The organism is Micromonospora sp. NPDC049048, assembly GCF_043197615.1.
Lineage (GTDB): Bacteria > Actinomycetota > Actinomycetes > Mycobacteriales > Micromonosporaceae > Micromonospora.
In genome coordinates this window covers 210,469-266,306 of record NZ_JBICTM010000010.1, presented here as the reverse complement: position 1 = coordinate 266,306, position 55,838 = coordinate 210,469, and the positions used below count along the sequence as shown (strand labels likewise).

51 protein-coding genes and 4 pseudogenes (1 of these 55 running past the window's edge) are annotated in these 55,838 nt (G+C 73.1%); 33 read left to right on the top strand and 22 right to left on the bottom strand.

Annotated features, from left to right (window positions below; translation table 11 throughout):
• Positions 1-26: 26 nt before the first annotated feature.
• Positions 27-605, top strand: a complete 579-nt coding sequence (locus tag ACGFIG_RS28020) for a response regulator transcription factor (RefSeq protein ID WP_393007880.1) — start codon at positions 27-29, stop codon at positions 603-605.
• A gap of 53 nt (positions 606-658) precedes the next feature.
• Here ACGFIG_RS28020 and ACGFIG_RS28015 read toward each other — a convergent pair whose 3' ends face one another.
• The 5 genes from ACGFIG_RS28015 to lanKC all read right to left on the bottom strand — a co-directional run bounded on the left by ACGFIG_RS28015 (position 659) and on the right by lanKC (position 7,339).
• Positions 659-2,620 (bottom strand): ATP-binding cassette domain-containing protein, encoded by a 1,962-nt coding sequence (locus tag ACGFIG_RS28015; protein ID WP_393007878.1) that lies wholly within the window; start codon positions 2,618-2,620, stop codon positions 659-661.
• A complete protein-coding gene (locus ACGFIG_RS28010; protein WP_393007876.1) occupies positions 2,617-4,347 on the bottom strand; it encodes an ABC transporter ATP-binding protein in 1,731 nt (576 codons plus the stop codon). Before ACGFIG_RS28010 ends, ACGFIG_RS28015 begins: the two co-directional genes overlap by 4 nt.
• 73 nt (positions 4,348-4,420) lie before the next feature.
• Positions 4,421-4,540, bottom strand: a complete 120-nt coding sequence (locus tag ACGFIG_RS28005; RefSeq protein ID WP_089003486.1) for a SapB/AmfS family lanthipeptide — start codon at positions 4,538-4,540, stop codon at positions 4,421-4,423.
• A 72-nt stretch (positions 4,541-4,612) separates the two neighbouring features.
• Complete coding sequence (locus tag ACGFIG_RS28000) at positions 4,613-4,732, bottom strand: SapB/AmfS family lanthipeptide (RefSeq protein ID WP_013734295.1); 120 nt, start codon at positions 4,730-4,732, stop codon at positions 4,613-4,615.
• A gap of 6 nt (positions 4,733-4,738) precedes the next feature.
• Positions 4,739-7,339 carry a class III lanthionine synthetase LanKC gene (lanKC, locus tag ACGFIG_RS27995; RefSeq protein WP_393007874.1) on the bottom strand — a complete coding sequence of 867 codons (2,601 nt, stop codon included), beginning with the start codon at positions 7,337-7,339 and terminating at the stop codon, positions 4,739-4,741.
• Positions 7,340-7,574: 235 nt separating this feature from the next.
• Between lanKC and ACGFIG_RS27990 the strand changes: the two genes are divergently transcribed.
• The gene (locus ACGFIG_RS27990) at positions 7,575-8,510 is read left to right on the top strand and encodes a diacylglycerol kinase (protein WP_393007872.1); all 936 of its coding nucleotides are present in this window, start codon (positions 7,575-7,577) and stop codon (positions 8,508-8,510) included.
• Between the two features lie 181 nt (positions 8,511-8,691).
• On the opposite strand, the gene ACGFIG_RS27985 is transcribed toward ACGFIG_RS27990, so the two are convergent.
• From ACGFIG_RS27985 to ACGFIG_RS27975, 3 genes and pseudogenes are all read right to left on the bottom strand, one after another.
• Positions 8,692-9,123, bottom strand: coding sequence for a hypothetical protein (locus ACGFIG_RS27985; RefSeq protein WP_393007870.1), 432 nt, complete (start codon positions 9,121-9,123; stop codon positions 8,692-8,694).
• A 169-nt stretch (positions 9,124-9,292) separates the two neighbouring features.
• Positions 9,293-9,403: pseudogene (locus ACGFIG_RS27980) on the bottom strand (hypothetical protein); the annotation flags it as partial.
• 107 nt (positions 9,404-9,510) lie between these two features.
• Positions 9,511-10,275: an HAD family hydrolase gene (locus tag ACGFIG_RS27975; protein ID WP_393007868.1), complete on the bottom strand. Its 765-nt coding sequence runs from the start codon at positions 10,273-10,275 to the stop codon at positions 9,511-9,513.
• A gap of 86 nt (positions 10,276-10,361) precedes the next feature.
• Here ACGFIG_RS27975 and ACGFIG_RS27970 point away from each other — a divergent pair, with 86 nt between their 5' ends.
• Together ACGFIG_RS27970 and ACGFIG_RS27965 are read left to right on the top strand one after the other, a co-directional pair.
• Positions 10,362-13,175, top strand: a complete 2,814-nt coding sequence (locus tag ACGFIG_RS27970) for a DEAD/DEAH box helicase (RefSeq protein ID WP_393007866.1) — start codon at positions 10,362-10,364, stop codon at positions 13,173-13,175.
• 166 nt (positions 13,176-13,341) lie between these two features.
• Complete coding sequence (locus tag ACGFIG_RS27965) at positions 13,342-14,229, top strand: MHYT domain-containing protein (RefSeq protein WP_393007864.1); 888 nt, start codon at positions 13,342-13,344, stop codon at positions 14,227-14,229.
• 190 nt (positions 14,230-14,419) lie between these two features.
• Here the strand turns inward: ACGFIG_RS27965 and ACGFIG_RS27960 are convergent, their stop codons facing one another.
• Positions 14,420-15,370, bottom strand: coding sequence for a 5'-3' exonuclease H3TH domain-containing protein (locus ACGFIG_RS27960; protein WP_393007862.1), 951 nt, complete (start codon positions 15,368-15,370; stop codon positions 14,420-14,422).
• A 22-nt stretch (positions 15,371-15,392) separates the two neighbouring features.
• Positions 15,393-15,620, bottom strand: a complete 228-nt coding sequence (locus tag ACGFIG_RS27955; RefSeq protein WP_393007860.1) for a hypothetical protein — start codon at positions 15,618-15,620, stop codon at positions 15,393-15,395.
• A 114-nt stretch (positions 15,621-15,734) separates the two neighbouring features.
• Here ACGFIG_RS27955 and ACGFIG_RS27950 point away from each other — a divergent pair, with 114 nt between their 5' ends.
• Positions 15,735-16,811, top strand: coding sequence for a DUF4037 domain-containing protein (locus ACGFIG_RS27950; protein WP_393007859.1), 1,077 nt, complete (start codon positions 15,735-15,737; stop codon positions 16,809-16,811).
• A 151-nt stretch (positions 16,812-16,962) separates the two neighbouring features.
• Here the strand turns inward: ACGFIG_RS27950 and ACGFIG_RS27945 are convergent, their stop codons facing one another.
• Entirely contained in the window at positions 16,963-17,532 is a 570-nt protein-coding gene (locus ACGFIG_RS27945; RefSeq protein ID WP_393007857.1) for a nucleotidyltransferase family protein, read from the bottom strand.
• Positions 17,533-17,869: 337 nt separating this feature from the next.
• Between ACGFIG_RS27945 and ACGFIG_RS27940 the strand changes: the two genes are divergently transcribed.
• From ACGFIG_RS27940 to ACGFIG_RS27885, 12 genes and pseudogenes are all read left to right on the top strand, one after another.
• Positions 17,870-18,604, top strand: coding sequence for a dienelactone hydrolase family protein (locus ACGFIG_RS27940; RefSeq protein ID WP_393007855.1), 735 nt, complete (start codon positions 17,870-17,872; stop codon positions 18,602-18,604).
• A 220-nt stretch (positions 18,605-18,824) separates the two neighbouring features.
• A complete protein-coding gene (locus ACGFIG_RS27935; protein WP_393007853.1) occupies positions 18,825-19,322 on the top strand; it encodes a hypothetical protein in 498 nt (165 codons plus the stop codon).
• A gap of 186 nt (positions 19,323-19,508) precedes the next feature.
• On the top strand, positions 19,509-20,489 hold the full coding sequence (locus tag ACGFIG_RS27930) for a helix-turn-helix domain-containing protein (RefSeq protein ID WP_393007851.1): 981 nt from the start codon (positions 19,509-19,511) through the stop codon (positions 20,487-20,489).
• Between the two features lie 240 nt (positions 20,490-20,729).
• Positions 20,730-21,089 (top strand): DUF6355 family natural product biosynthesis protein, encoded by a 360-nt coding sequence (locus ACGFIG_RS27925; protein ID WP_393007849.1) that lies wholly within the window; start codon positions 20,730-20,732, stop codon positions 21,087-21,089.
• Positions 21,090-21,674: 585 nt separating this feature from the next.
• Positions 21,675-22,932, top strand: a pseudogene (locus ACGFIG_RS27920) (IS256 family transposase).
• Positions 22,933-22,965: 33 nt separating this feature from the next.
• Positions 22,966-23,364, top strand: a complete 399-nt coding sequence (locus ACGFIG_RS27915; RefSeq protein ID WP_393007847.1) for an NUDIX domain-containing protein — start codon at positions 22,966-22,968, stop codon at positions 23,362-23,364.
• A gap of 120 nt (positions 23,365-23,484) precedes the next feature.
• Complete coding sequence (locus tag ACGFIG_RS27910) at positions 23,485-24,018, top strand: SUKH-4 family immunity protein (protein ID WP_393007845.1); 534 nt, start codon at positions 23,485-23,487, stop codon at positions 24,016-24,018.
• A gap of 121 nt (positions 24,019-24,139) precedes the next feature.
• Complete coding sequence (locus tag ACGFIG_RS27905) at positions 24,140-24,763, top strand: hypothetical protein (protein WP_393007843.1); 624 nt, start codon at positions 24,140-24,142, stop codon at positions 24,761-24,763.
• 356 nt (positions 24,764-25,119) lie between these two features.
• A pseudogene (locus ACGFIG_RS27900) lies at positions 25,120-25,779 on the top strand (Type 1 glutamine amidotransferase-like domain-containing protein); the annotation flags it as partial.
• A gap of 124 nt (positions 25,780-25,903) precedes the next feature.
• Positions 25,904-26,719 (top strand): class I SAM-dependent methyltransferase, encoded by an 816-nt coding sequence (locus ACGFIG_RS27895; RefSeq protein ID WP_393007841.1) that lies wholly within the window; start codon positions 25,904-25,906, stop codon positions 26,717-26,719.
• A 175-nt stretch (positions 26,720-26,894) separates the two neighbouring features.
• On the top strand, positions 26,895-27,464 hold the full coding sequence (locus ACGFIG_RS27890) for a dihydrofolate reductase family protein (RefSeq protein ID WP_393007839.1): 570 nt from the start codon (positions 26,895-26,897) through the stop codon (positions 27,462-27,464).
• Positions 27,465-27,721: 257 nt separating this feature from the next.
• Positions 27,722-28,303 (top strand): GNAT family N-acetyltransferase, encoded by a 582-nt coding sequence (locus tag ACGFIG_RS27885; protein ID WP_393007837.1) that lies wholly within the window; start codon positions 27,722-27,724, stop codon positions 28,301-28,303.
• Positions 28,304-28,402: 99 nt separating this feature from the next.
• Here ACGFIG_RS27885 and ACGFIG_RS27880 read toward each other — a convergent pair whose 3' ends face one another.
• Together ACGFIG_RS27880 and ACGFIG_RS27875 are read right to left on the bottom strand one after the other, a co-directional pair.
• Positions 28,403-29,350, bottom strand: a complete 948-nt coding sequence (locus ACGFIG_RS27880) for an alpha/beta fold hydrolase (RefSeq protein WP_393007836.1) — start codon at positions 29,348-29,350, stop codon at positions 28,403-28,405.
• Positions 29,293-29,862 carry a TetR/AcrR family transcriptional regulator gene (locus ACGFIG_RS27875; RefSeq protein ID WP_393007834.1) on the bottom strand — a complete coding sequence of 190 codons (570 nt, stop codon included), beginning with the start codon at positions 29,860-29,862 and terminating at the stop codon, positions 29,293-29,295. Before ACGFIG_RS27875 ends, ACGFIG_RS27880 begins: the two co-directional genes overlap by 58 nt.
• A 246-nt stretch (positions 29,863-30,108) precedes the next feature.
• On the opposite strand from ACGFIG_RS27875, the gene ACGFIG_RS27870 reads away from it, so the two are divergent.
• The 3 genes from ACGFIG_RS27870 to ACGFIG_RS27860 all read left to right on the top strand — a co-directional run bounded on the left by ACGFIG_RS27870 (position 30,109) and on the right by ACGFIG_RS27860 (position 32,963).
• Positions 30,109-31,224 (top strand): M24 family metallopeptidase, encoded by a 1,116-nt coding sequence (locus ACGFIG_RS27870; RefSeq protein WP_393007832.1) that lies wholly within the window; start codon positions 30,109-30,111, stop codon positions 31,222-31,224.
• On the top strand, positions 31,221-32,363 hold the full coding sequence (locus tag ACGFIG_RS27865) for an acyl-CoA dehydrogenase family protein (RefSeq protein WP_393007830.1): 1,143 nt from the start codon (positions 31,221-31,223) through the stop codon (positions 32,361-32,363). The genes ACGFIG_RS27870 and ACGFIG_RS27865 overlap by 4 nt, the downstream gene beginning before the upstream one ends.
• Before the next feature lie 93 nt (positions 32,364-32,456).
• Positions 32,457-32,963: an Lrp/AsnC family transcriptional regulator gene (locus ACGFIG_RS27860; protein ID WP_393007828.1), complete on the top strand. Its 507-nt coding sequence runs from the start codon at positions 32,457-32,459 to the stop codon at positions 32,961-32,963.
• Here the strand turns inward: ACGFIG_RS27860 and ACGFIG_RS27855 are convergent.
• The gene (locus tag ACGFIG_RS27855; RefSeq protein ID WP_393007826.1) at positions 32,893-33,504 is read right to left on the bottom strand and encodes a histidine phosphatase family protein; all 612 of its coding nucleotides are present in this window, start codon (positions 33,502-33,504) and stop codon (positions 32,893-32,895) included. The genes ACGFIG_RS27860 and ACGFIG_RS27855 overlap by 71 nt on opposite strands.
• A 278-nt stretch (positions 33,505-33,782) precedes the next feature.
• Positions 33,783-35,189 (bottom strand): KamA family radical SAM protein, encoded by a 1,407-nt coding sequence (locus ACGFIG_RS27850; protein ID WP_393007824.1) that lies wholly within the window; start codon positions 35,187-35,189, stop codon positions 33,783-33,785.
• 153 nt (positions 35,190-35,342) lie between these two features.
• Between ACGFIG_RS27850 and ACGFIG_RS27845 the strand changes: the two genes are divergently transcribed.
• The 9 genes from ACGFIG_RS27845 (at position 35,343) to ACGFIG_RS27805 (ending at position 45,673) form a co-directional block, all read left to right on the top strand.
• Positions 35,343-36,392 carry a zinc-binding alcohol dehydrogenase gene (locus tag ACGFIG_RS27845; RefSeq protein WP_393007970.1) on the top strand — a complete coding sequence of 350 codons (1,050 nt, stop codon included), beginning with the start codon at positions 35,343-35,345 and terminating at the stop codon, positions 36,390-36,392.
• A gap of 5 nt (positions 36,393-36,397) precedes the next feature.
• Complete coding sequence (locus tag ACGFIG_RS27840) at positions 36,398-37,966, top strand: amidohydrolase (RefSeq protein WP_393007822.1); 1,569 nt, start codon at positions 36,398-36,400, stop codon at positions 37,964-37,966.
• A gap of 58 nt (positions 37,967-38,024) precedes the next feature.
• Positions 38,025-39,587 (top strand): lysine 5,6-aminomutase subunit alpha, encoded by a 1,563-nt coding sequence (locus ACGFIG_RS27835; RefSeq protein ID WP_393007820.1) that lies wholly within the window; start codon positions 38,025-38,027, stop codon positions 39,585-39,587.
• Complete coding sequence (locus ACGFIG_RS27830) at positions 39,584-40,363, top strand: OAM dimerization domain-containing protein (protein WP_393007819.1); 780 nt, start codon at positions 39,584-39,586, stop codon at positions 40,361-40,363. The genes ACGFIG_RS27835 and ACGFIG_RS27830 overlap by 4 nt, the downstream gene beginning before the upstream one ends.
• Complete coding sequence (locus ACGFIG_RS27825) at positions 40,360-40,752, top strand: hotdog domain-containing protein (protein WP_393007817.1); 393 nt, start codon at positions 40,360-40,362, stop codon at positions 40,750-40,752. The genes ACGFIG_RS27830 and ACGFIG_RS27825 overlap by 4 nt, the downstream gene beginning before the upstream one ends.
• The gene (locus tag ACGFIG_RS27820) at positions 40,749-42,086 is read left to right on the top strand and encodes a glutamate mutase L (protein WP_393007815.1); all 1,338 of its coding nucleotides are present in this window, start codon (positions 40,749-40,751) and stop codon (positions 42,084-42,086) included. Before ACGFIG_RS27825 ends, ACGFIG_RS27820 begins: the two co-directional genes overlap by 4 nt.
• Before the next feature lie 489 nt (positions 42,087-42,575).
• On the top strand, positions 42,576-44,222 hold the full coding sequence (gene lnt / locus ACGFIG_RS27815; RefSeq protein ID WP_393007813.1) for an apolipoprotein N-acyltransferase: 1,647 nt from the start codon (positions 42,576-42,578) through the stop codon (positions 44,220-44,222).
• 35 nt (positions 44,223-44,257) lie between these two features.
• Positions 44,258-45,064, top strand: coding sequence for a polyprenol monophosphomannose synthase (locus tag ACGFIG_RS27810; RefSeq protein WP_393007811.1), 807 nt, complete (start codon positions 44,258-44,260; stop codon positions 45,062-45,064).
• Between the two features lie 84 nt (positions 45,065-45,148).
• Positions 45,149-45,673, top strand: a complete 525-nt coding sequence (locus tag ACGFIG_RS27805) for an FxsA family protein (protein WP_393007809.1) — start codon at positions 45,149-45,151, stop codon at positions 45,671-45,673.
• Between the two features lie 58 nt (positions 45,674-45,731).
• On the opposite strand, the gene ACGFIG_RS27800 is transcribed toward ACGFIG_RS27805, so the two are convergent.
• The 4 genes from ACGFIG_RS27800 to ACGFIG_RS27785 all read right to left on the bottom strand — a co-directional run bounded on the left by ACGFIG_RS27800 (position 45,732) and on the right by ACGFIG_RS27785 (position 48,742).
• Positions 45,732-46,073: an RNA polymerase-binding protein RbpA gene (locus ACGFIG_RS27800; RefSeq protein WP_007460094.1), complete on the bottom strand. Its 342-nt coding sequence runs from the start codon at positions 46,071-46,073 to the stop codon at positions 45,732-45,734.
• A gap of 286 nt (positions 46,074-46,359) precedes the next feature.
• The gene (locus ACGFIG_RS27795) at positions 46,360-46,950 is read right to left on the bottom strand and encodes a pyridoxamine 5'-phosphate oxidase family protein (protein WP_393007807.1); all 591 of its coding nucleotides are present in this window, start codon (positions 46,948-46,950) and stop codon (positions 46,360-46,362) included.
• Between the two features lie 46 nt (positions 46,951-46,996).
• A complete protein-coding gene (locus ACGFIG_RS27790; RefSeq protein ID WP_393007805.1) occupies positions 46,997-48,085 on the bottom strand; it encodes a winged helix DNA-binding domain-containing protein in 1,089 nt (362 codons plus the stop codon).
• A gap of 78 nt (positions 48,086-48,163) precedes the next feature.
• Positions 48,164-48,742: a DinB family protein gene (locus tag ACGFIG_RS27785; RefSeq protein ID WP_393007803.1), complete on the bottom strand. Its 579-nt coding sequence runs from the start codon at positions 48,740-48,742 to the stop codon at positions 48,164-48,166.
• A gap of 91 nt (positions 48,743-48,833) precedes the next feature.
• Between ACGFIG_RS27785 and ACGFIG_RS27780 the strand changes: the two genes are divergently transcribed.
• Positions 48,834-49,886 (top strand): helix-turn-helix transcriptional regulator, encoded by a 1,053-nt coding sequence (locus ACGFIG_RS27780; protein ID WP_393007802.1) that lies wholly within the window; start codon positions 48,834-48,836, stop codon positions 49,884-49,886.
• Here the strand turns inward: ACGFIG_RS27780 and ACGFIG_RS27775 are convergent.
• Positions 49,834-50,958: a hypothetical protein gene (locus ACGFIG_RS27775; RefSeq protein WP_393007800.1), complete on the bottom strand. Its 1,125-nt coding sequence runs from the start codon at positions 50,956-50,958 to the stop codon at positions 49,834-49,836. The two genes, ACGFIG_RS27780 and ACGFIG_RS27775, sit on opposite strands and share 53 nt — an antisense overlap.
• A 135-nt stretch (positions 50,959-51,093) precedes the next feature.
• Positions 51,094-52,440 carry an MFS transporter gene (locus ACGFIG_RS27770; protein ID WP_393007798.1) on the bottom strand — a complete coding sequence of 449 codons (1,347 nt, stop codon included), beginning with the start codon at positions 52,438-52,440 and terminating at the stop codon, positions 51,094-51,096.
• A 70-nt stretch (positions 52,441-52,510) separates the two neighbouring features.
• Between ACGFIG_RS27770 and ACGFIG_RS27765 the strand changes: the two genes are divergently transcribed.
• The 3 genes from ACGFIG_RS27765 to ACGFIG_RS27755 all read left to right on the top strand — a co-directional run bounded on the left by ACGFIG_RS27765 (position 52,511) and on the right by ACGFIG_RS27755 (position 55,381).
• Positions 52,511-53,161 (top strand): TetR/AcrR family transcriptional regulator, encoded by a 651-nt coding sequence (locus tag ACGFIG_RS27765; protein ID WP_393007796.1) that lies wholly within the window; start codon positions 52,511-52,513, stop codon positions 53,159-53,161.
• A gap of 61 nt (positions 53,162-53,222) precedes the next feature.
• Positions 53,223-54,545: a flavin-containing monooxygenase gene (locus ACGFIG_RS27760; protein ID WP_393007794.1), complete on the top strand. Its 1,323-nt coding sequence runs from the start codon at positions 53,223-53,225 to the stop codon at positions 54,543-54,545.
• On the top strand, positions 54,542-55,381 hold the full coding sequence (locus ACGFIG_RS27755) for an SDR family NAD(P)-dependent oxidoreductase (RefSeq protein WP_393007792.1): 840 nt from the start codon (positions 54,542-54,544) through the stop codon (positions 55,379-55,381). Before ACGFIG_RS27760 ends, ACGFIG_RS27755 begins: the two co-directional genes overlap by 4 nt.
• A gap of 261 nt (positions 55,382-55,642) precedes the next feature.
• Here the strand turns inward: ACGFIG_RS27755 and ACGFIG_RS27750 are convergent.
• A pseudogene (locus tag ACGFIG_RS27750) lies at positions 55,643-55,838 on the bottom strand (glycoside hydrolase N-terminal domain-containing protein); its annotated part runs 1,751 nt beyond the window's last position; the annotation flags it as partial.

The window sequence follows — 55,838 nt, the reverse complement described above, 5'->3', positions numbered from 1 at the left end:
CCTGATGACGTTCCGGAGGGTCAACGGTGATCCGTACGCTGCTCGCTCTCGACGGTGCCCTGGTCCGGGGTGCCCTGTCGCTCGTCCTCGCCGCCGAGGAGGACATCAGCGTGGTGGCGGAGCTGGACCGGGGCGAGGCCCTACCGCCCGCGGTACGCACGCGGCGCCCCGACGTCGCGGTCGTGGACCTCGACCTCGTCGACGAGGCGGGCCTGGCGGGGCAGTGCCCGTTGCTGGTGCTCGCCGACCGGCGTCGGGCGCGCAGCCTGCACCGGGTCCTCGTGCCGGGGCGTACGGTCGGGATCCTCGGCAACGACGTCTCCCCGCAGCGGGTGGTGGACGGCATCCGGCGGCTGGCCCGACACGAGTCGGTGGTCGACGCCGACCTGGTGATGGCGGTGTTGCGCCGGGACAGCCCGCTCAGCTCACGGGAGGCGGAGATCCTCGACCTGACGGCGGCCGGGGCCCCGGTGGCGGAGGTCGCCCGGGCACTCGGGCTCGCCCCGGGAACGGTACGCAACCACCTCGGCCGGATAGCCCGCAAGGCGGGCGCGCGTACGAGGGTGGAGGCGGTACGCCTCGCCCGCGAGGCCGGCTGGATCTGACGGCAGCACCGCCGGCGCTGGCTCTGACGACAGCATCCGCCGACGGCGGGTGGTCAGGGCCGACCGATCGGCACGCGGGCCGGCGGCGCCTCGGCCCAGTGCCCGACGAGCTCACGATAGGTGCACGAGCGGGTCAGCAGGTCGTCGTGGGTACCGACCAGCGGACGACCGCCGTCGAACACCAGCACCCGTCCCGCCCGGGTCGCCGAGCTGATCCGGTGCGCGATCACCACCAGGGTGCCGGGACGACGGGCGAAGGCGCGCTCGACGATCGCCTCCATGGTCGGGTCCAGGTGACAGGTCGCCTCGTCGAGGATCACCAGCGGCGCGGGGGCCAGGTAGGCCCGGACGGCGGCGACGAGCTGGCGCTCCCCGGCGGAGAGGGCGGCGGGATCGACGTCGGCGTCGAGGCCCCCGAGGCGGGCCACCAGGGCACCGGCGCCGAGGGCGTGCACGGCGGCCAGGACCGTCGCGTCGTCCGCGCCGGGGTGCAGGTAGCGCAGGTTGTCGCCGACGGAGCCGCTGCGCACGTACGCCTCCTGCGGCACCAGCACCCGCAGCCGGGCCAGCGCGTCCGGCGGCGTGCCGGCGACCGGCACGCCGGCCAGGTGCACCGTGCCGGACTCCGCCGGCACCAGGCCGGCGATCAGCGCGGCCAGGGTGGACTTGCCGGCGCCGCTCGGCCCCACCACGGCCAGGTGCTCGCCGGCCGCCACGGTCAGGGTGAGGTCCGCCAGCACGGGCCGGGCGTGCGGGCCGTACCGGAAGGTCAGCCCGCGCAGCGCGACCGCCGGCAGATCGCCGTCACCGCCGGCGGCCGCCGGCGTCGGGCCCGTGGCGGCCCGCGTGCGGTCCGCCAGGTCCGTGGCGGCCTGTGCGCCGTCTGCCCGGGCAGCGGAGCGGTGCGCCGGCACGGCGGCGACGGGGGACGCCGCGACGCCGGCCGGCGGGGCGTCCGGCGGCCGGGGCGGCCTGCCCTCGACGTCGGCGGTGTCTGAGCTCGCGCCGCCCGGCTGCGGCCCGGGGGACGCGCTGGTGCGCAGGATCCGGCCCAGCGTGACGGCGTAACGCAGCCCGCCACCGCCGACGCCCTGCACCACCGCGTGCAGGGCGGGTTGCAGGCCGGTGGTGACGTAGACCAGCGCGCCCAGCACCGCTCCGGCGCTCAGCCCCTGCCGGACCAGCCACGGCGCGGCCAGCACGAGCACCACCACGGGCAACCAGCCGCCCACCCCCAGGCTGAGGCTGCGCAGCGCCGCCATCCGGGCCAGGGTCCGCTCCGCGTCGGCCTGCGCGGTGACCCGCCGGTCCACGTCGGACACCACGCGCTCCTGCGCGCCGCAGGCGACGACGTCACGGTGCCCGGCCAGCGCCGACGCCGCGGCCCGGCCGAGCCGCTCGCCGGCGGTCACCTGCGCCCGTTGGTGCGCCGCCATGGCCGGCAGCGACGCGGCGAACACGACGAGGCCCACCAGCAGCGGGGCGGCCACCGCAGCCGCCAGCGGCGGGGCCAGGGCGAGCAGGCCGAGCAGCGCCGCGCCGGCGGTGAACAGGAACCCGCGGACCACCAGCACCAGCCCGCCGAAGGTGTCCCGGACCACCTCGACCTGGTGGGTCAGCCGAGCCACGGTGGCACTGTCCGCCCGGCCACCCGACCGGGTCGCCTCGTGCAGCGCCGCCCGCACCACCCGGTCGGCCAGCTCGTCGCGGAAGGGCTCCACCACGGCCCCGAGGCTGCGGTACACCTGTCCGGTGGCCGCCGCGCCCACCAGCACGGCCGCGCCGAGTCCCGCCAGCCAGGCCAGGCCGGTGCCGAACCGCCCGGCCAGGAAACCTCCGTCGACGGCGCGGGCCACGAGCACCCCGCCGAGCAGCGCCGGCAGGGCCTCGACCGCCGACCAGGCGGCCAGCCGGCCCAGCGCCCGGCGGCGGGCGCGCAGCGCCCCCCAGGTGGTCCGGCGTACGCCCGCGGCGGTGTGTGACCCGTCCACGTTCCACGTGCCGGGGCCGCTCACCGCGCGTCCCCGGCGGGTGCGAAGACCGCCCGGTAGGCCGGATCGGCCCAGAGCTGCCGGTGTGGCGCCACGGCCCGCAGCCGGCCACCGTCGAGCCACGCCACCAGGTCGGCCGCCGCCGCCGTCGTGGCCCGGTGGGTCACCACGAGGCGGGTACGCCCACCGGCGCCGGTCGCCACCGCCCGGGCGATGCGGTGCTCGGTGGCGGTGTCGAGGCTGGACGTGGCGTCGTCGAGGACGAGCAGTCGCTCGGCGGGGAACGCGCGGGCCAGCCCGAGGCGCTGCGTCTCGCCGCCGGAGAACGGCGCGTCCGTCAGCCGGGTGCGGAAGCCCTCGGGCAGCCGGGCGACGACGTCGGCGACCTGCGCCGCCCGGGCCGCGGTCAGCACGGCGGGGGTGGCCGGGGCCGAGTCGGCGGGCGGTCGCGCCGACCGGGCGGGCAGTGCGAGCCCGATCGCGTCGTGCACCGTCTCGCCGACCAGGACGGGCCGGTCGAAGGCGTGGCCGACGGCCCGGCGCAGCGCGGGCGGGGCGAGCCGGTGCAGCGGCACCCCGTCCAGCAGGACCTCGCCGGTGTCCGGGTCGTGCAGCCGACCGGCGACCGCGGCGAGGGTCGACTTGCCGGCGCCGGAGCGCCCGACGACGGCCACCGTGGCGCCCGCCGGGACGGTCAGGTCGATCCCGTCGAGGACCGCCCGCCCGTCCTCGGCCCGTACGCCGACACCACGCAGCCGCAGTTCCCCCCGCCCGGGCGGCAGCGGCTCGCAGCCGTCGGGGCGTACCGGGTGGGCCAGCGGTTCGGCGATGCGGCTGGCTGCCGCGCGGCTGCGGACGAGACGGTTCAGCGTGGCCAGCACCGCCCCGAGCCCGGCGCCGAGGGCCGCGTACTGCACGGCGGCGACGAGTTGACCGGGGGTGAGCCAGCCCACGGTCAGCGCGTACCCGCCGACGGCCACGACGGCCACCTGGAGCAGCGGCCCCACGGCGGCGGTGCGGGCGCTCGCCCTGGCCAGCAGCCGCCAGCTGAGCAGGCCGTACCCGCGCAGTTCCGGCAGGGCCGCCAGCACCCGGGCGCGTTCCCGGTCGACGGTCGCGGCGGCGGCGATGGTGCGGGCGCCGCCGAGCGCCTCCAGCAGCCGGCCGGCGATCTCTCCCAGCACCCGCTGGTAGCCGGTGACGGCGGCGGAGGCGTCGGTGACGAAGGCCCGCATGAGCAGGGTGAGCAGGACCAACCCGCCGAGGAGGGTGACGCCGAGCAGCGGTTCGAGCAGGGTGAGCGCCACGACGCTGCCGACCGGGGGGAGCAGCGCGACGACGCCCAGCACCACGGCGGTGCCGGCCTGCCCGGCGTCGGCGGCCTGCCCGACGAGCCGACCCACCAGGTCACCCACCGGGTGACGGCGGACGGTGCGGACGTCGCAGGCGAACAGGTGCCGCAGCAGGCGCCGGCGCAGCCGCGCGGTGGCCCGTGCGGCGCCGTAGCCGCTGGCCACGTCGGCGAGGATGTCGGTGAGCATGAGTACGGCGATCAGGCCGCAGGCGGCGGCCGGCCACCAGGCGCCCCCGTCGCCGCCGACGGCGGCGTCGACCGCGAGCCCGAGCGCGGCGGGCAGGGCGAGTTCGGCGGCGGCGCCGGTGAGCGCGACCGCGCCGAGCAGGACCGTCCATGCGCCGCCGTCGCGGACCACCCGCCGCAGCAGGCGGTCGGACCCGGTCGGCGTGCCCATGGCTTCTCCCACGAAAGACGTGCGGCCCTGGGCGGACACGTCGGTCCGCCCAGGGCCTCGCGTGATGACCTGATCAGTTGCAGGTCGTGACGGACAGCGAGCTGTCGCCGCAGAGCAGCAGGCTCGCCCGGCTGCCACCGCCGGTGCGGTCGGCGGGGGCCATCTCCATGCCCTGGAGGTCGAGAAGCGCCATGTCGAGTCATCTCCTTCTGTGCCGGTCGGTCTGGGGATCTTGCGCTCGATGCCGCCGGTGACGGCGTTCCGCTCAGTTGCAGGTCGTGACGGACAGCGAGCTGTCGCCGCAGAGCAGCAGGCTCGCCCGGCTGCCACCGCCGGTGCGGTCGGCGGGGGCCATCTCGAGGCCCTGGAGGTCCAGAAGCGCCATGTCGTGTCACCTCCTTCCGTGCTGGTCGGTCGGGTCGGTCGCCCTCGCGTCGGCGAGGGTGTCGGGGGCGCCCGCCAGGGGCGCGAGGAACGGCAGGCGCACCGGGGCGTCGGGCCGCGCGGCGGCCAGCGCCAGCAGCACGCCGGCGGTGCCGGTGCCGAGGTCCATGGACAGCCGCAGCAACTGCTCGCCCGGGAAGGCGGTGCCGTCGCGGTAGGGCAGGGCGTGCCAGGCCAGCCGGGCCACCTGGGCGTCGCGTTCGCGGCACAGCTGCGGATCGTCGGGGTACGCCGCCAGGTAGGCCACGATCCCGGCCCGCCCGGCGAAGAGGCCGGACTGCGCGTAGAACGGGGACCGGGCGGCGCGGCGTACACCCGCGCTGGCCTCGGCGAAGCGCTCGTCGGCACGGTGGCGCAGGTACTGGTCGAGCACCAGGCCGATGCCGACGCTGCCCTGCCCGAGGTAGGGCATGGTGCGCCAGCCCTCGTTGACCTCGAGCGCGCCGTCGGGGCGTACCACGCAGCGGCGCAGGTCCTGGCGCAGCGCCGTGGCGGCGTGCTCCAGCAGCGCCTGCTCGCCGGTCAGCTCGTGCAGCCGCACCAGCAGCAGCGCCGGCCCGGTCCGGCCGCGCAGCAGCCCGGCGTACGGGTTGCGCCCGCCGCTGACGTCCGGCCCCGGGTCGTCGGCGAGCTGGTCGATCACCCGCTCGGCGACCCGCCAGGCCTCGTCGCGCAGGGCCGTCTCGCCGGTGCGCCCGGCCAGCTCCGCCAGGTTGAGCGCGATGCCGGAGAGGCCGCCCGACAGGCTGTGGTCGAGGCCGTCCAGCGGCTGACGAAGGCAGATGTCGAGCACGTCGAGGGCGTCCTGCCGGCGGCCGAGCGCATCGAGGGCGTACGCGACGCCGTGCAGGCCGTCGTAGAAGCCGCACCGGGTGCCGGAGGGGGGCGTCGTGGCGTGGCGGACCAACCACTGCTCGTGTTCCGGCCACCGTCCCGCGCCGCTGACGTGCAGGGCGTAGAGGACGCCGGCCGCGCCGTGGGCGAGGTTGAGCCCGCCGCTGCGGAACTGTTCGATGTCGCCGGGGAAGAGCCGGTCGTCGCGCTCGGGTGTCGCGCTGGCGAGGATCGCCCGGGCGAGCCGGTCGCGGTGCGCCGGTCCGACGCCGACGGTCAGGTCGGGGGCCGGCCCGGCGTCCGCCGGGTCGGTGCCGGTGATCTCCCGTACGGCGTCGTCGAGCAGTTCCCTCGGCACCGGGAAGTGTTCGGCGATCACGTCGGCGAGGTGCGCGGCCTTGTCCGGCCCGAGCCGGACGAGCTGGGTCAGCGGCAGGAACAGCGCCAGCCGCAGGCAGGCCAGGGCGTACCGGTCGACGGCGGGGCCGGTGCGGTCCCGGGGCGCGGCGAAGCCCTGGTTGCGCAGGCCCGGCCGGCGGTGCCCGTCGATCGGGGCGGCGACCTCGAAGTCCACCAGCGCGATCCGGTCGTCGGGGCGGACCATGACGTTGAACAGGTGCAGGTCGCCGTAGACCAGGCCGCGTTCGTGGATCGCCGTGACGACCTGCTCGACCTGCCGGTGCACGTTCAGCGCCCAGCGGGTGTAGTCGGCGCGGTCGGCGTCCGTGGCGTCGGCGTCGATCAGCGGGTACCTGTCCACCAGCACCTTGTTGAGCGCGCGGCCCTCGATGAACTCCAGCGCGAGGAAGCGGTGCTCGCCGAGGGTGAACTCGTCGTGCACCCGGGGCACCTGGGGCAGGTCGGCGAGCCGGCGCAGCGCGTCTGCCTCGCGGGCCAGGCGGGCCACGGCGTCGGTGCCGTCGGCGTCGAGGCCGGCGTGCGGGCGGGCCTCCTTGAGCACCACCTGCGTGTCGGTGCGCACGTCCCGGCCGACGTAGAGGCCGCCGCCGTTGGAGAAGTGGATGACCTTCTCGATCCGGTACGGCACCTCGTCGGTGCTGGTGGCGTTGCGGGCGGCCAGGTGGGGGCCGAGGAAGTCGGGCAGCGTGACCCAGGACGGCACGTGGAACACGGGATCGCGCCGGTCGGGCACCAGCGTGCCCGTGTCGTCCTCGATGGCCGGGACGACCTGGCCGTCGGGGGAGTGGCAGTAGCGGGCGGCGAAGCCGCCGTAGCGTACGTGCACCGGCCCGGCGCCGTGGCGCAGGTCGCTGAGGATGTACGGGCCGGGCTCGCCGGTGAGCAGCTCGTCGAGCTCCTTGCAGACCAGCTCCAGTTCCGCGTCGTCACGGGGGTAGACGGTGACGAACTTGCCGCTGGCCGCCCGGGAGGCGTACTTGGAGTTGCGCAGCAGCAGGGTGCGGGGGCCCCGGAGGAACTTGAAGGACAGTCCACGCGGGACGCAGTAGTCCCAGACGAGGTCCAGCACCCGCTCCGCGTTCGCCAGCGTCGCCGACACGTGGATCTTCCAGCCCTGCTGCGGCAGCGTGCCGCCCTCCGGGGCGTAGATCAGCCAGTCGTCGAGCGGCTCGGAGCGCCAGCCCTCGGGCACGGGTCGCCCCGCCGCCGCGAAGGTGGGCTGTTCGACGGCGCTGCCGAGGGAGTCGTAGAAGAGCCGGTCGGCGGCGCAGTAACTGTCGTAGCGCTCGTCCACCGTGACCACTCCCTCCGCTGTTCGGCCGGTGCCGCTGTCGTTCGGCCGATGCCTTCGTCCTGCTGACGGATACGAGTTTGTCCGTTCGGACCATGGTGCTTCCAGTGCGTTCAGTCATGACGGCGAATGTGTGCCGCACGGTCGGCCATGACAAAAGTCAGTTGCGCCCGCGACGGGCGGTGTCCCGCCCGACGGGCCGCCGGGCGGTACGTGAAGCCCGCCCGGTGGCGGTACGGTGCTGGCCGTGATCGCAGACGAGCACCCCTCTGTCGCCGGCGACGGGCCTGTCGCCGTGCTGGCCAACCCGACTGCGGGCCGGGGCCGGCACCGCGGGTTGCTGCCGCAGGTCCTGCACCGGCTCGCGGTCGCCGGTCGGCCCGTACGCCCGCTGCGCGCGCACACCGCCGACGAGGCCGAGGCGGCCTGCCGCGCGGCGGTGGCCGACGGCGCGTCGGCCCTGGTCGTGGTGGGCGGCGACGGGACGGTGCACCGCGCGTTGCAGGCGGTCGCCGGCACGGCTGTCCCGTTCGGTCCGGTGCCCGCCGGCACCGGCAACGACTTCGCCGCCGACACGGGCTTCCCGGCCGACCCGCTCGCCGCCGTCGACGTCATCGCGGCGGCGTTGCGCGACGGCCGCACCCGCCCGGTGGACCTGGCCCGGATGACGGGGGCCGACGGTACGCACCGGTGGTACGGGGCGGTGCTCGCCGCCGGCTTCGACGCGATCGTCAACGAACGCGCCAACCGGATGCGCTGGCCGAGGGGTCGGCGTCGCTACGACCTGGCGATCCTGGTGGAACTGGCCCGGCTGCGCCCGCGCCGCTACACGCTGCGCCTCGACGGGGTGGCACACGAGATGGACGCCGTGCTGGTGGCGGTCGGCAACTGCGCCAGCTACGGCGGCGGCATGCGGATCTGCCCGGACGCGGACCCGACCGACGGCCTGCTCGACGTGGTGGTGGGCGGCCGGTTCGACCGGCGCACCCTGATCCGGGTCAAGCCGCGCATCTACCGCGGCACCCACGTGACGCACCCGCTGGCGCGCACCTTCCGCGCCCGTACCGTCGAGTTGAGCGCCGAGGGCATCACCACGTACGCCGACGGCGAGCGCGCCCTGCCCCTCCCGCTGACCGTCACGGCCACCCCCGCGGCCCTCCACCTCCTCCGCTGACGCCCGCCCCTTCCCCTTCCCCTGCCCCGCCCCGCCGTCCCTCCCCGGTCCCGTCTCCTCCTCCCGGCGCCGATCATGCAGTTGTGGTGCCCCGCGCAAGCCGCGTATGCGACCAAACCCGGCACCAGAAGTGCATGATCGACGGCGTGGACGGCGAAGGCGGACCGCGTGGGCGGCGTGGTCAGGGGGTGGTGTGGGTTATGCGGTCGAGCCATTCGGCGAGCAGGGTGCGTTCGGCGGTGGTGAGGTCGGTGGTGAGGGTGTCGAGGGCGGCGCGCAGCGCCACGGCGTGCCGGACCGGGCGGTCGGCCCGCGAGGTGGCCCGGGCGGCGGCGGAGTCGGTGACCAGCGTGGCCAGCATCGCCTCCCGGCTGCGGGTCGACAGGGCCGGGTCGCGCTGCGGGGGCGGGGTCCGGATCAGGGCGAGGGTGACCCCGCAGGCGGTGGCGTGCAGCATCTCGGTCGCCTCGTCGACGCCCGTACGCAGCCGGCCGGCCTCGGCCACCCGGTGCACGAGCTGGCGCAGGATGTCGGCGGCGACCCGGGTCGCGGTCGGGGTCTCGCCGGGGCGCGGGTCGGCGTACATGAGGGCGTGGAACGCCGGGTTGGTCACCCCGAAGCCGACGTGCAGGTCCCAGCCCCGGCGCAGGTCGTCGACCGGGTCGCCGGCGAGGTCGGCGGCCGCCTGGGCGTGCAGGTACGCGGCGAAACCCGTAGCTGGCCGCCGCGTCCAGCAGTCCGCGCATGTCGCCGAACTGGCGGTAGATCGTCGGCGCCTGCACGCCCGCTGCCCGGCTGACCGCGCGGGTGGAGACCGCCTCCCGGCCGCCCTCGGCGAGCAGCGCGGCGGCAGCCCGGACGATCCGGTCCCGGGGCGACGTCTCGGTGATCATGGAAGCGACGATAACGAACTCATGTTAGCGTCGCGTGTTAACGGTGCTGTCGATTCGCCGTTAGCTCTGCTTCGCGATGCCGGCCACGTCCAGCACGGCACCCGCCGTCAGCTCTGTTTCGCGACGCCGGCCAGGTCCAGCACCGCGCCCAGGCCGTTGGTCCGGCCCGCCTCGGCGGCCGGCAGCACCAGCACCGCGCACCCGGCCGCCACGGCCCCCGCGTCGGCCGGGGTGTCGCCCACCATCAGCGTCCGCTCCGGGTCGACGCCGAGCATCCCGCAGCCGCGCAGGAAGATCCCCGGGTCGGGCTTGCAGCGCCCCACCTCGTACGACAGCACGAACGCGTCGACGAACCCGGCCAGCCCCCACGCCTCGAAGTGCGGCCGGATGTCGAAGCCGATGTTGCTGACCACGGCCACCCGGACGCCCGCGGCGCGCAGGGCGGCCAGGGTCGGGGCGGTGTCCGGGTAGGGCACCCAGCCATCGGGGACCAGCACCCGCTCGTAGAGCGCGTCGGCGAAGCCCTCGATGCCGGCGTCGACGGTCTCGGCGAGCCCGGTGTAGGCGCCCCGGTGGGCGTGCGGGTAGAGATCCCGGTCGGCCCAGAGCTCGGTCAGCCGGGGCGGCACCCGGGCCGGCAGCGGCCCGCCCGCCCGGCCGGCGGTCAACAGCCGGTCGGCCAGCGCGGTGGCCCGCATCCGCTCCAGGGAGACCCCGCAGGCGCTCGCGGCGGCGAGCACCCACTCCCGAGGCTCCTCCACCTGGGCCAGGGTGCCGTGGAAGTCGAACAGGACCGCCTCCACCGGCCGGCGGGACGGGCCCGGGGGGACGGCGTCGTGCGAGGCGCTGGGCGGTTCGGCATGATCCGGCACGTCGTGCACCCTACCGACCGTCCCCGACGCCGTTGCCGGTCGGCCTTGCCCGGTGGCTGTCGGCGGCACGCACTAATCTTGGGAGCATGTCGAGTCCCGCCGAGCGGTACGCCGCGGCGCGCCGCCGGGCCACGCAGGCCGCACAGTTCCCGGCGCTCAACGAATTCGCCCTCGAGTTGGGGTTCGATCTCGACGACTTCCAGCGGGAGGCCTGCCAGGCGCTGGAGCGGGGCAGCGGCGTGCTGGTCTGCGCCCCGACCGGCGCCGGCAAGACCGTGGTCGGCGAGTTCGCCGTACACCTGGCGCTGCGCGGCACGCCGACGCCCGCCGACGGCGACGCGCCGGCGACCGCCGCCGAGGCCGCGCCGCCCCGGCGGCGCAAGTGCTTCTACACCACCCCGATCAAGGCCCTGTCGAACCAGAAGTACCACGACCTCGTCGACCGCTACGGCGCCGAGCAGGTCGGGCTGCTCACCGGCGACAACGCCATCAACGGCGACGCCCCGGTGGTGGTGATGACCACCGAGGTGCTGCGCAACATGCTCTACGCCGGCTCGGCCACCCTCGACGGCCTGGCGTACGTGGTGATGGACGAGGTGCACTACCTCGCCGACCGCTTCCGCGGCGGGGTGTGGGAAGAGGTGATCATCCACCTGCCCGCCTCGGTCACCCTGGTCTCCCTGTCGGCCACGGTGTCCAACGCCGAGGAGTTCGCCGACTGGCTGGTCACGGTGCGCGGCGAGACGGCCGTGGTGGTCAGCGAGCACCGCCCGGTGCCGCTGTGGCAGCACATGCTGGTCGGCAAGCGGATGTTCGACCTGTTCCACGACGCCGACGCCGCCCGTAAACACGACGTGCACCCCGAGCTGCTGCGCTACACCCGCGACACCATGCGCCGGCTGGAACTCGGCGAGGGCCGCAGCGCGGGCCCGGGCAGCGGTCGGCGCGGTCCCCGCTGGCGCGGCCCGATGCGCCCCGACATCGTCGACCGGCTCGACCGCGAGGGCCTGCTGCCGGCGATCCTGTTCATCTTCAGCCGCGCCGGCTGCGCCGCCGCCGTGCAGCAGTGCCTCGCCGCCGGCCTGCGGCTGACCTCCCCCGAGGAGCGGGCCGAGATCCGCCGCGTCGTCGAGTCGCGGGTCACCGCCATCCCCGGCGAGGACCTGACCGTCCTCGGCTACTGGGAGTGGCTCGACGGCCTCGAACGCGGCCTGGCCGCCCACCACGCCGGCATGCTGCCGGTGTTCAAGGAGGTCGTCGAGGAGCTCTTCGTCCGCGGCCTGGTCAAGGCGGTCTTCGCCACCGAGACGCTCGCCCTGGGCATCAACATGCCGGCCCGCTGCGTCGTGCTGGAACGCCTCGTCAAGTACAACGGCGAGGCGCACGTCGACCTGACGCCGGGGGAATACACCCAGCTCACCGGCCGGGCCGGCCGACGCGGCATCGACGTCGAGGGGCACGCCGTCGTCGTCTGGTCCCCGGAGACCGACCCCCGGCACGTGGCCGGTCTCGCCTCCACCCGCACCTACCCGCTGCGCTCCAGCTTCCGGCCCTCCTACAACATGGCGGTCAACCTGGTCGGCACCGTCGGCGCCGAGCCGGCCCGCGCGCTGCTGGAGTCCTCGTTCGCCCAGTTCCAGGCGGACCGCTCGGTGGTCGGCCTGGCCCGCCAGGTGCAGCGCAACACCGAGACCATCGAGGCGTACGGCGCGGAGGCGGCCTGCCACCACGGCGACTTCGACGAGTATTTCGCGCTGCGGGTGGCGATCGCCGACCGGGAGCGCGCCATCGCCCGGCAGGGGCAGAGTCAGCGCAAGGCCGCCGCGGTGGCCTCCCTGGAGCGGCTGCGGGTCGGCGACGTCATCCGGGTGCCGTCGGGCCGGCGGGCCGGCCTGGCCGTCGTGCTCGACCCCGCCACCGGCGGCTTCGGCGAGCCCCGGCCGCTGGTGCTCACCCAGGACCGCTGGGCGGGCCGGGTCAGCCCCGGCGACTTCACCACCCCGGCGGAGGTGCTGGCGCGCATCCGGGTGCCGAAGCACTTCAACCACCGGTCGCCGGCGGCCCGGCGCGACCTGGCGGCCGAGGTCAGCGGCACGGGGCTGGACCGGCACGGCGGCCGTCGTGGGGGCCGCTCCCGGCAGGCGGCCGGCGACGACCACCGGCTCAGCCAGCTCCGTACGGAGCTGCGCCGGCACCCCTGCCACGCCTGCCCTGACCGCGAGGAGCACGCCCGCTGGGCGGAGCGGCGCCGCCGCCTGGAGAAGGACACCGAGGAACTGCGGCAGCGGGTGGCGGGCCGGACCGGCTCGTTGGCCCGTACGTTCGACCGGATCGTGGCGCTGCTCACGGCCCGGGGCTACCTGGCGTCCGACGGCGCGGTGACCGACGCCGGCCGGATGCTGGGGCGGATCTGGACCGAAGCGGACCTGCTGGTCGCCGAGTGCCTGCGCCGCGGCGTGTGGGACGGGCTCTCGCCGGCCGAACTGGCGGCGGCGGTCTCCGTGGTGGTCTTCGAGGCCCGCCGCGACGTCGACGAGCGGGCGTCGCTGCCGCGCGGTCCCGTGGCCGACGCGGTCGACGAGACGCTCAAGCTGTGGAGCGAGATCGAGGCCGACGAGGCGGCCCGCGGCCTCACCGTCACCCGCGAGCCCGACCTCGGGTTCGCCTGGCCGGTCTACCGCTGGGCGCGGGGCGAGGCGCTGGCGAAGGTGTTGGCGAGCGGCCACGAGATCGACGGCGAGATGCCGGCCGGCGACTTCGTCCGGTGGGCGCGGCAGGTGGTCGACCTGCTCGGTCAGCTGGCCGACTCGGGCGGGGCCTCGGCGGAACTCCGGTCCACCGCCCGGCAGGCGATCGGCGCCGTGAACCGGGGCGTGCTGGCCTACCACACCCCGGCCTGATCGTCACTGTTGGTGACTGGGCGTCGGAAACCGACGCATCGCACCGTCGCGACAACAGCACCCCCTGAATTGTTCCGGGGGTGCTGTTGTGCCTGCTCGTGGCATCCCTGATCATTGCTGCGGCGCGCTGCTACGCGCCAGTAATCGATCTTGGGAAAGGCCCGCCATGGCGGAAATCAATCACTTTGAGTACGGGTGGATCACCCCCGCGCTGAGCTACGCGCTGTCGGTGCTGGGCTCCGCCCTGGGCCTCATCTGTGCGAGCCGGATCCGCACCGCCGGCAGCGCGGGCCAGCGCGCCTGGTGGGGAACGCTGGCCGCCTGGGCCATCGGCGGCACCGCCATCTGGACCATGCACTTCATGGCGATGCTCGGCTTCGCCGTCCAGGGCACCCGAATCCGGTACGACGTGCCGATCACCGTAACCAGCGCGCTGATCGCGGTGCTCGCGGTCGGGATCGGCCTGGCAATCGTCGGCACCGGACGGTTCTCCGCCGTACGGCTGCTCACCGGGGGCCTGTTCACCGGCGCGGGGGTCGCCGCGATGCACTACACCGGCATGGCGGCCATGCGGCTCAACGGCCGGATCGACTACGACACCACCCGGGTCGTGCTGTCGGTCGTGATCGCGGTGGTCGCGGCCACCGTGGCGCTCTGGCTGGCCATGACCGTCCGCCGTGGGTTGGCGGTCGCCGGCTCGGCGCTGCTGATGGGCATCGCGGTCAACGGCATGCACTTCACCGGGATGAGCGCCATGTCGGTGCACCCGCACGCCCGGCAGGGCGAGGTTTCCGGCGCCGGCGTCAGCACCCTGCTCGTGCCGATCATCCTCGCGGTGGTGTTCGGCGTGGTCGGACTGGTCTACGCGCTGCTCGCCGCACCCACCGCCGAGGACCGGGCCGCCGCCGAGTACGTCGGCACGCTGCGCGACCGGGAGCCCGTCGAGGCGCCGCTGGCGGCGGCGCCGGACCCGGTGGGACTGCGGGCCCGCTCCACCCTCGGCCGGCCGGGCACCCCGTTTCCGACCCGCCGGGACAACCACGGGCCTCGGTAGCATGCGCCGAAGAATCCACAGCTGCGGTAACGGCCCACCGCACCCGCTCCGCCCGCGGCCGCCTGTGACCGCGGGCCCGGAGCCGTGGTAGGCGGCCGGGCCGCAAGCCTCGGTCCGGCGTCGGGCCGGTCCGGCCGTCGGGCCGGTCCGGGGGCCGGCGGCTTCGGCCCGGCGGCCGGTCGCGGGTCGGTCAGGCCCGCTCGGCGAGGGCGTCGACCAGGCGGCGCGTCGAGCCGGCCAGGTTCCACTCGCCGGCCAGCTCCAGCAGCCGCTCGGGGTCGACCGGGGCGGCCGGCAGCGCGGTGGGCAGCTCGGGCAGCGGCACGTCGAGGGCGACCCGGACCACCTTCGGCGCGACGGCCAGATAATCACGCGCGGCGGTGAGCTTCGTGCGCAGCCCCGGGGCGAAGCCGGAACCCGGCTCGTCCAGGGCGGCCAGGATGCCCGCGATGTCGCCGTAGCGCTCGATCAGCCGGGCGGCCGTCTTCTCGCCTACGCCCGCGACTCCGGGCAGTCCGTCGCTGGGGTCGCCCCGCAACGCGGCGAACTCGGCGTACCGGTCCGCCGGCACCCCGTAGCGGGTGCGCACCGCCGCGTCGTCGCAGTCGTCGAGCTTGGCCACGCCACGCCCGACGTAGAGCAGCCGCACGGGACGCGTGTCGTCGACGAGTTGGAACAGGTCCCGGTCGCCGGAGACCACCTCGACCGGCGCCGGCTGGGTCACCGAGAGAGTGCCGAGCACGTCGTCGGCCTCGTAGCCGGCCGCGCCGACGTGGGTGATCCCGACGGCGTCGAGCACCTCCAGGATCAGCGGGACCTGCGGGCTGAGCGTGTCGGGCACCACCTCGCCGCCCTCGGGGGCCACCCGGTGCGCCTTGTACGAGGGCAGCAGCGCCACCCGCCAGTCGGGCCGCCAGTCGTGGTCCATCGCGCAGACCATCCGGTCGGGCCGGCGGGTGCGGATCAGGCTCGCCAGCATGTCGAGGAAGCCGCGCACGGCGTTGACGGGGCTGCCGTCGGCGGCCCGGGCCGCCGACTCGGGAATGCCGAAGTAGGCCCGGAAGTAGAGACTGGGCGCGTCGATGAGCAGGATCGGGGGTCGCTGTGCCACGCCCGACAGCCTGGCACATCCCACCGACATCAGGGGGGTACGGCGCGGCCCGTCAGCGACGTTCGTCGTCGCGGTACAGCGTCTCCCGGCGGGCCACGTACTGCAGGCCGTAGCTGGTGAGCAGCAGCGCGATGGCGACCGCGACCTCGAGCCAGGCCGCCGTACCGTCGGCGATGGTCAGGCCGACGACCAGCAGCACCAGGCCGGCCACCGCGGCGACGCCCGACCAGAGCAGCCTGCGGCGTCGGGTCGCGGCACGCTCCCGGTCCGTCGCTGCCACGGCGGTCGCTCCTCTCCGTCGGCGACCTGTCCGCGCCCAGCCTATCGACGGGTACGGCCGCCGGCGGCGGAAACCGGGCTGCGAGGCCGCCGCCCGCGGGCGAGACTTGCCGGTGTGACGTTCGTTGCCGGCCTGACGCTGGGCCGCCGGTTCCACGACGAGGTGCTGGCTCCGATCCTGCGCCGCCGTCTGCCCGGGCTGCGCTACGCGGCCGGCCTGCTCGACGGCGGCTCGGAACTGCTCGGCCTGGACACCCCACGCTCCACCGACCACGACTGGGGGCCGCGCGGGCAGCTCTTCGTCGCCGCGTCAGACGCGGCCCTGATCCCGCGGCTGCGCGCGACGCTGGACGCCGACCTGCCCGCGGAGTTCCTCGGCTGGCCGACCCGGTTCACCGGGCACGGCAGGCTTGGGGTCGCCGACCGGGCGGGCAGCCGACACGGCGTCACGATCCACGAGCTGGGCGGCTGGTGGCACGATCGGCTGGGCTTCGACCCCGCCGCCGGCGTCAGCGCGGCCGACTGGCTGGCCACACCGACGCAGCGGCTGGCCGAGGTGACCGGCGGCGCGGTCTTCCACGACGGCCTCGACGGCGCGCTGCGCGGGGCCAGGGCGGCGCTGGCGTGGTATCCGGACGACGTGTGGCGGCACGTGCTCGCCGCCGCGTGGACCCGGGTCGCCCAGGCCGAGCACCTTCCGGGGCGCTGCGCCGAGGCCGGCGACGACCTCGGCAGCCGGATGGTAACCGCCGGGCTGGCCCGGGACCTGATGCGCCTCGGCCTGCTCCTGCACCGCCGCTGGCCCCCGTACGACAAGTGGCTGGGCACGGTGTTCGCCCGGCTGCCCGACGCGGCGCCCGTGGTCGCGGCCCTGACCGGGGCGGTGGGCCCGGGGGACTGGGCGAGCCGGGAGGCCGGGCTGGTCCGGGCGCTGGAGACGGTCGCCGCCTGGACCGACGGCACCGGCCTGGCGGACCCCGTACGCGCCCGGCCCAGGCCCTTCCACGCGCGGCCGTTCCTGGTCCTGGACGCCGGTCGCCTCGCCGCCGCGCTGCGCGCCGCCATCACCGACCCGGTGCTGCGCGGGCGCCCGCCGCTCGGCGCGGTCGACCAGTACGTCGACAACGTCGACGTACTGACCCACGCCCGCCGGGTCCGCCGGCTCGCCGCCGCGCTGGACACGCCGGACTGAGGTGGCTCCGCGCGTGGGCCGGGGCTCGCCGGTGCCGGTGTGCCGGGCCGGTTGGCCGGGCCACGTCGCAGGTCGATGAAACAAGTAGCCGCGACGATGGCATCCTGCGTGCGGCAGGTCGACCCGGAGCAGCGGGGCTTCGGAGGCCGGCTCACGTCACGACGCGGACACCGGGCCAGCGTTCGGCGGGGCGGTGGCGGGCGAGTCGCTGCCGGGAGATCTCCGGGCTGACCCTGGCCGGGTTGCGCCGCCACACGCCGTCGAGCAGGTCGTCGAGGCCGTGCGGTGCGCACACCGCCATCCGGTCGTACGCGTCGAGGCGTATGGCCACTGCGGTGGCGTACTCAGGCCAGGTGGCGACCGCGTCGGCGATGGTGCGCAGCGGGACCACCGGACCGCCGCCGAACTTGGTTGGGTACCAGGTGTGCACGGCGGCCTGGTTCTTCGCCTCCCACGGCAGATCTGGCCAGGCCGCCGCCAGCCGCCGGGTGGCCCGGTCGTCGTTGTCGCGGCTCAGGTCTGTCGGGTCGAGGAAGACGACATCGACGTCACGCACCGATGACGGGTCGAAGCCGTCGCCGTACCGTTGGGCCCATACGAGGTCGCGGATGGCGCCGGCGCCGATCCAGGCGTCCGGCAGGCCGGAGTCCCGGACGACTCCCAGCGCCCGACACAGCCACGGGCTGTGCTGGACGAGGCCCCGCAGTTCGTCTTCCCGCATTGGTTCCCCTGGTTGCCACTGTTGGATGCTGGTCAGTCGAACAACCGGCCTACGAGGGCGCCCTGGCCGGATTGCAGGACGTGCGCGGCCCGTAGCGGTGGGCTCACATCGCACCTGGCCGCATCCCGCCTGCCCGCGGCATCCGGCCACGAAGCCTGCCCACCGAAAACACGTTGGCGGACCATGGTGGCCCGCTGCTAGTTTTTCCCGAGCCGTGCGAGAGACCGAGGAGGTGGTACCCGTGAACGTTTCGACATGGGTGCTCCCCTCTGGGGTCACGGTCGGGCGATAGGTCGTCCGGGAGCGCCGTCCACGAGCACTCCCGAAAGGCACGACCATGCGATTCACTACTGAGCAGCGCCTCGATGACGACGTCCTCGAACGCGAATTCACCCTCGGTGAGATCCCCGGCATCCTGTGGACGCCCGCATCCGCATCGGCGCCGGTCCCGCTGATCCTGCTCGGCCACCCCCCGCTCGGACTGCGCACGATGTACCCCCGCCTGGTGGCGCGGGCCCGGCGCGTTGCGGCGGAGGGCTTCGCCGCGGCCACCATCGAACTGCCCGGCAGCGGTGACCGGCCCCGCTGGGCCGCCGCCGAGGCGGCCCGCGCCGACCTGCGCCGGGCCATGGAGGCCGGCGAGCCGGTCAGCGACGAGATCATCGACGCCCTCGTCCTCCCGCTCGTCGACAAAGCGGTCCCGGAATTGCAGGCCACCCTGGATGCCCTCCTGTCGCTGCCCGAGATCGGCGGCCCGGTCGGGTACTCGGGGGGAGTGATCTCTGTCGGCATCCGGCTCGCGGTGGTCGAGCCGCGCATCGTGGCCGCCGGGTTCTTCGCCGGAAGTTTCGTGCCTCGTGTCATGTTCGAGGAGGCCCGACAGGTCACCATTCCGCTGCATGTCCTGCTGCAGTGGGATGACGAAGGCAACGACCGGCAGGCGGCCCTGGACCTGTTCGACGCCTTCGGTTCCACGGAGAAGACGCTGCACGCCAACATGGGCGGACACACCGGTGTCCCGCAGTTCGCAGGGGAGGACGCGGCCCGGTTCTTCGCTCGGCATCTGCGCTAGCCGCAGGCCAGGGGCCCCGCCGCCAGGCCAGCCGCAGGCGATAGGCGGCGCCGGCCGGCACACCGCCATCGAGGACACGCCCCAGCTCTCCTCGATGGCGGTGGCCAGCAGATGCACCACCGCCCCGATCGCGGCGGTGCCGGGCCACCGGCCGGTATCTCCGCCAGGCCAGGCACCCGCTCGTAGCCGACGAGGATGGGTAGTCGCGGATACTGGCACGGTGATCACCCTGCCCCACGGCCCGTCAGGATTGTCGAAGGCGACCTGGACGGATGCCGACTTCCCTAGCATGGGCTGGCATGATTGCCGGGTCCATGCCGTGAGCATCGGCGAGTACGAGGATGACACTCTTCCGCCTGCCAGGATGCTGCTGGACCTCGACTACATCGTGCGGTGGGTGCAACCCACGGGGCAAGACGGCCGTTTCACCTTCTGGGTCGCCCCCGCGACGCTCGTGTTCGAACGAGCTTGGAACATCGAGGGCACCCTCGGCCCGCTCCACGAAGTCATGGAGATCGCCGACCTTCATCGACTTCCTTCCCCAGACAGCAGTTCGGAACCGTTGTGGCACATCGAGGGTCAGAACTTCGATCTCCGTCTCCGAGCGGCTGCTTACACCCAGCACATCCGGCTACCGCCGCAGCATGTCCACCGGCAGGTCCTCACCTCCACCGAGCGTGCCGGGATCAGCTTCGCCGAGCGGTCCTTCTCGGAATAGCGGTGTACGGATCTGCCGCCGATCGCGCGCGTGTGGCGCCGTCCGGTCGTGCCGAGATGCCTAGCTAGGCGTTTCGTGGTCTCACCAGCCAGCAATGCCTGACCCGCACCATCACGCCGCAACGCCGCTATATCGACGCCAAGCTATCGTGGTCTGACCCCTGCAGCGACAGCGCGAAGGTGAGTCATGGACGTAGTCAGCACCACCGAGGTCCCGGTTGAAGACGGGTTCGCCTTCTGGCGCGAAGTAAACTCGAAGCTCTGGGTGCCCTACGACTTACGCTGTGAACCGCAGTGGGAGCCCGGATTCCGGGCTCAGGTCGGAATCAGCGAGTTCGGTCCCGTGCAGGCGACATTCATGACCACGATGCCGCACGCGGTTCACCGCACTCCCAAGCTCATTCGGCAGGCCGATCCCGAGGTGTTCAAGCTGGGTTGCCTCGTGCGCGGTGGCGGCATGATCACGCAAGACGGCCAGCGCACAGATTTCGGCGTGGGGGACCTGATACTGTATGACACCTCCCGGCCGTACCTGGCCGAATTCACACCGGATGTGCCAGTGAGTCAGCTGCTGCTCCTACGCTTCCCGCGCTCGTTGCTGCCGTTTCCTCCTCGGGAGTTGCGGCGCCTGAGCGCAGTTCGCATCCCTGGCGTCCAAGGCATCGGCGCGTTAACTTCACAATTCATGCAGCAGCTTGCCCGACACATGGACGAACTCAGTCCATTCGACGCCGCCCGGCTGTCCACCGTCACCATTGACGTGTTGACCGCGGCACTGGCCAACGCGCTGGACGTCCAAAGCGCGGTGCCCCCCCACACCCGACGGCGAGCGTTGATGGCTCAGATCCACGCCTTCGTCCGAGAAAATCTGGGCGATCCGCACCTGACACCGGACGCGATCGCCGCAGCGCATCACATCTCGCTGCGATACCTGCACAAGCTGTTCCACGAGGAAGGGCACACGGTCGCCGGCTGGGTCCGCGAGCGTCGCCTGGAGCAGTGTCGACGCGACCTCGCCAACCCCCAACTAGGAGCGCGCCCGATCCGCGCGATCGCCGCCCAGTGGGGGTTCACCAGCCCGGCGCACTTCAGCCAGGCGTTCCGCAACGCCTACGGCCTTTCGCCACGCCAGTTCCGCGAGCAGTGCGCGAGAGTACGCGCAGACTAAAGACTTGTGCGCTTACCAGTAACGACAGGCCCGGCTGCGGCCTGCATCCTTATCTCAGGAAATCCGCTCAGCCAGGGTGGAATCTGATTCCGGCTTACGGAACAAGGTTCACTTGAGCGTACCCCATCGATCCATGTCTTCGCGATGGAAGGAACGCGAGGAATTGCATCGTCGATCAATCTATGCAGCCAGCAGCATCATCTAGGCCGCAGCGGCGGCTGACAGGAGAGCATTGTGAAAATGTGGTACAGAACGGCGTTCCGGATCTCGGCAGTGACCGCGATCCTAGGCGCACTCACCCTGTCCGGGACCGTGGCACAGGCAAGTCCGGGTGCCGGCTCCCGCCTGACCCAACACGAAACCACCGCGGTTCCGGAGCAGGCCAAGCCCGGCAGCGACGACGTCGCCGCGCAGGTTTGCGGTTACTACGAGGACGCGGTGACGGCCTGGTACAACCACTGCGGAAGCACCCACGTGATCATCTACGTCGACGCGACGTGGCCCCGCGACGACTGGACCTGGTGCATCGGCCCGGGAACGTGGGACATCGGCGGCGCCAACGCCGTATCCAACGCCTGGTACGCGGGTCAAACCTGTTGAACCGTCAGCCAATCGCTGCGCGAACCTCCACCTAAACCGCAAGGCGCTTGCGCCGCCACCGACTGCCGGCGGTCGCGATGGGCCGCACGGGGAGGCTGAAGGGGAATCATTGTTCGTGGCTCAGTCTCCGGACGGATCTGGAGACTGAGCCACTTGCTCGTTGGCATGGCGGGCGCGATGCTCACGGTCGGGATCGTGGTGGATCGGGGCCTGGAGTGATCGATCTGGCGTCCGTGGGCTGGGCGGCGGCGGCCGTCTTCGCCGCGGACGCGGTGCGTGCTGCGCGGGAGCGGCGGGCTGCCCGAGGGGTGCAGGCGTTGCTGCGGGCCGAGGCACGCCAGCGGGAAGAACGCCGTCGGTTGACCGAGGAGTGGCTGCGGATCGCCTGGGACCTGCACGACAGCGTCGCGCACGCGAATGACCACCATCAACGTCAGGCCGCGATGGCCACCGGCAGGGCAACCCGCCGACGAGCAATGCTCAAGACCTGTGGATCGGCCGGGAAGGGGCGTACCTTCCCGGTGATCGATTCGTGTAGGTCTCTAGCAGGGCCGACGTTGGCGCGTCGGTCGGGAAGGCACGCCGGTGCTGACTGTAGTCGCCGAGGACGGACAGCGACGCGATGGCGTTTCGCCGTTGGACGAGGCCGTCCGTGAGGGGACGCGACGGACGGTGGCCGCCTGCGCTGGAGGCCGAGGTCGACGCCTATCTGGGGAGCTGGCACATGAACGTGATGCGCGGGGCCGGCGCCTGGTGGTGCGTAACGGCCACGCCCAGCTGCGGCAGGGGATCACGTGGGCGGGGGCGGTCGAGGTGGTCGCGCCGCGGGTCAATGACAAGCGCGTCGACCCGGCTACCGGGCAGCGTCGGCGGTTCCGGTCGGCGATCCTGCCGCCGTGGTGCCGCAAGAGCCCGAAGGTAGCCGAGGTACTACCTCTGCTCTGTCTGCATGGTTTGTCGACCGGTGATTTCGTCCCGGCCCTGGAGTCGTTCCTCGGCTCGGCCGCCGGCCTGTCCTCGGCCACGATCACACGGCTGAGCAAGCAGTGGACCGACGACTACCACGCCTTCTGCAAGCGGGACTTGTCCAGCGTCGATTACGTGTACGTGTGGGCCGACGGTATTCACGTCAATGTGCGCCTGCAGGAGGACAAGCTGTGCCTGCTGGTGGTCGTCGGGGTCCGCGCCGACGGGGTCGAAGGAGCTGGTCGCCCTGGCTGACGGCTACCGGGAGTCGACCGGTTCGTGGGCTGACCTGCTGCGTGACTGCGCTCGTCGGGGTATGCGGGCCCCGGTCCTCGCGGTCGGTGACGGCGCGCTCGGGTTCTGGGCTGCGCTGCGGGAGGTCTTCCCCGATACCCGGGAGCAGCGCGACTGGGTGCACAAGACGGCGAACGTTCTGGCCGCGTTGCCCAAGTCCGCCCATCCGGGCGCGAAGGCCGCCCTGGCTGAGGTCTACAACGCCGAGGACAAGCGACACGCCCACGCCGCGGCGAAGCGGTTCGCTGGCACCTACGGGGTCAAGTTCCCCAAGGCCGTCGCCAAGGTCATCGACGACCTCGACGAGTTGCTGACGTTATACGACTTCCCCGCCGAGCACTGGATCCACCTACGTACCTCGAACCCGATCGAGTCGACCTTCGCGACGGTGCGCCACCGCACCCGCGTCACCAAGGGCCCCGGCAGCCGAGCCGCCGGCCTGGCCATGGCGTTCAAGCTGATCGAGTCCGCGCAGGACCGGTGGCGAGCGGTGAACGCACCACACCTGGTCGCCCTCGTCCGCGCCGGCGCTACCTTCATCGACGGCCAACTGGTCGAGCGCCCGACCGGCCTGGCCGCATAGCTCACCACTGACAAACCCCAGGGAGCGCCAAGCATGACCATCATCGACAAGATCGCCTGGATCCACCTTGAGAACGGCGCGATCCTCAGCTCCCGATCACGCGGCAAGGACGTCTATTACATCCCCGGCGGCAAGCGAGAACCAGGCGAAGGCGACATCGACACCCTCGTCCGCGAGATCCAGGAAGAACTCAGCGTGACCATCGCCCCCGACACCGCCGACCACGTCGGAACCTTCCACGCCCAAGCCCATGGCCACCCCGACGGGACGATGGTCCGCATGACCTGCTATACCGCCGACTACCAAGGCGTCCTGCAGCCCAACAGCGAGATCGAGGAGATCGTCTGGCTCACCCACGCCGACCGCCACCGGGTCTCCCCAGTCGACCAGATCATCTTCGATCACCTACACGAGACCGCACGCATGCGCTGAGACAACGTCAACGCCCGTCCACAGGTATTGACAATTTCTCCCGAACGGATCTTCTGCTGGAGTGCTAGCCACTACAGAAACACCGGGTGCCTGGAACCCTGCCCGGACTACCCTCATGGCGTGCGCCCCGATGATCTTCCGTTGCCTCCCGCGTTCGAAGCGGTTACGGCCTGGGCTGGTACTGGGCGGGTGGTGCGTGCCACCGAGCTGGACGTGGCGACGTGGCGGCTTCCCGAGCCGCAGAAGACCGCGCTGGTCCGCTGTGGCGTGCCGCTGATCGATGACCTCGTGAGTGTGGTGTCGTTCCACGCAGAAGCGACGACGTACCGGTTGGCGAACTCCGACGACCTGGGCTGGGTGTACGGTGCCGCGCCGGGGACCGGGGAGGTGCAGGCATGCTCGTCGGACGGTGACACCTGGTTCGTCAACTCGACCGTTAACCACTGGCTGTGTTCACTGCACATGGTCGGGATCTGGCTGACCAGCTCGACCGCCATCGGCCGCTGGGACGAGGACGGACAGGCCGAAGAGGAAGCGCTCGCGGAGCTCGCCGAGCTGTTGGAGCGGATCCGGGCCTATGACCCGCCCGCGTTCGGGGACGGTGACCATGGAACCCACTTCTGGCCCGCAGTGCTCGACCGGTGGCTTTACTGATCGACGTAGCCGTCCTCTTCTGCCGCCGATCGGAGGCGGGGTTCTCTCACCGTTTGCTCGACGGGCTGCGCATCCCCCTCGTGCCGAGGGGCGCGTGCCTCGCCGGGATAGCGTTGGTGACGTGACGGAGCCCGACTACAGCCGCGCGAAGATCACGGTCCTGGAGTTCGACGACTCTGTACGCAAGCGACCCGGCATGTATTTCGGGGTAGGCAGGGATGACCCTCGTCTGGCGACTCGGGTGCTGTGCGCGGTCGTGGGGCACGCGTTTCATCCGGCAACCAGGGTCGCCGCGAGTCACACGCCTGACGTCGTGGCGGAGGTCATTGCTGATCTCGTCTTCTCGGTGACCGACGACCAGGCGGACATCCTGACCGGGCGGGGCATGCCGAAGCTCGGCTACAACGACTCGCTGCTCACCAGCGATCGGTGGTTGAGCGCTGCGGCGGCGGCTGTGAGTTCGCAGACGACCGTCGAAGTCTGGCGACACGGCCACGGCTTTCGGCAGAGCCTCATCGGCTTACGGCCGGTCGAGCCACCTGCGGAGTTCTCCGCTCCCGCCGGAGCCGGCACCCGTGTGGCCTTCGTCCTCGATCCCACCTACGTCGGTTCATCCGCGATCACCACCGATCTCGCCAGCCTCGACCTGCACGGTCCGCACTGCACCGACACCACCGGGCCCGGCAAGGTCGTCATCCGGGACCTCAGGGAGCCAAGCCGCCCACACGAATACCGGTGTGCCTGACCCGGGCATCCGGCCGGCGGATGGACCGGCAGGCCGCCACCCGCCGGACCGAGAACCACCATGCGTTACGACAGAGCCCGCAAGAACCTCGACCGGCACCCGAACTACCTCCTCGCCGCGTACACGGCCTCCGGAACATAGCCAGCGCTCACGGCCCTACCGATGAGCGTTCGTCACGACAGGACCATCCGACGCCTCTCGGTCAGGCGCGGTGCTGTGCGAGGTGGGGCCTGATGCGCCATGTGCCGCAGCCGTCTCACGGACGTCCGGAGGCGGACGTCGGCCTACGATGTGTCCCGGCTCGGCCCGCCTGACCATCGAGCGCGTTCAACTCCACTCACGATCTTGGAGGTGCCTTGAAGCTCTTGCTTACGTCCGGAGGGGTAACGAACCCAAGCATCCACTCGGCGCTCGTGCAGCTTCTCGGTAAGCCGGTCTCCGAGTGCCGTGCCCTGTGCGTCCCGACAGCGCAGTGGGGTCACCCGATGTGCGGACCGGCATCGGTGCGGGGCTTCGTGGCCGCCGACCCTGCTTCCGGTTGGCGGCACCTGTCCGGCCTGGGCTGGGCTTCGCTCGGTGTCCTCGAGCTCACGGCGCTGCCCAGCATCGGGGCAGAGCGATGGATTCCCTGGGTCCGGGAGACCGATGTGCTGCTGGTCGACGGTGGCGACGCGACGTACCTGTGTCACTGGATGCGAGAGTCCGGGCTGGCCGATCTGCTGCCCTCGCTGCCCGACACCGTCTGGGTGGGGGTGAGCGCGGGAAGCATGGTGATGACGCCCCGGATCGGGTCGTACTTCGTCGAATGGTCGTCGGCGCTGGACGACCGAGCTTTGGGAGTCGTCGACTTCTCGATCTTTCCGCACCTGAACCTCTTCCCCACGAACACCCTGGCCGACGCCGAGCGGTGGGCGGCCGACATCGGCGTGCCGGCCTACGCCATCGACGAACAGACGGCCATCAAGGTCGTCGACGGCTCCGTCGAAGTGATTTCTGAAGGGCAGTGGGTGAAACTCGGGAAATTGTCAACTCGGCGGCCATCCGGATCTGCCGCTGATCGCGCGGTCACGCCGAGTCGAGTACGTCGTGTTCGGCGCAAATTTGGTAGCGGTCCCCTGCGTCGATCGCAATGATGCCGGCGTGGATCAGCATTCGGTCGACATCGTCGAGTACTACACCTTCCGGTACAGCGAAGACGCTCGACTGGACGCCCGACCTCAGGCGCGGCTGGAGCGTACGCGGACGATGGAGCTCCTGCGGGACCTGTTACCACCTCCGCCGGCCCGGCTGTTGGATGTCGGCGGCGGGACCGGCCATTACGCGCGGGCCCTTGTCGCCGCCGGGCATCAGGTCCGTCTCGTGGATCTGGTGCCGAGCCATGTGGCGCAGGCCGCCGGCGGGCAGCCCGCGCTCGACGCGGTGGTGGCTGATGCTCGCGAGTTGCCCGAGGACGACGATCTCTACGACGCCACGTTGCTTCTGGGGCCCCTCTACCACCTGGTGCGCGTCGAGGACCGGTTGAAGGCTCTGCGCGAGGCTGCCCGGGTCACGCGCCCGGGAGGCCGTGTCGTCGCCGCGGCGATCTCGCGTTTCGCTGGACCGATCGACTTCGCGGCTACGGGGCGTCTGACCGAGACGGCGGTCCAGGAAGCCCGGGCGTTGCTCACTGACGGGGTGAACGATCCGCGTAGCAGCTTCACCCCGGCCTACTTCCACCGGGTTGAGGAACTCGTCGACGAATGCCGGACCGTCGGCCTGACCGACGTCGTGGTGCACGGACTCGAAGGGCCGGCCTGGGCGGCAGCCGAGGCCGCGGCGAACGGGCCGTTGTCCGATGTGGTCTTCGTCGGCGCACTGAATCTCGCCCGGGTCTACACCAGCGAGCCTTCGCTGATAGCCGCGAGCGCGCATCTGCTTGCCACCGGGCTGATCCCGGAGAGGCGTACGGCACCATGAACAATGCGCTCGAATCGGGCGGAACTCAGACGGCGTGCCCGCCCGCTTGACGGAGAGTGTCGGACACCGCCAGTAATGTGAGGGCCGATCGCCGAACAGGCCGCGGACGTCGGCGGGGTGCAGGAACAATCAACGGTCCGGTGATTGCGCGGCGCGCCTCAGGGAGAGCAACGAGATGAGACCACTTCGCTACTCGATCAACGTCACGCTCGACGGCTGCTGCCATCACGAGGCAGGGCTCCCCCCGGACGAGGAGTCGATGCGCCACTGGACCGCTGAGATGGAACGGGCCGATGCCCTGCTATTCGGCCGGGTGACCTACGAGATGATGGAATCGGCGTGGCGGCGGCCGGCCACGGGCAGGTGGCCTGACTGGATGGGCGAGTGGGAGATCCCGTTCGCCGAGACCATCGACCGGGCGAAGAAGTACGTCGTGTCGAGCATGCTGAGCGGGGTCGACTGGAATGCCGAGCTGCTGCGAGGCGATTTGAAGCAAGCGGTTCAGCAGCTCAAGCAGAAGCCAGGCGAAGGCCTGTTCGTGGGTGGCGTGACGCTCCCTCTGGCGTTGGCAGATCTGGGGCTGATCGACGAGTACGCGTTCCTTGTGCAGCCGGTCCTTGCCGGACACGGGCCGACGTTGCTCGCCGGTCTGCGCGAGCGCATCCAACTCGAGCTGGTGGATCGCCATGAGTTCCGGTCGGGAGCGTCCGCCGTGCGATACCGGCCCATACGAGTCACGGCTTGACGTGATGTGTCCTGCCACCGTGGCCGGCCGGGTTGCTGTCGAGGCTCTCTAACAGCCTGCGGACGCGACCGGCGGCGCGGTGAGGGGTGTTCTGAACACGGCGGTGGGCCAGGACGAAGATGCGGTGCACCCCCACGCAGTCATCACGAACTCAGCCCGCGACCGAGGCGACTGCCTTCGCCGCCCGCCGAGAAACCCGTTGCGAGTGGCCGGCATCGGGTGTCTGGTTGATCGGCCACGAATCACGGGGAGAGAACATGACGCGTGTGACGCTGCCCGCCCCCACGCTGCACACCGCTCGCCTGCGACTGCGTCCCTTCGACGACGCGGATGCGAACGATCTCTTCGCGTTGCACAGCAGCGCCTACGTGCTGCGCTACTGGGATTCGCCGCCGTGGAGCGAACACGCCCGCGCCGAGCGGTTCATTACGGGTTGCCGGCAGATGGCAGAGGAGGGCACCGGGGCGCGGCTGGCCGTGGATCGTGTCTCAGACGGGGCGTTCATCGGCTGGTGCGGCCTGAACCAGTGGAACCCGGACTACCGCAGCGCGTCGCTGGGCTACTGCTTCCACGATGCAGCGTGGGGCCACGGCTACGCGACGGAGGCCGCACGCGCCTTGCTGCAGTGGGCATTCGACACGCTGGACCTGAATCGGGTCCAGGCCGAGGCCGATACACGCAACGTGGCGTCTGCCCGCGTGCTGGAGAAGCTCGGGTTCATGCGTGAAGGGACGCTGCGGGAAGACTGCGTCGTGAACGGCGAGGTATCCGACTCGTGGGTCTACGGGCTGATCAGGCGCGAGTGGCGGCCGTCGTCCGAGCTGACTGCCGCCTCCTGAGCCCCCGCGTCGCAGCCTGGGCGCGGTTGCGGACCGGCCAGCCGGTTGGCCGCGAACCCACCTCGCCAGCTCACGTTCCCTGGGTGCGACGCTCTGCGGTCAGCGTTCCTCGATCAGCGCCCTGAACGCGCCGGCGAACTGCGCGGGACGATCGACGGGCCCGAGATGGCCGCCGGGAAACTCGGTCAGGGGGAGTCCGAGCCGGGTGGCGAGGGCCGCGGCGGCCCGGTAGGGAAGCTGGCCCCGGGAGTCGATGCCGGCGATGGGGACCAGGCGCGAACTCACCGCGGCGAGCGCGGTCAGGTCGACCTCACCGGTGGCGAACGGGATCAGGATGTGCTCCAGGAACAGCGGTTGGAACTCGCCGAGCACAGTGAACAGCTCCAGCAGTTCCGGGGTGGGTGGTTCGGGGAGGGTCCCGGCGTAGCCGTCGAGCCAGTCGCCGACGTGGCGCAGGTCCGGGATGTCCGTGCCGGGCGCGGGAGCCGTCATGGTCTCGGTCATGAGCCGAGCCGCTTCGTCCATCCCGCCGGTGCGCGCGGCGGCGCGGACCGCTTCGAGCGCGGTGCGGTGGCGTCCGGCGTCCGGCAGCAGACCGAGCAGCGGGGGCTCGTGGACGACCGCGAGGCGCAGACAATCGGGGTGCCGGGTCAGCAGCTCAAGGGTGGTGATGGCGCTGGCGCTGAGGGCGAACACGGTCGGCGGCTCGTCGAAGAGCCTGTCGATCACGCCGAGGATGTCCTCGGCGTAGGCCTTCGGGTGCTGGTCGACGTGCACGGTGCCCGGCGGCGCCGAGACCAGGCGGCTGGACACGGCGACGACGCGGTAGTAATCGGCCAGGTGCGCGGCGAGGCCGTCGAGGACGCCGGCGTGCCCGGCACCGCCGGGCAGGAGCAGCAGCGGAGGACCGTCACCGCGGTAGCGGTAGTCGATGGGAGTGCCGTCGAGGGTGAGCGTTCCGGTGTGGATGGCGTTCTCCTGTCGGGTTGCTAGATCTTCGACCAGTTGGCCAGGGTGTGGTGGAGCGTGTCGACCGCCCGCCGCCATGAGGCCTCGACGCTGTGGTCGGCGGTGAAGCCGCCGGTGGCCTCCAGGTCGCTGAAGCCGTGCAGGGTGCTGCGTAGCAACCGGACCGCGTCAGTGGCGTCGGGTTCGGAGAGGTCGTAGCCGCGCAGCAGCGCGTAGCAGACCTCGACGATGCGAGCCACACCCGCCGACGCGGCGGGCTCCTCTGACGACACCGGATGCCGGGTGGCCGCGTAGCGACCCGGATGCCCGGTCGCCAGCGCGCGGTAGGTGTCGGCGAAGGCGATCAGGGCGTCGTGACGGGATCGTCCCGCCACGGCCGAGCCCAGCGCGTCGGCCCATTCGTTGAGCGCGAGCAGCGCCACCCGCTCCCGCAGGTGGGCGAGGCCCCGGATGTGGGTGTAGAGGCTGGCGTCGCGGACGCCGAAGCGCTTCGCGAGCGCCGCCAGCGTCAGATTCTCGAAGCCGATCTCGTCGGCGAGGTCGGCGGCGGCGGACACCAGGGCGTCCGGAGTGATCCCCGCGCGCGGCATAAGGCTTCCTAACCTCCCTAGGATTAGCCCTAATGTACACAGGCGAGGAGCGGGCGCAACGCCGCCGGCGGCCGGACGGAGCGGCGCCCGCAGTGGCGCAGACGTGGGGCGCGGAGATCCTCGAGGCAGGCCGGCCCCGGGGAGAGCCAGCCATGCCGTGAATCGTGGCGTTCGATGGACCGGAGATTGCCCCCCCGGTGGCGGGTGGGGCTCCGTCCGTTCCCGAACGACCGTTAAGCTGGGCGGGTGGGATCCGACGAGTTGTATCCGCCCCGACGGCTGGCCGACGCCCGGCACGCCACCGCCGCCGCCGGCCTGGACGCGCTGCTGATCACCCCCGGCTCCGACCTGCGCTACCTGACCGGCTACGACGCCCACGAGGGGGAGCGGCTCACCTGCCTCGTGCTGCCCGCGCAGGGCGCGCCGACCCTGATCGTGCCGACCCTGGAGCGTCCGGCCGCCGAGGCGTCCCCGGCGCCGGCCACCGGCGTACGCATCGTCGACCACGCCGACGGCAGCGACCCGTACCCGCTGCTCGTCGCCGCCCTCGGCGGACCGGTGGCGACGGTCGGGCTGGCCGACCGGATGTGGGCCGAGCAGGTCCTCGCCCTGCGCGCGGCGCTGCCCGGCACCGCCCAGCGGTTGGCCGGCGAGGTGCTGCGCGAGTTGCGCCTGCGCAAGTCCCCGGCCGAGGTCGCGGCGCTGGCCGAGGCGGGCGCGGCGATCGACGCCGTGCACGCGCGGATGGGGGAGTGGCTGCGGCCGGGACGCACCGAGGCGGAGGTGGGCGCGGACATCGCCGCGGCGATCCGGACCGCCGGCCACGTGAGCGTGGACTTCGTGATCGTCGCCGCCGGCCCGAACGCCGCCAGCCCGCACCACGGCACCTCCGACCGGCCGATCGGCGCCGGCGAGCCGGTCGTCGTGGACATCGGCGGAACGATGCCGTCGGGCTACCGCTCCGACTGCACCCGCACCTACGTCGCGGGTGCCCCGGCGCCGGCCGAGTTCGTCGACTACTACGCGGTGCTGCACGCCGCCCAGCGGGCAGCGGTGGCCGCGGTCCGCCCCGGGGTCACCGCCGAGGAGGTCGACGCGGCGGCCCGCGAGCCGATCGCCGCGGCCGGCTTCGGCGCGGCGTTCCTGCACCGCACCGGCCACGGCATCGGCCTGGACGGTCACGAGGAGCCCTACGTGGTGGCCGGCAACGCCCGCCGGCTGGAGCCGGGGATGGCGTTCTCCGTCGAGCCGGGCATCTATCTGGCGGGCCGCCACGGCGCCCGTATCGAGGACATCGTCGTCTGCACCACGGACGGCGTGCAACGGCTCAACACCACCCCCACGGAGCTCATCGCGCTATGACTGTCGACCGGATCCTGCCCACCGACGAGGCCCACGACCTGCTCGACCTCGCCACCGAACTCGCCGACCGGGAGCTCGCGCCGAAGGCCGCCGGGTTCGAGGAGCGCGCGGAGTTCCCCCGGCAGGTGCTGCGCACCCTCGGGCGGGCGGGCCTGCTCGGCCTGCCGTACGCCGAGGAGCACGGCGGCGCGGCCCAGCCCTACGAGGTCTACCTGCAGGTGCTGGAGATCCTGGCCAGCCGGTGGCTCGCGGTCGCCGAGGCGGTCAGCGTGCACACCCTGTCCTGCTACCCCCTGGCCCAGTTCGGTACGGACGAGCAGCGCAAGCTGCTGCCCGACATGATCGGTGGGGAGTTGCTCGGGGCGTACTGCCTGTCGGAGCCGCAGGGCGGGTCGGATGCCGCCGCGCTGACCACGAGAGCCGTGCGCGACGGCGACGCCTACGTGGTCGACGGCACGAAGGCGTGGATCACCCACGCGCAGGTGGCGGACTTCTACAACATCTTCTGCCGCACCGGCGGGCCCGGCCCGAAGGGCATCTCCTGCCTGCTGGCCGACCGTGCCACGCCCGGCATCGAGCCGCAGGCGGCCGAGCGGACGATGGGGCTGCGCGCCTCCCCGGTGGCACAGATCGCCTTCGACTCGGCCCGGGTGCCGGCCGAGCGGCTGATCGGCGGGGAGGGGGCGGGCTTCACCATCGCGATGTCCGCGCTCGACTCGGGGCGCCTCGGCATCGCCGCCTGCGCCGTCGGGCTGGCCCAGGCGGCGCTGGACTACGCGGTCGGCTACGCCCGGGAGCGCCAGCAGTTCGGCAAGGCGATCATCGACTTCCAGGGGCTGGGGTTCACCCTCGCCGACCTGGCCACCCAGATCTCCGCGGCCCGGGCGTTGACGCTGTCCGCGGCCCGGCTGCGCGACGCCGGCCGCCCCTACTCGATCGAGGCGGCGAAGGCCAAGCTCTTCGCCACCGACGTGGCGATGCGGGTGACCACCGACGCGGTGCAGGTGCTCGGCGGGGCCGGCTACGTGGCCGACCACCCGGTGGAGCGCTACATGCGCGAGGCCAAGGTGCTCCAGATCGTCGAGGGCACCAACCAGATCCAGCGGCTGGTCATCTCCCGGGCGCTGGCGAAGGGCTGACGGGTGCCGTCGCGCCGGCGTGACGCCTACGACGTGTCGCGCCGACGCGACACGTCGTCGCCGTGGAGCGGTTTTCCCGGTAGGTTGCACGCCGTGGAGGAGATCGACCGCGCCATCATCGCCGCGCTGACCGCTGACGGTCGGCTGTCGTACACCGATCTGGCGGAGAAGGTGGGCCTTTCGGTCTCCGCCGTGCACCAGCGGGTGCGCCGCCTGGAGCAGCGCGGCGTGATCAAGGGGTACGCCGCCCGGGTCTCCTTCGAGGCCCTGGACCTGCCGCTGACCGCCTTCGTGGCGATCCGGCCGTTCGACCCGTCCCAGCCCGACGACGCCCCCGAACGGCTGGCGCACCTGCCCGAGATCGACTCGTGCTACTCGGTGGCGGGGGAGGACTTCTACCTCCTGCTGGTGCGGGTGGCCAGCCCGACCGACCTCGAGCGCGTGCTCCAGGAGATCCGTACGGCGGCGAACGTGACCACCCGCACGACCGTGGTGCTGTCGACGCCGTACGAGAACCGGCCGCCGAAGATCAGTGCCGAGCCCCTCGTTCGGGGGCGTTCCCGGCCCCCGGGGGAACCGGCTGGTTCCACCGCAGGATGACCCGTCGGCCGTGCTCGTGGCCGAGCACGCTGACGGTGGCGGTGTCCAGCCGCAGCAGCCCGCCGGCCGAGGGCGGCAGGCCGACCCAGCGGGCGCCGAGCACGCGCAGGCTGTGGGCGTGCCCGACGAGGGCGACGGTGCCCCGGTCGAGTAGCGGGTGGACCCGGGCGAGCACCCGGTCGAGGCGTTCGCCGACCTCGTTGGGGGACTCCCCGTCGGGGCAGCCGTCGGTCCAGATGGACCAGCTCGGGTGGTCGTCGCTGATGTCGGCGGTGGTGCGCCCCTCGTACGCGCCGTAGTTCCACTCGGCCAGGTCGTCGAGCGTGCCGGTGACGGTGAGGCCGGCGAGCCGCGCCGTGTGCAGCGCACGGGCGCGGGGGCTGGCGAGGACCGCGGCGAGTCGCCGGCCGGCGAGGAAGCGGCCGAGGGCGCGGGCCTGCCGCTCGCCGTCGGGGGTGAGCTGGAGGTCGGTGTACGAGGTGTGCCGGCGGCTGGCGCTCCAGGTGGTCTCGCCGTGCCGGATCAGCAGGAGCTCTCCCATCCGCCCAGTCAACCAGACACCCATCCCACCCCTTCACCTAGTGTCCTAGGATGCCTTAGCGGGTGTGCGATGCCGCACACCAACGCGACGAAACCTGGCGGCAGGGACCCGAACCGCACGAGGCCAGGGGAGAGGACCGCGTCGGCAGCGAGCACGAATCTGGCCGCCCCTCGTCAGGTCGAGAGGGCGGCCAGGGGCTGCCTTTCCGGTACGGCAGTAGAAAGCACGTCACCCCCGAAGCCGGTGGTCGGCTCGGGGGTGACGGTGTCGCGGGTCGGTCAGTCGTTGCGGTGCGTGGTCCACCACTGCTGGCCGGTCTCGGGCAGGGTGTCGATCGGGTCGTAGTAGGCGTAGCGCTTGTTGAGCGCCTCGGCGTCGGCGGACTCGATAGAGGTGCGGTAGTTCTTCGTCCAGTACGAGATGCCGAGGTCGCGGTCGTACTCGGTGAGCATGTGCACCCAGCGCTTGCCGACGAACGGCACGTCGCAGACGATGCGCGGAGTGGCGTAGCCGGGCAGGTAGCCCATGATGTCGTGCTGGAGCTGCTGGGCGTGCCAGACCGGGACCCGCCAGTGCTCGGCGTTGGGGATCATGTCGCACATGTAGAAGTAGTACGGCAGGATGCCCGCCTCGCCCTGGAGGGCGAAGCAGAGGTCGAGCAGGTCGGGGGCGGTGGCGTTGACGCCGCGCATGAGCACGCCCTGGTTGCGGACGTCGCGTACGCCGACGTCGAGGGCGGTCTGGGCGGCCCTGGCGACCAGCGGGGTGAGCGACTGGGCGTGGTTGACGTGGGTGTGGATGGCGAGGTTGACGCCCCGGCGGGCGGCGGTGCGGGCGACCCGTTCGAGGCCCTCGACGACGTCGGGCTGCAGCCAGTGCTGGGGCAGCCCCATGAGGGCCTTGGTGGCGAGGCGGATGTCGCGGATGGTCTCGATCTCCAGCAGCCGCATCAGGTAGGACTCGAGGTTCTTCCACGGGACGTTGGCCACGTCACCGCCGGAGACGACGACGTCCCGGACGCCGGGGTGGGCCTTGAGGTAGCCGATGTGGGCGTCGTAGCGGTCGACGGGCTTGAGGGTGAGCTTGAGCTTGTCGACGGTGGGGGTGGAGTTGCCCACGAGGTCCATGCGGGTGCAGTGCCCGCAGTACTGCGGGCAGGTGGAGAGCAGCTCGGCGAGGACCTTGGTGGGGTAGCGGTGGGTGAGGCCCTCGGCGACCCACATGTCGTGTTCGTGCAGGGAGTCGCGGCTGGCGTACGGGTGGGAAGGCCAGTCGGTGCGCCGGTCGGAGGCGACGGGGATCATGTAGCGCCGGATGGGGTCGGCGAGGAACGCCTCGGTGGTCATCGGCGCGAACGGCACCATCGTGTTGATCATCTGCGGCGGCACCAGCATGGACATGGTGGCCAGGGCCTTCTGGTCGGCCTCAAGGTCGGCGTAGAAGGTCTCGTCGACCGTGTCGCCGAGGACGGTGCGCAGCTGCTTGACGTTCTTGACGCAGTTGACGCGCTGCCACTGGGCGTTCTCCCACTGCTCGCGGGTGACGTGGCGCCAGCCGGGAAAGCGGGTCCAGTCGGGTTCGACGAGGGGCGCGCGGCGGTATTCGTAGGGCTGTCCGGCGGTGGGGACCGCGACCGGCGCGGGGCGGGGCGGGGACAGGGTCTCCACCGGTTGGGTCTGGGTCACGGCCCCTCCTCGATGTGGTGCGGTTGATCAGCGATCCCGAAGGCTACTGGAAAATATTCGGTGAAGAAATTAGTCTGCCGTAAGTTTTCCCGCTACGCGAGTCCTGGCCGGGGCTTCGAGCGGCATGACAGGGGAGGTCGCGTGACGTCACCGGTGGGTCTGCACCGCGTTGTCGAGCCGGCGGGGGTGCTGCCGCAGGCCGCGTGGCGGCTGGACGCGAGGCCCGAGATCGCGTCGAACGAGGTGCGTATCCGGGTGGAGCGGCTGAACCTGGACGCGGCGAGCTTCCGGCAGCTGTGGGAGAAGCACGGCGGCGACGGTGACGCGGTGCGTGCCGAGGTGCTCGAGATTGTGTCGACGCGCGGCAAGATGCAGAACCCGGTGACCGGGTCGGGCGGGATGCTGATCGGCACGGTGGAGGAGGCGGGGCGGCGCTCCCCGCTGGGGTTGAAGGCGGGGGAGCGGGTGGCGACGTTGGTGTCGCTGACGTTGACGCCGTTGACGATCCTCGACGGGTTGGCCCGTTGGGACGGGCGCAGCGAGCAGGTGCCGTGTGACGGGTACGCGATCCTGTTCGCCCGGTCGATCGCGGCGGTGCTGCCGGCGGATCTCGATCCGCAGCTGTCCCTGGCGGTGCTGGACGTGTGTGGGGCGCCGGCGTTGACGTCGCGGGTGGTGTCGCGGTACGTGGCGGAGCGGGAGCGGGCGGGGGATCCGACGCCGGTGCGGGTGGCGGTGGTCGGTGGCGCGGGCAAGAGCGGGTCGCTGTCGCTGGCGGCGGCGCGGCGGGCGGGTGCCGCCCGTACGGTCGGGGTGGTGCCGGTGGTGGCGGAGCGTGACGCGCTGGCGGCGGTGGGTCTGGCGGACGAGGTGGCGTTGGCCGACGCCCGGGATCCGGTGGCGCTGTCGACGGCGGTGACGACGGCGTTGGGGGCGCCGGCGGACGTGACGGTGGTGTGCGTGGACGTGCCGGGTTGTGAGCATGGCGCGGTGCTGGCGACGGCGGACGGCGGCACGGTGGTGTTCTTCTCGATGGCGACGAGTTTCGCGGCGGCGGCGTTGGGGGCGGAGGGCCTGGCGGCGGACGTGACGATGCTGGTCGGTAACGGGTACGTGCCGGGGCACGCGGAGTTCGCGCTGGGTCTGCTGCGGTCGGAGTCGGGGGTGCGGGCGTTGTTCGAGGCGCGTCTGGCGGCAGACTGATGGTCATGACGAACCCCTCGACTCTGTACCGCGGCGGGACGCTGCACTGCCCGGCCGATCCGAGCGCGACGGCTCTGCTGGTCACCGACGGCAGGATCTCCTGGTTGGGGGCGGACGCGGACGCGCCGGCCGCCGATCGGGTGGTGGATCTGGGCGGGGCGTTGGTGACGCCGGCGTTCGTGGACGCGCACGTGCACGCGACGGACACGGGGTTGGCGTTGTCGGGGCTCGACCTGTCGGGGGTGCGTTCGGCGGCGGAGTTGTTGGACGCGGTGGCGGGGTTCGCGGCGGGGTTGCCGTCGGACGCGGTGGTGTTGGGGCACGGCTGGGACGAGTCGAGCTGGGCGGTGCCGCGGTTGCCGGACGCGGAGGCGCTGGGTCGGGCGGCCGGTGGGCGGCGGGTCTATCTGTCGCAGGCGTCGATCCATTCGGCGTTGGTGTCGGTGGCGTTGTTGGCGGCGTGTCCGCAGGTGGTGTCGGCGGCGGGGTACGACGCGTCGGGTTGGTTGCGGCGCGACGCGCATCACGTGGTGCGGGCGGCGGCGTTCGCGTCGGTGACGCGGGCGCAGCGGGTGGCGGCGCAGCGGGCGGCGTTGGCGCATGCGGCGTCGCTGGGTATCGCGGCGGTGCACGAGTGTGGTGGTCCGGAGATTTCGGACGAGGAGGACTTCACGGGGTTGTTGGCGTTGTCGGGTGACGGTGTGGCGGAGGTGTACGGGTACTGGGGTGAGTTGCTGGGTGCGGCGCGGGCTCGGGAGTTGGGTGCGGTGGGGGCGGGTGGTGATCTGTTCGCCGACGGGGCGTTGGGGTCGCGTACGGCGCATGTGTCGCGGGAGTACCTGGATGGTGACGGGGGTTGCGGGCACGGTTATCTGAGTGCGGAGCAGGTGCGGGAGCATCTGTTGGACTGTGCGGCGCATGGTGTGCAGGGTGGCTTCCACGCGATCGGTGACGCGGCGATCTCGACGGTGCTGGAGGGGTTCGCGGGGGCGGCGGAGAAGTTGGGTACGGATCGGGTGCGGGCGGCGCGGCACCGCGTCGAGCACGCGGAGATCATGAACAAGCGGTTGATCGCGGGGTTCGTGGAGTACGGGATCGTGGCGAGCATGCAGCCGGCGTTCGACCGGTTGTGGGGTGGCGCGGGTCGGATGTACGAGTCGCGGTTGGGCCTGGCGCGGTCGTTGGAGTCGAATCCGATGGGTGCGATGCACGGGGTCGGGGTGGCGTTGGCGTTCGGGTCGGATTCGCCGGTGACGCCGCTGGATCCGTGGGGTTCGGTGCGGGCGGCGGTGTGGCATCACAGTCCGACGCAGCGGATGAGTGTGCGGGCGGCGTTCGCGGCGCACACCCGGGGTGGGTGGCGGGCGGTGCGGCTGGACAACGAGGGTGTGTTGGCGTTGGGGGCGCCGGCGACGTTCGCGGTGTGGTCGACGCCGGCGGGGGTGGAGCGGGGTCTGCCGGTGTTGTTGGCGGCGGATCCGGAGGCGCGTGGTCCGCAGGATCCGACGCCGCTTCCGGTGTGTCGGCGCACGGTGTTGCGCGGTGACGTGATCTTCGAGGAAGGGTCTTCGTGAGCGAGCGAACCATCGGTACGGCGTGTGTCGCCGTCGCGGGTCAGGGTCGGGTGACGGTGTGACGGGCAAGCTTGATCTGGATCCGCGGCTGGTGGCGCGGGCGCGGGAGTTGGCGCGTCGTGCGGGTCAGCCGGTGGTGGATCTGGCGCGTAGCCATACGACGGTGTCGGTGGAGCGGGCGGTGTTGCGGCTGGCCGGGGTGACCGGTGCCGATCCGGACGGTATTCCGTGGGTGAACCGGCTCGTGGACGCGGTGGTCGCGGACGTGGGGTTGGGGCACGGGGTGGCGTTGCCGGTGTTCGATGCGCTCGCCCGGGAGCAGTTGGGTGACGTGACGTTGCTGGCGCAGAAGGCGGCGGCGGGGTCGGTGCGGTTCGAGGTGCCTTCGGGGAAGGCGGCCACGGCGGCGCGGAAGGCGGCGCGTCGGGCGGTCGGTGCGGGGATCCGGGCGATCGACCGGCGGCGCGCGGAGCGGGACCGGTTGGTGAAGCGGTTCGGGGATCCGGCGCAGCGGCCGTGGATTTATCTGATCGTGGCGACGGGGGACATCTACGAGGACATTCCGCAGGCGCAGGCGGCGGCGCGGGCGGGTGCGGATGTCATCGCGGTGATCCGGTCGACGGGGCAGTCGTTGTTGGACTACGTGCCGGAGGGTGCGACGCGGGAGGGTTTCGCGGGCACGTACGCGACGCAGGAGAACTTCCGGTTGATGCGGGCGGCCTTGGACGAGTCGTCGAGGGAGTTGGGCCGCTATGTGCGGTTGACGAACTACGCGTCGGGTCTGTGCATGCCGGAGATGGCGACCCTGGCGGGCCTGGAGCGGCTCGACATGATGTTGAACGATTCGATGTACGGGATTCTGTTCCGGGACATCAATCCGATCCGTACGTTCGTGGACCAGCGGTTCTCGCGGCAGGTGCACGCGCGGGCGGGGATCATCATCAACACCGGTGAGGACAACTACCTGACCACGGCGGACGCGGTGGACGAGGCGCACACGGTGACGGTGTCGCAGTTGCTCAACGAGTTCTTCGCGCACGAGGCGGGGTTGGCGGACTGGCAGTTGGGCCTGGGGCACGCGTTCGAGATCAACCCGGATGTGCCGGAGTCGTTGCGGTTGGAGTTGGCGCACGCGTTGTTGGCGCGGGAGTTGTTCCCGGACGCGCCGTTGAAGTGGATGCCGCCGACGAAGCACATGACCGGGGACGTGTTCCGGGGCAATCTGCTGGACGGGTTCTTCAACCTGGTGGGCACGATGACCGGTCAGGGGATCCTGCTGGTGGGGATGATGACCGAGGCGGTGGTGACGCCGTGGTTGTCGGATCGGGACATCGCGTTGCAGAACGTGCGGTACGTGCTGGGTGCGGCGGGCGGGTTGCACGAGGATTTCGTGCCGGCGCCGGGCGGGTTCATCCAGCAGCGGGCCAACCGGGTGCTGGGTGAGGCGATCGACCTGTTGGAGCGTATCGGTGAGCAGTCGTTGTTGTCGGCGATCGCCGAGGGCACGTTCGGGATCATGAAGCGGCCGGCGGACCGGGGCAAGGGCCTGTCCGGGGTGGCCGGGCACGAGGCGGACTACTTCAATCCGGCTACGGAGATCCTGGAAGGGCCGGTGGCATGAGCGCCGTGGAGGCTGGCGGCGGGGCCGTCGAGAAGAGGATCGTGCGGCCGTACGGGGACACGACGGGTGACGGCATGGTGCAGGTGTCGTTCACGTTGCCGTTGTCGCACGACAAGCGGGCCGAGGGCGCGGCGGTGCAGCTGGCGAACAAGATGGGCATCGACCCGGCGATGCTGGTGCACGCGAAGCCGATGGGTGACGGGTTCACGTTCTTCGTGGTGTACGGGCGGGTGAACCATCTGGTGGACACCTCGGCGGTGCAGGTGGTGGAGCGTGACTTCCCGCTGTTGAGCGCCAAGGAGGTCAACGCGGTGGTGAAGCGGCGGTTGCGGCGCAAGTTGTCGGTGGTGGGGGCGTGCATCGGCACGGACGCGCACACGGTCGGCATCGACGCGATCCTCAACGTCAAGGGCATCGCGGGGGAGAAGGGCCTGGAGTACTACCGGGAGTTGAAGGTCACCAATCTGGGTGCGCAGGTGAGTGTGCCGGAGTTGGTGGAGGCGGCCCGGGTGGAGCGGGCGGATGCGGTGCTGGTGTCGCAGGTGGTGACGCAGCGGGACGCGCATCTGCACAACACGCGGGAGATGTCGGCGGCGTTCCGGGAGGCGATGCCGGCGGGGCGTCGGCCGCTGCTGATCGTGGGTGGGCCGCGTTTCGACGAGACGATGGCCGGCGAGTTGGGCGTGGATCGGATCTTCGGTCGGGGGACGACCCCGGGTGAGGTGGCGAGTTTCCTGGTGCACGCGTTGATCACGGAGAAGAAGGCGAAGGCATGAGTGATTCCCGGGTGGGTCTGACGGTCGTGCACCGACGGTATGTGCCGTATTCGCACGCGCACTACGCGGGCGATCTGGTCGACGGGGCGTACGCGTTGGGGTTGTTCGGGGACGTGGCCACGGAGGTGTGTATCCGTACCGACGGCGACGAGGGGTTGTTCGCGTCGTACTCGGAGGTGCAGTTCCGGGCGCCGATGAAGGCGGGCGACGTGTTGGAGGTGACGGCGACGGTGACGCGGGTGGGTACGCGCAGCCGCACCATCGACTTCGAGGCGCGGGTGGTGTGTCGGGGGCGTCCGGATCGGGGTGAGTCGGCGGCGGAGGTGCTCGCCGAGCCGATCGTGGCGGTCACCGCGACCGGCACGGTGGTCGTTCCGCCGGTGGCGTGAGGTACGCGGTCTGCGCCGACGTCGGGTCCACGTTCACGAAGGTGGCGGTGGTGGACCTCGACGTCGGCGCGTTGGTGGGGGCGTCGGCGGCGCCGACGACGGTGGGTACGGACGTGTTGCACGGCCTGGACGCGGCGGTCGGTGCGGCCACCGCCGGGCTGGGTGTGCGCGGCGCCCCGTGGTACGTGTGTTCGTCGGCCGGTGGTGGGCTGCGGTTGGCCGTGATCGGCTACGAGCGGCTGGTGACGGCGCAGGCGGGCCGGCGGGTGGGTCTGTCGGCGGGCGCGAACGTGGTGCACGTGGCGGCGGGTCGGCTCGGTGCGGCGGACCTGGCGGCGTTGCGGGCGGCGCGGCCGGACGTGGTGCTGCTGGTGGGTGGCACCGACGGCGGTGACGCCGAGACGTTGACGCACAACGCGACGCGGCTGGCGCGGGCCCGTTGGCGGGTGCCGGTGGTGTTGGCCGGCAACGTCGACGTCCGCGACGACCTGCATGCGCTGCTGGCGTCGGCGGGGGTGCCGGTGACGGTGGCCGACAACGTGTTGCCGCGCATCGGGGTGCTGGCGCCGGCGTCGGCGCGCGCGGCGATCCGGGAGGTGTTCCTGCGGCACGTGATCGGCGGGAAGCGGCTGTCGCGGGGGTCGCGGTTCGGGCGGCTGGTGCGCGCGGCCACCCCCGACGCGGTGCTGACCGGGGTGGAGGTGCTGGCCGACGCCCTGGGTGGTGATCTGGTGGTGGTGGACGTGGGTGGCGCCACCACGGACGTGTATTCGGTGCTGACGCCGGACGAGCGGGCCACCGGGCCGGGGCGGGAGGTGGCGGGGGCGCTGTGGCGGGCCCGTACGGTCGAGGGGGATCTGGGCATGCGGTGGAGCGCGCCGGGGGTGGTGCGGGCGGCCGTCGAGGAGCGGCTGCTGACCGGCGCGGAGTGCGACGGGTTGGCGGCCGCGGCGGCGGTGCGGGCCGACGATCCGGGGTTCCTGCCGGCTGGTGACGCCGACCGTGCGGTGGAGGCGCGGATCGCGGCGTTGGCGGCGACGGTGGCGTTGCGGCGGCACGCGCGGGGGGCGGCCACGGGTGAGCGGGCCGGCCGGGATCTGCGTGACGTGCGGCTGCTGGTGGGTTCGGGTGGGGTGTTGCGGCATGCGGCGCCGGCGGACGCGGCGGGAGTGTTGGGTGCGGTGCTGGCCGATCATGCGGGTGGGTGGGCGCTGCCGCGCGCGGCCCGGCCGGTGGTCGACGTCGACTATGTGCTGGCCGCCGGGGGGTTGCTGGCGGCCGAGCATCCGGCGGCGGCGGGGGCGTTGCTGCTGCGGCACCTCGCCGCGCATTGAGACTCGCCGACGCGACACGCCGTGGTGCATCACACGACAGGCCGGGGTGGGTTGACAGCGGCGGGGGTGCACGCCGTACCGTCTTTGAGTCCTACTACGGGAAGCGGCTGTTGTTCGCTTCGTCCCTTCGTCCGCTGGCCGAGCGACATGTGTGCAGTGCGTCGCGGCGGCCAGGTCCAGCGGGCGGGGGTCGGCGGGGCGGCGCGAACCGGCCGCGGTTACCGGTGTACGGGCAGGGTGGGGTGCACGGCCAGTAGACAACGGCCGGGCGGGGGCAGCCAGTCCGCGTCAGGTCGGTCCGAAGGTCGGCGCAGCTCATTCTCGCCCCACCGGCCGGGAAGGGCCTGGGAGCATCGGGGCGCGGCGCGAGCCGCGCCCCGATTTGTGTCCGGGCGTCCGTCAGTGGGCTCGCGTCGTGGCGGAACCAGCCAGGTGGGGCGTCTGCCGGCCTCGACCGTGGGAACCGGGCCGCGCCTCTGATCTCGGGACGTGCCGCCGGGCGGGGCGGCGGCGTTGGGGGCGGGTAGCCTTCGGCGCGTGATCGTGGGGACTCGACCGGCACCGACCGGGGACGACAGCCGGCTGCCTACCGGGCGGGCGGGGGCGTTGCCGTTGCGGGTGGCCGCGCCGATGGCGGTGGCGGCGGGGCTGGCGTTGCTGGCGGCTTTTCCGCCGTACGGGCTGTGGCCGCTCGCGCCGGTGGGGGTGGCGTTGCTGGCCGCGGCGACGCACCGCCGTCGGGTGCGCGCCGGCGCCGGGTTGGGTTTCCTGACCGGGGTGGCGTTGTTCGCGCCGCTGTTGAGTTGGACGAACCTGCACACCGGCTACCTGCCGTGGGTGTTGCTGTCGCTGTTGCAGGCCGGCTATCTGGCGCTGCTGGGCGCGGCGGGCGCGTACGTGTCGCCGCTGGTGGACCGGGTGCGGTGGAGTTGGCCGGCGGTGACCGGGGTGTTGTGGGTGGGGCAGGAGGCGCTGCGGGACCGCACCCCGTTCGGGGGGTTCCCGTGGGGGCGGCTGGCGTTCAGCCAGGACGACTCGCCGCTGCTGCGGCTGGCCGCCTGGGGTGGGGCGCCGCTGGTGACGTTCGCGGTGGCGTTGACCGGTGGGCTGCTGGTGGCGGCGCTGTGGCGGCCGTGGGGTGGTCGGCGCCGCTGGTGGGTGCCGGTGGCCGGGTTGACCGCCGGGGCGGTCGCGGTGCCGGTGGTGGGGCTGCTGGTGCCGGTGTCGGGTGTGGGTGGCGGCGACGCGGTCACGGTGGCGATCGTGCAGGGCAACGTGCCGCGCCTCGGTCTGGACTTCAACGCCCAGCGGCAGGCGGTGCTGAACAACCACGTCGACGCGACGATCGAGCTGGCCGGGCAGGTGGCGGCGGGCGTACGGGCCCGCCCCGACCTGGTGGTGTGGCCGGAGAACTCCAGCGACATCGATCCGCTGCGCGACACCGACGCCGGGGCGCGCATCTCGCAGGCCGCCGACGCGGTGGGCGCCCCGATCCTGGTGGGTGCGGTGCTGCGGGGCCCGGGCGACGGGCAGGTCCGCAACGCGGGGATCCTGTGGCGGCCCGGTAGCGGCCCGGACCTGGCGCAGCTGTACACGAAGCGGCATCCGGTGCCGTTCGCCGAGTACGTGCCGATGCGGGATCTGGCCCGGATGGTCAGCAAGCAGGTCGACCGGGTGCGCGCCGATTTCGTGCCGGGCAGCGAGCCGGGGGTGCTGGACACCGGCACGCTCGTGCTGGGCGACGTGATCTGCTTCGAGGTCGCCTACGACGAGGTGGTGCGCGACACCGTCACGGGCGGGGCGCAGCTGCTGGTGGTGCAGACCAACAACGCCACGTTCGACGTGGCGGAGGCACGCCAGCAGTTGGCCATGGTGCGGCTGCGGGCGGTGGAGCACGGCCGGGCGGCGTTGATGGCCTCGACGGTCGGGGTGTCCGGGTTCGTTGCCCCGGACGGGCGGGTAAGCGACGCCACCGGGTTCAACACCCGAGCGGTCGTGGTGCGGCAGCTGCGGCTGGACGACGGGCGTACCGTGGCCACCCGGGTCGGGCTGTGGCCGGAGGTGGCGCTGGCGGGCCTGGCCGTGGTGGCCCTGGTGGGCGCGGCCGTGCTGCGCCGCCGGCTTCGCGCCGGGTGACGCCAGCCGGGTACGCCGGCGGAGGGGGAGCGACGGTGGGCGAGGCGAGCGGCACCCGAGCGGACACCGGTGCGCCGGGGGTGGGTCGGGTGCTCGTGGTGATTCCGACCTACAACGAGGCCGACAACGTGGCGCAGATCGTGGCACGGGTGCGGCGGGCGGCGCCCGGGGTGGAGATCCTGGTCGCCGACGACAACAGCCCCGACGGCACCGGTGCGCTCGCTGAGGCGCTGGCCGGCGCGGACGGTCGGGTGCATGTGCTGCACCGCGAGGGCAAGCAGGGCCTCGGCGCCGCCTATCTGGCGGGGTTCGCGTGGGCACGCGAGCGGGGCTTCGACGCGGTGGTGGAAATGGACGCCGACGGTTCACACGCCCCGGAGGACCTACCCGCGCTGCTGTCGGCGGCCCGCGACGCCGACGTGGTGATCGGGTCGCGGTGGACCCGCGGGGCGCGGGTGCTGAACTGGCCGCTGCGGCGGCTGCTGCTGTCGCGCTGCGCCAACCTGTACGCGCGCCTGGCGTTGGGCATGCCACTGTCGGACGCCACGGGCGGCTACCGGGTGTACCGGCTGGCGGCTCTGGGCTGCATCGACCTGGAGTCGGTGTGTTCGCAGGGCTACTCGTTCCAGGTGGAGCTGTCCCGGCTGGTGCACCGGTCGGGGGCGCGCATCGTCGAGGTGCCGATCACGTTCGCCGAGCGGGAGCGCGGCAGCAGCAAGATGAGTCCGCTGATCGTGGCGGAGGCGCTGTGGCGGATTACCGCGTGGGGGGTGCAGGACCGGCGGTTGGCGTTGCGGCGGGGCCTGCACGGTACCGCCAGCGGGCAGGTCCGGTGGCCCTGAGCGGCGGCGTGTCATGCTGGACGGGGCGCCGGCGCCCGCGCGGGTGTCCCGTGCCGGGGCGCCGCGGATGGTGAGTGGGGTGAGATGCGCCGAGGACTGAGGTTTGTGCCGTTGGCCCTGTTGGCGGCGGTGCTGCTGGAGCTGGTGGTGTTCGTCGCGGTGGGGCGGGCGATCGGGTTCGGTTCGGCACTGCTGGTGGTGTTCGCGTTGTCGCTGCTGGGGCTGGTGCTGCTGCGGCGCGAGGGCATGCGCGCCTGGCGTGGCTTCAAGGTCTCCGCGCAGGCCGGGCAGCCGCCGGGCCGGCAGGTCACCGACGGTCTCGTCGGGCTGCTGGGTGCGTTGCTGCTGGCGTTGCCGGGCCTGCTCAGCGGCCTGGTGGGGATGTTGTTGCTGGTGCCGCCGGTGCGCCGGTTGGCCCGTCACGGGGTGCAGCGGGCGGCGGAGCGGCGGGTGTCGTCGATGGTGGCCGGTGACCTGTTCGGGCCGCGGCGGGTGCGGGTGCGTCGGGGTGCGCCGCAGCCGGCTGACACGTCGCCGCCGGCCGAGCCGACCGTCGTCGACGGGGGTCGGGCCATCGAGGGTGAGATCGTCGAGCCCGGCCGGAACTGACCTGTACGCGACGGCGCCCCGGAAGCGATGCTTCCGGGGCGCCGTTTCACGTTGTGGTTCAGGCGCGGCCGCGGCGGGTGCGGACCTCCTGCAGCCGCTCGGCGAGGATGTCCTCCAGTTCGGCGATGGAACGCCGCTCCAGCAGCATGTCCCAGTGGGTGCGCGGCGGCTTGGCCTTCTTCTGCTCCGGCTCGTTGCCGTCGACCAGCCGGGCCACGCTGCCGTCGAACTTGCATTCCCAGGTCGTGGGGACCTCGGCGTCGACGGCGAACGGGACCTCGAACTGGTGGCCCTTGGCGCAGAGGTACTCGCGGGTCTGGCGCGGCGCGAGCTCCGTGTTGCGGTCGGATTCGTAGCTGACCGCGCCCAGACGGCTTCCGCGCAGCATACGCTCGCCCATGATCGACTTCCCCTCGTTCGTGGTGCTGGTGTACTCGGTGTAACGGTCCGTTCCCGCCGGGCCATTCCCCACCCGGATGCCCGGGCGAGCCTGGACAAGGGTAGCCGGCCGTGCCAGCCGTCCGGCGGGGTCGGCCTGTGCCGGGTGGGGCTGGTGCGGTGTTTGCGCTGCCAACGGCGATGGTAGCCGCCCGCTGCCGCCCCGTCCGCGACGGCCGGGCTGGCGCGCCGCCCACAGGTCGCGGGCTCCCGCGCGACGCAGGAGCCACCCAGCTGGCGCGGCCGGCTCAGGTCGCCGGGGTCGGCGGCAGCGGCAGTGGCAGGCCCGGCAGCCCGTCGATGCTGCGCGCCACGTGCTCCTTGCCGGCGAAGTAGTCACTCAGCGACGCGTCGTCCTCCCGGGCGAACCGCCTGGCGTGCAGGTCACGGTCGGTGTCGTAGGTCATGAACGGCACCGCGTAGCCGCACGTGTCGCGGATCAGGTCGGCGCGTACGACGATGATCGCCCGCAGGCCGTGCACGGTGGTGTCGATGTCCGGGAAGTGGCCCGCCAACTCTGCCCAGCGGGGGTCGTCACGGAAGACGGGTTCGCCGTGCCCGTGTACCCGCACGATGTTCGGCGGGCCGGCGAAGGCACACCACATGAGCGTGATGCGGCCGTTCTCCCGCAGGTGGGCGATCGTCTCGGCGTTGCTGCCCGCGAAGTCCAGGTAGGCCACGGTGTGCGTGTCGAGGACCGCCCACGAGCCGCGCAGCCCCTTGGGCGACAGGTTGATGGTGCCGTCACCGGACAGCGGGGCCGTGGCGGTGAAGAACATCGGCTGGTCCTCGATGAAGCTGCGTAGCCTGCCCTCGATGCGTTCGTATGTCTTTCCCACCCCCGCATCATGACCCGTCGGTGCCCGCCCGGCTGTCCCGCGATGCTCAGTGCGCGGCGACGCGTATCCGGTCGCCGTCGCCGAGCAGGGCCGCCACCGCCTGCCCCTGCTCGGTCACGGCGACGCGTTCGGCCCGGGAGAGGCGGCGCAGCGGGGTGACGGTCACGGTGTCGGCCGGGACGCTCCACGTCGCGGCGACCCGACCGTCGACCAGCACGACGCGCTCCCCGGCGACCGACAGGCCCCGGTGGGCGTCGTCGACGATGCGGCTGCGGTCGTCGTAGCCGAGCAGCGCGTTGTCGAACGCCGGCAGGAACCGTACCGGCGCGGGTGTGTCGCCGTCGGGGCGCGGTGCGTCGGGCAGGTCCCACAGCCGCCGCCCGCGTTCGTCGCGGAAGACGACCAGTTCGTCGCGGATCGCGGCCACCGCGGCCGGCAGGCCGGCGAGACCGCTCCAGGCGCGCAGGTCGGCCGTCGAGGCCGGACCGAACGCGGCAAGGTAGCGCCGCACCAGCGCCTCGCCGACCGGGTCGCGGCCCGGCGGGGCCGGCGGGTCGATCTCGCGGCCCAGCCAGGACGACAGCAGCGTGGTGCGTACGCCCGCCGTCGTGCGCCACAGGCCGCGCGGCGGCAGCTGCACCACCGGGACGAGGGCGGCGAGCAGCATCTCGCCCAGCGCCCTCGGGCCCGGCGCCGGCCACCGTCCGGCGAGGGCCCGCGCGAGCCCGGTCATCGAGCGGGGCTCGCCGTCGGCCAGCACTTCCCGGCCCGCCGCGGCGAGTTCGTCGAGGTCCACGCCGGCGAGTTCGCGACGGTAGACCCCGAGTACCCGCTGGCGCAGCATGCTGTCGTGGCGGGCCCGCCAGGCCAGTGCGTCGTCGGCGGTGACGAGGTGCACGGTGCGGCGCATGAGGTGCATCCGCACCACGCCGCGGCCGGTCAGCAGGTCCGACAGCCCCGCCGGGTCGAACGCGCGCACCCGGGACCAGAGGCCGACGAACGGCTCCTGCGGTTCCTGCGCCTGCAGGCCGCACAGGTGCGCGACGGCGTCGAGGACCGGCACGTCGGCGCGTTCGAGCAGCAACTGCCGGGCGAGCGTGGCGCGGTTGAGCGCGCGGGTGTCGAGGACGGTCATCGGCGTACGGCCTTCCCTGCTGCACGGGGTACGGGAGACGGGCCCCGGCGCGTGTTCGGGACGCCGGGGCCCGGGCGCTCAGGTGGACCGCTGCCCGTCGAGGCTCTCGCGCAGGATGTCGGCGTGCCCGGCGTGCTGGGCGGTCTCGGCGATGACGTGCATCAGCACCCCCCGCACGCTGAGCACCGCCGTCGCGTCGTGCCACGGCGCCGGCGGCAGCGGATGCGTCGCCGACATGTCGGCCACGGCCGCGACGGTCTCCTCGGTGCGGGTGGCGACCTGCGCGTAGTGGGCGAGGATTCCGGACAGGGTCTCGCCGGGCAGCATCCGGAACCCGGCCTCGTGCTCGACGAGCCACTGCGGCACCTCGGAGGCCGTGCCGGCCGTGATGTCGGCCCAGGTGACCCCGTCGGGCAGGGCGAAGGACATGGCCGAGGGGCCCTCGACCACGAAGCGCAGCCACGCCTGCTCCATGGCCGCGACGTGCTTGATCAGCCCGCCCAGGCACAGCGTGCTGACCGTCGGGCGCTGGCCGATCTGCTCGTCGGTGAGGCCGTGGACGGTGCCGGTCAGGGTGGTTCGGGCGGTCGCGAGCGCGGCGAGCAGGTCGGCCCGCTCGGGGTCGAGGGTCGTCGGGGGCGTGGCGGTGTCGGTCATCGGGTCCTTCTTGTCGTCGTCGGTCGGACGGGAGCTACGTTCGCAGCCGAAGCGGACAGGATGTGTCCTCTTCTGCGGGCACCATGGGGGAATGCCGAAAACTTCCGCGCGCCTGCTGGCGTTGCTGTCGCTGCTGCAGGCACGCCGGGACTGGCCGGGCGCGCTGCTGGCCGCGCGGCTGGCCGTGAGCGCGCGTACCGTACGGCGCGACGTCGAGCGGCTGCGCGAGCTCGGTTACCCCATCGCGGCTCTCAAGGGACCCGACGGTGGCTACCGCCTCGCCGCCGGCACGCAGTTGCCGCCGCTGCTGTTCGACGACGAGCAGGCCGTCGCCCTGGCCATCGCGTTGCAGAGCGCCACCACCGCCGGCGTCGGCATCGAGGAGGCCGCGGCGCGCGCACTGCACACGGTCCGGCAGGTCATGCCCGCCCGGCTGCGCCACCGCATCGACATCCTGCGGGTCACCGCCGTCGAGCGGTCCCCGACGCGGGCGGACCGGCAGGTCGACAGCGGTGTGCTCATGGCGCTCGGCGCCGCCGTGCACGCCCGCGAGGTGCTGCGCTTCGACTACACGGCCGTGACCCCGCGGCAGGTCGACGACGACGGTGGGCCGCGCGCGCCGCGTCGGGTGCAGCCGCACCACCTCGTCACGTGGGGCGGACGCTGGTACCTCGTGGCGTGGGACCTCGACCGCGGGGACTGGCGCACCTTCCGCGCCGACCGGATCCGTCCGCGTACCCCCACCGGGCCTCGGTTCACCCCGCGTGAGCTGCCCGAGGGTGACGTGGCCGCCTTCGTGACCAGCCGGTTCCGGGGCTACCAGGACTCCGGTGACTGGCCCTGCCGCGGGGAGGTGATCCTCGACCTGCCGGCCGCGGTGGTGTCCGGGTACCTGCACGACGCGCTCGTCGAGGAACTCGGCCCGCGCCGCTGCCGGCTCGTGCTGGGCTCGTGGTCGTGGATCGGTTTGGCCGCCACCCTCGGCCGCTTCGACGCCGACATCGAGGTCGTCGGCCCACCCGAGCTCAGGGACGCCTTCGCGCGACTGGCCTACCGCTACACGGCCACCGCGGGCGGGTCGACCGGCCCGTTCAGCCGGCCGGGCGGGAGCCCAGGTGGGCCAGGGCAGCGGCGAGGTTGCTGACCTGCTCGGCGAGCTGGGCCGCCCGCCGTTGCGCCTCGTCGCGGTCGGTTTCGGCGGCGCGCAGCCGTACGGTCAGCTCGGCGGCGCGGCCCTCGGCGGCGCTCGCGGCCTCGCGTGTGGTGGCCAGGTCGGCGCGCAGCGTGTCGTGCCGACCGGTGAGGGCGACGAGTTCCGTGCGGGCCTGCTCGGCGGTGGCCTCGGCCTGCCGTCGGGCGGCCTCGGCGTCGCGGTGGGCGGCTTCGGCGCGTTGCCGGGCCGCGTCGGACTCGGCGGCGGCCGTGCGGGCGGCGTCGGCTTCGGCGCGGGCCCGCTCGGCACGCTCGCGGGCCTGTTCGGCTTCGGCGTGCAGGCGCTGCGCGCGTTCGAGGGCCTCGGTGGCGGCGCGGGTCGCCCGGTCGGCGTCGGCGCGGGCGGCGTCGCGTTCCGCGGTGAGTTCGGTGCCGCGGCGGCGCTCGGCGTCCGCCTCGGCACGCAGCGTACGCAGCTCGTGGCGGGCCGTGTCGCGGTCGCGTTCGGCCTGGGTGCGCAGGGCGTCGGCGGCGCTGGCCTGCCGGCGGGCGTCGTCACGGGCGGCCTCGGCCCGGTCGGCGCGTTCGAGCGCCTCGGCGGCCCGCTCGGCGGCGCGCCGGGCCTCGTCGTGGGCCGCGTCGCGTTCGGCGGCGGCGGCGCGGGCCTCCTCGCGGGCCCGGACGGCCGTCGCGGCGGCGTCCTCGGCGTCGTGGCGGGCCTCGTCGCGTTCGGTCTGTGCCGCCGCGACCTGCGTGGCCGCGTCGGCGCGGGCCTGGGCGAGCTGGCGTTCCACGCCGACCGGGGACAGTTCGGCGTGCAGGGCGTCGGCGAGGGTCTGCGCGACCTGTTCCAGCCGGTCCACCGCCTCCCAGGTGCGGGCCACCTGACCGGGCAGGCCGGGCGCGTTGCGGTGGCGCATCCGGCTGTTGCGTGAGGCCCGCTGGCAGGCGCCGTCGTTGTCGCGGCAGTAGCGGAACGGGCGGCCGGCGCCGACGCGCTGCGGCACCTGGCGTCCGCAGTGGGCGCAGGGTCGGGTTTCGGCGGGGGTGGGCTCGGCGTCCATCGAGGGCGCAGTCTACTGCCGGCCCGGGCGGTCACCGGGCGCAGCGCCCGACCGGATCACCCTCGCCGCGGTCCCACCGCGCCGCGCATCCGCCAGGCGGGGGCCGCGTGCGCGTGGCCCCTCGGGGCCCGTGGCTCAGTCGGCCGTGCGGGCCGTACGGTCCAGGGTGTAGCGGCGTTGCAGCAGCAGCGCGACGAGCATCGCCGCCGCGGGCAGCAGCCCGAAGCCCCAACGGATCGCGTCCAGCGCGCCGTCGGGCTGGACGACGCTGGCGCCCGCGGTGGAGGCGACGAACCCGCCCGCCGCCAGGCACAGCGAGTACGCCCACGGGCCCAGCGCCGCGCCGGTCGCCTCGGTGGCCGTCCAGACCCCGGTGTACGTGCCGGCCGCGCCGCCGCTGGCACGGATGACGTCGGGCACCATCGAGAACGGCAGCAACTGCATGCCGGCGAACGCGACGCCGAGCACCGCCACGGCCGCCACCAGCACGGGCAGCCCCGCCGGACGGCCGACGGCGAGCACCAGCGAGCCGGCCGCGAAGGCCGCCTGCGCGCCCAGCAGCGCCCGCTGCTTGCCGACCCGGCGGGCGAGGGTCAGCCAGGCCGGGGTGACCAGCAGCGCCGGCGCGACGAACGCCGCCACGAGCACGGTGGTCAGGGCGGGGCGGCCCAGCTCGTACTCGGCGTAGTAGGGCACGCCGGCCAGGACCAGGTGGGTGGTGGTGGACATGGCCAGGTACGCGGTGACCAGCCACCGGAACTGCCGGTCGCGCAGCGCCACGACGAGTTCCCGCCAGCCGCCGCCGTGCGGTGCGGTCGTCGCGGCGGCGGCCCGGCGCAGCCGGGTGATGCCGGCCACCCCGACCAGCATGGCGGCCAGCATCCCGACGGCCAGCAGCACACCCATGCGCTGGTAGCCGCCCCGGGTGGCCTCCTGCCCGCCGGCCAGCAGGGGCGCCAGCAGCCCGGAGACGAGGATGCCGAGGGTCAGCACCACCATCCGGAACGCCATCAGGCGGGTCCGCTCGTGGTAGCCGATCCGCAGGTCGGCGGGGGTGGCCAGGTAGGGCACCTGGTAGGCGGCGAACAGCAGGTTGCCGGCGACGAAGGCGAGCGCCACCCAGGCGGCGGCCGGTGCGCCGGTGAGTCCGCCGGGCACGGCGAACAGGGCGGCGAAGGCGAGCGGCAGGGCGCAGCCGATCAGCAGCAGGCGGCGCCGGTCGCCCCGGCGTGCCTGTTCGACGTCGCAGCGGTGCCCGACCCACGGGTGCAGCAGCACGTCGGCGACCTTCGGCAGCAGCAGCGCCAGGCCGGCCAGCCAGGGCGCGACGGCGAGCACGTCGGTGAGGAAGTAGAGCAGCAACAGCCCGGGGACCGTCACCCAGACGCCCATGCCGAGCGAGCCCGTGGCGAAACCGAGCAACGGTCCACGGGGCAGCGCGGCGGTGTCCGTACCGGCCTGCTGCTGGTCGAGCCCGGTCATGGCGGCCTCCTCGGCGGGCACGCCGCCCGCAATCCAACGGATGCTGGATTGTAGGGGCAGAATGGCGGTCATGACCATGCCCCGTCGCAGACCCGGGCGGCCCCGCCGCGAGGAGAGCCGCGCCACGCGGGAGGTGGTGCTCACGGCGGCGACCGCGTTGTTCGCCCGCCGCGGCTTCGACGCCGTCGGGCTGCGGGAGGTTGCGGCGGCCGCCGGCGTGGACGTCGCCACGGTCTCGCACCACACGGGTACGAAGGCGCAGCTCTACGACGCCTGCTTCGCCCGGGTCTTCGACGCCGAACGCGAGGTGCTCGAGGCGGCTGCCGGGCGGGCCCGGCAGGCCCTGGCCAGCGGGCCGAGCGAGGTGCGGCGTGCGCTGCACGACCTGGTGGACGTGTTCGTGGACTTCCTGGAGGACCGGCCGGAGACCACGGCGTTGTGGCTGCGCCGCTGGTTGGAGCCGCAGCGGCATGCCGAGCTCGACGAGCGGTACGCGGCCCCGCTGTACCGGCTCGTCGCCGACCTGCTCGGTGCCGCCGCGGCGGCCGGGGCGCTGGTCGAGCCGGCGCCGTACGTGACGGTGCGCAGCCTGGTGTGGGCGGTGCACGGGCACGTGGTGGCGCTGGCCGCCGGCGACGGGTCGCAGGCGCGGCAGCGGCGGGAGTTCCGCGCCTTCGTGCACCGCCTCCTCGACGGGCTCTACGGGCCGGCGACGTCTTGACGTGCCGCCGACACCGGACCATTATCCAACAGACGTTGGATTTAGTGGGAAGGAGTCGGCGATGGGCGCACAGCCGACCGTGGCGGTCATCGGCGCGGGCGCGGCCGGACTGGCCACCCTCAAGGCACTCGCCGACGTCGGCGTGCCCGCCGTCTGCTTCGAGGCCGCCGACCGGGTCGGCGGCCTCTGGGTGTACGGGGCGGCCGGCTCGCCCGCGTACCGGACCCTGCACCTGAACACCAGCAAGGGGCGCACCGAGTTCGCCGAGCACCCGATGCCGGCGCACTGGCCCGACTACCCCGACCACACCCGCGTCGCCGGCTGGCTGAACGACTACGCCGACCGCTTCGGCCTGCACGACGCGGTGCGGCTGCGGCACACCGTCGACCGGGTCGCCGCAGCCGACGGCCGCTGGACGGTGCACGCCGACGGGCCCGACGGCGACGTCGAGGTCACCGTCGACGCCGTCGTCGTCGCCAACGGCCACAACCGGGTGCCGAAGCCGCCCAGCCCCGCCGTCCCGGGCGACTGCACCGCCAAGCAGATGCACAGCCACGCCTACCGGGGCCCCGAACAGCTCGCCGGCCGCCGGGTCCTGGTCGTCGGCGGCGGCAACTCCGCGATGGACATCGCCGTGGACGCCTCGTACGCGGCCGAGCGCACCCTGCTGTCGCTGCGCCGGGGCGTCTGGGTGGTGCCGAAGCACCTGCTGGGCCGCCCGTCGGACACCCTCAACGGCGCCTTGGCCCGCCGCCTGCCGTGGCGGCTGCGTCAGCGCATCACCCAGCGGCTGCTCGCCGCGACCGTCGGCCCACCCACCCGCTACGGCCTGCCCGCCCCCGCCCACGGCTTCCTCCAGGACCACCCGACCCTGTCCGACGGGCTGCTGTCGCGGCTGAGCCACGGCGAGATCGAGCCCCGCGGCGGCATCGCCGCCTTCGACGGCGACCGCGTCACCTTCACCGACGGCCGCGTCGACGAGGTCGACCTGGTCATCTGGTGCACCGGCTACCGGGTGGAGATCCCCTTCCTCGACCCCGCCCTGCTCGGCGACGGGGCGGACACCCTGCCGCTGTACCGGCACGTGTTCCACCTCGACGCGCCCGGGTTGGCGTTCGTCGGGCTGATGCAGTCCACCGGCGCCGCGTTCCCGCTGGTCGAGGCGCAGGCCAAGCTGGTCGCGGCGCAGCTGTCCGGCCGCTACGCCCTGCCCGCGCCGCAGGCGCAGCGCGCCGCCTGCCGGGCCGAGCTTCGGGCCGCCACCGCCCGCTGGGGGCAGCGCCGGCCCGCGATGCGGGTGGACTTCGACGCGTACCTGGCCGAACTGGGCCGGGAACTGGCCGCCGGCACCCGCCGCGCCCGCGCCACCGGAGCCGCGGCATGAGCGGGCTCACGGGCCGCCGGGTGCTCGTCACCGGGGCCAGCGGCACCTTCGGACGACAGCTCTGCGCCGCGTTCACCGCCGCCGGGGCGCGGGTCGTCGGCGTCGACCGCCAGGCCGGCACCGTCGACGTCGAGGGCCAGCAGGGCGTGCCGGTGCTCGGCTGCGACCTGACCGACCCCACCGCCGTACCGGCCACCGTCGCCGCCGCCGTGCAGCGCCTCGGCGGGCTGGACCTGCTGGTCAACAACGCCGGCGTCGGCGGCCCCGCCCCGGCTGAGCTGGCGCCGGACGAGGTGGTGCGCCAGCAGCTGGAGGTGAACCTGCTCGCCGCCTGGCGCACCACCGCCGCCGCGCTGCCCGCCCTGGAGGCCGCCCGCGGGCGGGTGGTCTTCGTCGCCAGCCGGATGGCCCTGCTGCCGCTGCCCCTGGCCGCCGCGTACGGCGTCAGCAAGCGGGCCCTGGTCGCCTACGCCGACGCGCTGCGCCACGAGGTGGGCACCCACGTCGGGGTGAGCGTCGTCTACCCCAGCATGGTCGCCTCCCCGATCCACGACAGCACCGCCGAGGCCGGCCTGTCCCTGCGCGGGGTGTCACGCCCCGAACCCGTGGAGGGGGTCGTCGCGGCGATCCTGCGCGCCGCCACCGCCCGGCGGGCACCCCGCGACGTCGCCACGACCCGGCGGGGCCGCCTCGAGCTGGCCCTCGCCCGGCACGCGCCGGCGCTGGCCGACCGGTTCGTGCGCCGTACCGTCGCCACCCGCGTCGCCGCCGGGGACCTGGACGCCGCGCCGCTGGCCGCCGGGATGCTGCGCCGGCACCGCGACAGCACCGGCTGACCCGACCGCGCCGAAGGTCACCTCGAGCGGCGTCGCCGCCGCCAGGTCCACCTCCCGCTGCCCGTACGGGCTGCGTACGCGCAGCCGCTGCGCGACGGGCGAGACCAGGCGGGCCCGCACCCGCCCGGGCGCCCAGGACAGTTCCTCGACGCCGACGCGTCCCCGGCAGGCCACCCCGCGCAGCACCCCCGTGCCCAGGCCGGGCAGCGGGGCCGGCAGCAGCCGCAGCAGCCCGGGGCGCGACTGCACCAGCGACTCGATCAGCACCGCCGGCAGGGCGTGCGCGGCGTCGGCGTTGTACGTCACCAGGCCCGGGTTGTGCGCGCTCATCAGGGACCGGAAGAACATGTCGTTGCCGACGATCTTCCGCAGGTTCGCGGCGGTCAGCGCGCCGTCGTGCAGGCGGGCGGCGGCCAGCGCCCGGTGCAGGCTGCCGTGCGCCGACAGGTTCTCGTCG

What these genes read in the sequence shown, in the direction of transcription:
- ACGFIG_RS28010 (WP_393007876.1), bottom strand. Translation starts at nt 4,347, where the DNA reads ATGGGCACGCCGACCGGGTCCGACCGCCTGCTGCGGCGGGTGGTCCGC.
- ACGFIG_RS27930 (WP_393007851.1), top strand. Translation starts at nt 19,509, where the DNA reads ATGGACGTAGTCAGCACCACCGAGGTCCCGGTTGAAGACGGGTTCGCC.
- ACGFIG_RS27880 (WP_393007836.1), bottom strand. Translation starts at nt 29,350, where the DNA reads ATGGCGGCGGGCGGTCGACACGCTCCACCACACCCTGGCCAACTGGTC.
- ACGFIG_RS27885 (WP_393007837.1), top strand. Translation starts at nt 27,722, where the DNA reads ATGACGCGTGTGACGCTGCCCGCCCCCACGCTGCACACCGCTCGCCTG.
- ACGFIG_RS27800 (WP_007460094.1), bottom strand. Translation starts at nt 46,073, where the DNA reads ATGGGCGAGCGTATGCTGCGCGGAAGCCGTCTGGGCGCGGTCAGCTAC.
- ACGFIG_RS27760 (WP_393007794.1), top strand. Translation starts at nt 53,223, where the DNA reads ATGGGCGCACAGCCGACCGTGGCGGTCATCGGCGCGGGCGCGGCCGGA.
- ACGFIG_RS27805 (WP_393007809.1), top strand. Translation starts at nt 45,149, where the DNA reads ATGCGCCGAGGACTGAGGTTTGTGCCGTTGGCCCTGTTGGCGGCGGTG.
- ACGFIG_RS27825 (WP_393007817.1), top strand. Translation starts at nt 40,360, where the DNA reads ATGAGTGATTCCCGGGTGGGTCTGACGGTCGTGCACCGACGGTATGTG.
- ACGFIG_RS27875 (WP_393007834.1), bottom strand. Translation starts at nt 29,862, where the DNA reads ATGCCGCGCGCGGGGATCACTCCGGACGCCCTGGTGTCCGCCGCCGCC.
- ACGFIG_RS27960 (WP_393007862.1), bottom strand. Translation starts at nt 15,370, where the DNA reads ATGTCGGTGGGATGTGCCAGGCTGTCGGGCGTGGCACAGCGACCCCCG.
- ACGFIG_RS28005 (WP_089003486.1), bottom strand. Translation starts at nt 4,540, where the DNA reads ATGGCGCTTCTCGACCTCCAGGGCATGGAGATGGCCCCCGCCGACCGC.
- ACGFIG_RS27970 (WP_393007866.1), top strand. Translation starts at nt 10,362, where the DNA reads ATGTCGAGTCCCGCCGAGCGGTACGCCGCGGCGCGCCGCCGGGCCACG.
- ACGFIG_RS27945 (WP_393007857.1), bottom strand. Translation starts at nt 17,532, where the DNA reads ATGCGGGAAGACGAACTGCGGGGCCTCGTCCAGCACAGCCCGTGGCTG.
- ACGFIG_RS27840 (WP_393007822.1), top strand. Translation starts at nt 36,398, where the DNA reads ATGACGAACCCCTCGACTCTGTACCGCGGCGGGACGCTGCACTGCCCG.
- ACGFIG_RS28000 (WP_013734295.1), bottom strand. Translation starts at nt 4,732, where the DNA reads ATGGCGCTTCTGGACCTCCAGGGCCTCGAGATGGCCCCCGCCGACCGC.
- ACGFIG_RS27755 (WP_393007792.1), top strand. Translation starts at nt 54,542, where the DNA reads ATGAGCGGGCTCACGGGCCGCCGGGTGCTCGTCACCGGGGCCAGCGGC.
- ACGFIG_RS27790 (WP_393007805.1), bottom strand. Translation starts at nt 48,085, where the DNA reads ATGACCGTCCTCGACACCCGCGCGCTCAACCGCGCCACGCTCGCCCGG.
- ACGFIG_RS27865 (WP_393007830.1), top strand. Translation starts at nt 31,221, where the DNA reads ATGACTGTCGACCGGATCCTGCCCACCGACGAGGCCCACGACCTGCTC.
- ACGFIG_RS27770 (WP_393007798.1), bottom strand. Translation starts at nt 52,440, where the DNA reads ATGACCGGGCTCGACCAGCAGCAGGCCGGTACGGACACCGCCGCGCTG.
- ACGFIG_RS27890 (WP_393007839.1), top strand. Translation starts at nt 26,895, where the DNA reads ATGAGACCACTTCGCTACTCGATCAACGTCACGCTCGACGGCTGCTGC.
- ACGFIG_RS27965 (WP_393007864.1), top strand. Translation starts at nt 13,342, where the DNA reads ATGGCGGAAATCAATCACTTTGAGTACGGGTGGATCACCCCCGCGCTG.
- ACGFIG_RS27855 (WP_393007826.1), bottom strand. Translation starts at nt 33,504, where the DNA reads ATGGGAGAGCTCCTGCTGATCCGGCACGGCGAGACCACCTGGAGCGCC.
- ACGFIG_RS27940 (WP_393007855.1), top strand. Translation starts at nt 17,870, where the DNA reads ATGCGATTCACTACTGAGCAGCGCCTCGATGACGACGTCCTCGAACGC.
- ACGFIG_RS27830 (WP_393007819.1), top strand. Translation starts at nt 39,584, where the DNA reads ATGAGCGCCGTGGAGGCTGGCGGCGGGGCCGTCGAGAAGAGGATCGTG.
- ACGFIG_RS27765 (WP_393007796.1), top strand. Translation starts at nt 52,511, where the DNA reads ATGACCATGCCCCGTCGCAGACCCGGGCGGCCCCGCCGCGAGGAGAGC.
- ACGFIG_RS27925 (WP_393007849.1), top strand. Translation starts at nt 20,730, where the DNA reads ATGTGGTACAGAACGGCGTTCCGGATCTCGGCAGTGACCGCGATCCTA.
- ACGFIG_RS27915 (WP_393007847.1), top strand. Translation starts at nt 22,966, where the DNA reads ATGACCATCATCGACAAGATCGCCTGGATCCACCTTGAGAACGGCGCG.
- ACGFIG_RS27780 (WP_393007802.1), top strand. Translation starts at nt 48,834, where the DNA reads ATGCCGAAAACTTCCGCGCGCCTGCTGGCGTTGCTGTCGCTGCTGCAG.
- ACGFIG_RS27785 (WP_393007803.1), bottom strand. Translation starts at nt 48,742, where the DNA reads ATGACCGACACCGCCACGCCCCCGACGACCCTCGACCCCGAGCGGGCC.
- ACGFIG_RS27775 (WP_393007800.1), bottom strand. Translation starts at nt 50,958, where the DNA reads ATGGACGCCGAGCCCACCCCCGCCGAAACCCGACCCTGCGCCCACTGC.